50 protein-coding genes (2 of these 50 only partly in view) are annotated in these 56,079 nt (G+C 66.8%); 32 read left to right on the forward strand and 18 right to left on the reverse strand.

The features are described 5' to 3' along the window. On the forward strand, positions 1-3,902 hold the 3' portion of the coding sequence (locus AC1DW9_RS03400) for an alpha-2-macroglobulin family protein (protein WP_476775643.1). The gene continues 1,345 nt to the left of window position 1, outside the view; 3,902 of the gene's 5,247 nt are visible here — the last part of the coding sequence; its start codon lies beyond the left edge, outside the window; its stop codon occupies positions 3,900-3,902. Positions 3,903-4,033: 131 nt separating this feature from the next. Then, positions 4,034-6,064, forward strand: a complete 2,031-nt coding sequence (gene pbpC, locus AC1DW9_RS03405) for a penicillin-binding protein 1C (protein ID WP_476855027.1) — start codon at positions 4,034-4,036, stop codon at positions 6,062-6,064. 70 nt (positions 6,065-6,134) lie between these two features. Here pbpC and AC1DW9_RS03410 read toward each other — a convergent pair whose 3' ends face one another. From AC1DW9_RS03410 to AC1DW9_RS03430, 5 genes are all read right to left on the reverse strand, one after another. Beyond that, positions 6,135-9,218, reverse strand: a complete 3,084-nt coding sequence (locus AC1DW9_RS03410) for an efflux RND transporter permease subunit (RefSeq protein ID WP_476775575.1) — start codon at positions 9,216-9,218, stop codon at positions 6,135-6,137. Further along, entirely contained in the window at positions 9,215-10,309 is a 1,095-nt protein-coding gene (locus AC1DW9_RS03415) for an efflux RND transporter periplasmic adaptor subunit (protein ID WP_441488001.1), read from the reverse strand. The genes AC1DW9_RS03410 and AC1DW9_RS03415 overlap by 4 nt, the downstream gene beginning before the upstream one ends. A gap of 209 nt (positions 10,310-10,518) precedes the next feature. Then, on the reverse strand, positions 10,519-13,836 hold the full coding sequence (locus AC1DW9_RS03420; RefSeq protein WP_476855028.1) for an error-prone DNA polymerase: 3,318 nt from the start codon (positions 13,834-13,836) through the stop codon (positions 10,519-10,521). Beyond that, positions 13,833-15,305 carry a Y-family DNA polymerase gene (locus tag AC1DW9_RS03425; RefSeq protein WP_476855032.1) on the reverse strand — a complete coding sequence of 491 codons (1,473 nt, stop codon included), beginning with the start codon at positions 15,303-15,305 and terminating at the stop codon, positions 13,833-13,835. The genes AC1DW9_RS03420 and AC1DW9_RS03425 overlap by 4 nt, the downstream gene beginning before the upstream one ends. Positions 15,306-15,321: 16 nt before the next feature. Then, a complete protein-coding gene (locus AC1DW9_RS03430) occupies positions 15,322-16,149 on the reverse strand; it encodes an ImuA family protein (protein ID WP_441487999.1) in 828 nt (275 codons plus the stop codon). 225 nt (positions 16,150-16,374) lie between these two features. Here AC1DW9_RS03430 and phnC point away from each other — a divergent pair, with 225 nt between their 5' ends. The 4 genes from phnC to phnE (AC1DW9_RS03450) all read left to right on the forward strand — a co-directional run bounded on the left by phnC (position 16,375) and on the right by phnE (AC1DW9_RS03450) (position 20,007). Further along, a complete protein-coding gene (phnC, locus tag AC1DW9_RS03435) occupies positions 16,375-17,193 on the forward strand; it encodes a phosphonate ABC transporter ATP-binding protein (RefSeq protein ID WP_441487998.1) in 819 nt (272 codons plus the stop codon). Positions 17,194-17,264: 71 nt separating this feature from the next. Beyond that, complete coding sequence (phnD, locus tag AC1DW9_RS03440; protein ID WP_441487997.1) at positions 17,265-18,182, forward strand: phosphonate ABC transporter substrate-binding protein; 918 nt, start codon at positions 17,265-17,267, stop codon at positions 18,180-18,182. Positions 18,183-18,274: 92 nt separating this feature from the next. Continuing rightward, positions 18,275-19,156: a phosphonate ABC transporter, permease protein PhnE gene (phnE, locus tag AC1DW9_RS03445; protein ID WP_441487996.1), complete on the forward strand. Its 882-nt coding sequence runs from the start codon at positions 18,275-18,277 to the stop codon at positions 19,154-19,156. After that, on the forward strand, positions 19,153-20,007 hold the full coding sequence (gene phnE, locus AC1DW9_RS03450) for a phosphonate ABC transporter, permease protein PhnE (protein WP_476855029.1): 855 nt from the start codon (positions 19,153-19,155) through the stop codon (positions 20,005-20,007). The genes phnE (AC1DW9_RS03445) and phnE (AC1DW9_RS03450) overlap by 4 nt, the downstream gene beginning before the upstream one ends. A gap of 72 nt (positions 20,008-20,079) precedes the next feature. On the opposite strand, the gene phnF is transcribed toward phnE (AC1DW9_RS03450), so the two are convergent. Continuing rightward, positions 20,080-20,829: a phosphonate metabolism transcriptional regulator PhnF gene (phnF, locus tag AC1DW9_RS03455; protein ID WP_441487994.1), complete on the reverse strand. Its 750-nt coding sequence runs from the start codon at positions 20,827-20,829 to the stop codon at positions 20,080-20,082. 88 nt (positions 20,830-20,917) lie between these two features. Here phnF and phnG point away from each other — a divergent pair, with 88 nt between their 5' ends. The 8 genes from phnG to AC1DW9_RS03495 are packed head-to-tail and all read left to right on the forward strand — an operon-like array spanning position 20,918 to position 27,422. Further along, positions 20,918-21,358 carry a phosphonate C-P lyase system protein PhnG gene (gene phnG / locus AC1DW9_RS03460; RefSeq protein ID WP_441487993.1) on the forward strand — a complete coding sequence of 147 codons (441 nt, stop codon included), beginning with the start codon at positions 20,918-20,920 and terminating at the stop codon, positions 21,356-21,358. After that, the gene (gene phnH, locus AC1DW9_RS03465; protein WP_441487992.1) at positions 21,358-21,960 is read left to right on the forward strand and encodes a phosphonate C-P lyase system protein PhnH; all 603 of its coding nucleotides are present in this window, start codon (positions 21,358-21,360) and stop codon (positions 21,958-21,960) included. The genes phnG and phnH overlap by 1 nt, the downstream gene beginning before the upstream one ends. Further along, on the forward strand, positions 21,960-23,102 hold the full coding sequence (locus AC1DW9_RS03470) for a carbon-phosphorus lyase complex subunit (RefSeq protein ID WP_441487991.1): 1,143 nt from the start codon (positions 21,960-21,962) through the stop codon (positions 23,100-23,102). The genes phnH and AC1DW9_RS03470 overlap by 1 nt, the downstream gene beginning before the upstream one ends. Continuing rightward, a complete protein-coding gene (locus tag AC1DW9_RS03475) occupies positions 23,099-24,046 on the forward strand; it encodes an alpha-D-ribose 1-methylphosphonate 5-phosphate C-P-lyase PhnJ (RefSeq protein WP_476775573.1) in 948 nt (315 codons plus the stop codon). The genes AC1DW9_RS03470 and AC1DW9_RS03475 overlap by 4 nt, the downstream gene beginning before the upstream one ends. Positions 24,047-24,075: 29 nt before the next feature. Continuing rightward, complete coding sequence (gene phnK / locus AC1DW9_RS03480; protein WP_441488338.1) at positions 24,076-24,849, forward strand: phosphonate C-P lyase system protein PhnK; 774 nt, start codon at positions 24,076-24,078, stop codon at positions 24,847-24,849. Positions 24,850-24,892: 43 nt separating this feature from the next. After that, a complete protein-coding gene (gene phnL / locus AC1DW9_RS03485; protein WP_441504397.1) occupies positions 24,893-25,591 on the forward strand; it encodes a phosphonate C-P lyase system protein PhnL in 699 nt (232 codons plus the stop codon). After that, a complete protein-coding gene (locus AC1DW9_RS03490; protein WP_476767695.1) occupies positions 25,591-26,730 on the forward strand; it encodes an alpha-D-ribose 1-methylphosphonate 5-triphosphate diphosphatase in 1,140 nt (379 codons plus the stop codon). The genes phnL and AC1DW9_RS03490 overlap by 1 nt, the downstream gene beginning before the upstream one ends. Further along, positions 26,727-27,422 (forward strand): DUF1045 domain-containing protein, encoded by a 696-nt coding sequence (locus tag AC1DW9_RS03495; protein WP_441487987.1) that lies wholly within the window; start codon positions 26,727-26,729, stop codon positions 27,420-27,422. Before AC1DW9_RS03490 ends, AC1DW9_RS03495 begins: the two co-directional genes overlap by 4 nt. Here the strand turns inward: AC1DW9_RS03495 and phnN are convergent, their stop codons facing one another. Then, on the reverse strand, positions 27,423-27,992 hold the full coding sequence (gene phnN, locus AC1DW9_RS03500; protein WP_441487986.1) for a phosphonate metabolism protein/1,5-bisphosphokinase (PRPP-forming) PhnN: 570 nt from the start codon (positions 27,990-27,992) through the stop codon (positions 27,423-27,425). 40 nt (positions 27,993-28,032) lie between these two features. Between phnN and AC1DW9_RS03505 the strand changes: the two genes are divergently transcribed. Next, positions 28,033-28,659, forward strand: a complete 627-nt coding sequence (locus tag AC1DW9_RS03505; protein ID WP_441487985.1) for an LbetaH domain-containing protein — start codon at positions 28,033-28,035, stop codon at positions 28,657-28,659. A gap of 152 nt (positions 28,660-28,811) precedes the next feature. Beyond that, positions 28,812-30,314: a methyl-accepting chemotaxis protein gene (locus AC1DW9_RS03510; RefSeq protein ID WP_476775572.1), complete on the forward strand. Its 1,503-nt coding sequence runs from the start codon at positions 28,812-28,814 to the stop codon at positions 30,312-30,314. 10 nt (positions 30,315-30,324) lie between these two features. Here AC1DW9_RS03510 and AC1DW9_RS03515 read toward each other — a convergent pair whose 3' ends face one another. Next, entirely contained in the window at positions 30,325-30,894 is a 570-nt protein-coding gene (locus AC1DW9_RS03515) for a helix-turn-helix domain-containing protein (protein ID WP_441487983.1), read from the reverse strand. A gap of 189 nt (positions 30,895-31,083) precedes the next feature. Here AC1DW9_RS03515 and AC1DW9_RS03520 point away from each other — a divergent pair, with 189 nt between their 5' ends. Continuing rightward, on the forward strand, positions 31,084-32,325 hold the full coding sequence (locus AC1DW9_RS03520) for an MFS transporter (protein ID WP_476775571.1): 1,242 nt from the start codon (positions 31,084-31,086) through the stop codon (positions 32,323-32,325). Positions 32,326-32,331: 6 nt separating this feature from the next. Here AC1DW9_RS03520 and AC1DW9_RS03525 read toward each other — a convergent pair whose 3' ends face one another. After that, positions 32,332-32,598 (reverse strand): hypothetical protein, encoded by a 267-nt coding sequence (locus tag AC1DW9_RS03525; RefSeq protein WP_441638486.1) that lies wholly within the window; start codon positions 32,596-32,598, stop codon positions 32,332-32,334. 337 nt (positions 32,599-32,935) lie between these two features. Here AC1DW9_RS03525 and AC1DW9_RS03530 point away from each other — a divergent pair, with 337 nt between their 5' ends. The 7 genes from AC1DW9_RS03530 to bla all read left to right on the forward strand — a co-directional run bounded on the left by AC1DW9_RS03530 (position 32,936) and on the right by bla (position 39,776). Next, positions 32,936-33,463, forward strand: coding sequence for a hypothetical protein (locus tag AC1DW9_RS03530; protein ID WP_476775570.1), 528 nt, complete (start codon positions 32,936-32,938; stop codon positions 33,461-33,463). A gap of 279 nt (positions 33,464-33,742) precedes the next feature. Beyond that, a complete protein-coding gene (locus AC1DW9_RS03535; protein ID WP_069879203.1) occupies positions 33,743-34,057 on the forward strand; it encodes a hypothetical protein in 315 nt (104 codons plus the stop codon). A 79-nt stretch (positions 34,058-34,136) separates the two neighbouring features. Further along, a complete protein-coding gene (locus tag AC1DW9_RS03540) occupies positions 34,137-34,808 on the forward strand; it encodes an SOS response-associated peptidase (RefSeq protein ID WP_476775569.1) in 672 nt (223 codons plus the stop codon). Between the two features lie 141 nt (positions 34,809-34,949). Continuing rightward, entirely contained in the window at positions 34,950-35,198 is a 249-nt protein-coding gene (locus tag AC1DW9_RS03545) for a hypothetical protein (RefSeq protein WP_441487978.1), read from the forward strand. Between the two features lie 528 nt (positions 35,199-35,726). Next, entirely contained in the window at positions 35,727-36,902 is a 1,176-nt protein-coding gene (locus tag AC1DW9_RS03550) for a phosphoserine transaminase (protein ID WP_441504388.1), read from the forward strand. A 218-nt stretch (positions 36,903-37,120) separates the two neighbouring features. Further along, complete coding sequence (gene serA / locus AC1DW9_RS03555) at positions 37,121-38,710, forward strand: phosphoglycerate dehydrogenase (protein WP_441504387.1); 1,590 nt, start codon at positions 37,121-37,123, stop codon at positions 38,708-38,710. Between the two features lie 70 nt (positions 38,711-38,780). Continuing rightward, a complete protein-coding gene (gene bla / locus AC1DW9_RS03560; protein WP_476775568.1) occupies positions 38,781-39,776 on the forward strand; it encodes a class A beta-lactamase in 996 nt (331 codons plus the stop codon). Positions 39,777-39,884: 108 nt separating this feature from the next. On the opposite strand, the gene AC1DW9_RS03565 is transcribed toward bla, so the two are convergent. Then, the gene (locus AC1DW9_RS03565) at positions 39,885-40,799 is read right to left on the reverse strand and encodes a DMT family transporter (RefSeq protein ID WP_441504385.1); all 915 of its coding nucleotides are present in this window, start codon (positions 40,797-40,799) and stop codon (positions 39,885-39,887) included. A gap of 122 nt (positions 40,800-40,921) precedes the next feature. Here AC1DW9_RS03565 and AC1DW9_RS03570 point away from each other — a divergent pair, with 122 nt between their 5' ends. Together AC1DW9_RS03570 and AC1DW9_RS03575 are read left to right on the forward strand one after the other, a co-directional pair. After that, the gene (locus tag AC1DW9_RS03570; protein ID WP_476775567.1) at positions 40,922-41,800 is read left to right on the forward strand and encodes a type 1 glutamine amidotransferase; all 879 of its coding nucleotides are present in this window, start codon (positions 40,922-40,924) and stop codon (positions 41,798-41,800) included. Positions 41,801-41,900: 100 nt separating this feature from the next. Further along, the gene (locus tag AC1DW9_RS03575) at positions 41,901-43,613 is read left to right on the forward strand and encodes a mucoidy inhibitor MuiA family protein (RefSeq protein WP_441504384.1); all 1,713 of its coding nucleotides are present in this window, start codon (positions 41,901-41,903) and stop codon (positions 43,611-43,613) included. A gap of 109 nt (positions 43,614-43,722) precedes the next feature. On the opposite strand, the gene AC1DW9_RS03580 is transcribed toward AC1DW9_RS03575, so the two are convergent. Together AC1DW9_RS03580 and AC1DW9_RS03585 are read right to left on the reverse strand one after the other, a co-directional pair. Continuing rightward, positions 43,723-44,175, reverse strand: coding sequence for a carboxymuconolactone decarboxylase family protein (locus tag AC1DW9_RS03580; RefSeq protein WP_441487971.1), 453 nt, complete (start codon positions 44,173-44,175; stop codon positions 43,723-43,725). 11 nt (positions 44,176-44,186) lie between these two features. Beyond that, entirely contained in the window at positions 44,187-44,615 is a 429-nt protein-coding gene (locus AC1DW9_RS03585; protein ID WP_476775565.1) for a cupin domain-containing protein, read from the reverse strand. A gap of 95 nt (positions 44,616-44,710) precedes the next feature. On the opposite strand from AC1DW9_RS03585, the gene pdxR reads away from it, so the two are divergent. The 4 genes from pdxR to catB all read left to right on the forward strand — a co-directional run bounded on the left by pdxR (position 44,711) and on the right by catB (position 49,648). Beyond that, a complete protein-coding gene (gene pdxR / locus AC1DW9_RS03590; RefSeq protein ID WP_441504383.1) occupies positions 44,711-46,129 on the forward strand; it encodes a MocR-like pyridoxine biosynthesis transcription factor PdxR in 1,419 nt (472 codons plus the stop codon). Between the two features lie 209 nt (positions 46,130-46,338). After that, positions 46,339-47,631 (forward strand): adenylosuccinate synthase, encoded by a 1,293-nt coding sequence (locus AC1DW9_RS03595; RefSeq protein WP_113517094.1) that lies wholly within the window; start codon positions 46,339-46,341, stop codon positions 47,629-47,631. 31 nt (positions 47,632-47,662) lie between these two features. Further along, a complete protein-coding gene (locus AC1DW9_RS03600) occupies positions 47,663-48,883 on the forward strand; it encodes a histidine kinase (RefSeq protein WP_441504382.1) in 1,221 nt (406 codons plus the stop codon). Positions 48,884-49,015: 132 nt separating this feature from the next. After that, positions 49,016-49,648 (forward strand): type B chloramphenicol O-acetyltransferase, encoded by a 633-nt coding sequence (gene catB / locus AC1DW9_RS03605; RefSeq protein WP_441504381.1) that lies wholly within the window; start codon positions 49,016-49,018, stop codon positions 49,646-49,648. 104 nt (positions 49,649-49,752) lie between these two features. On the opposite strand, the gene phbB is transcribed toward catB, so the two are convergent. From phbB to AC1DW9_RS03620, 3 genes are read right to left on the reverse strand one after another with little or no spacing between them, the layout of a single operon-like run. Continuing rightward, positions 49,753-50,475 (reverse strand): acetoacetyl-CoA reductase, encoded by a 723-nt coding sequence (gene phbB / locus AC1DW9_RS03610; protein WP_441487967.1) that lies wholly within the window; start codon positions 50,473-50,475, stop codon positions 49,753-49,755. 33 nt (positions 50,476-50,508) lie between these two features. Next, positions 50,509-50,724 carry a DUF1737 domain-containing protein gene (locus AC1DW9_RS03615; protein WP_441487966.1) on the reverse strand — a complete coding sequence of 72 codons (216 nt, stop codon included), beginning with the start codon at positions 50,722-50,724 and terminating at the stop codon, positions 50,509-50,511. A 9-nt stretch (positions 50,725-50,733) separates the two neighbouring features. After that, positions 50,734-51,912, reverse strand: a complete 1,179-nt coding sequence (locus AC1DW9_RS03620) for an acetyl-CoA C-acetyltransferase (RefSeq protein WP_441504380.1) — start codon at positions 51,910-51,912, stop codon at positions 50,734-50,736. 299 nt (positions 51,913-52,211) lie between these two features. On the opposite strand from AC1DW9_RS03620, the gene phaR reads away from it, so the two are divergent. Then, a complete protein-coding gene (gene phaR / locus AC1DW9_RS03625) occupies positions 52,212-52,808 on the forward strand; it encodes a polyhydroxyalkanoate synthesis repressor PhaR (protein ID WP_441504379.1) in 597 nt (198 codons plus the stop codon). 95 nt (positions 52,809-52,903) lie between these two features. Here phaR and AC1DW9_RS03630 read toward each other — a convergent pair whose 3' ends face one another. Then, on the reverse strand, positions 52,904-54,595 hold the full coding sequence (locus AC1DW9_RS03630) for an EAL domain-containing protein (protein WP_476775564.1): 1,692 nt from the start codon (positions 54,593-54,595) through the stop codon (positions 52,904-52,906). A 177-nt stretch (positions 54,596-54,772) separates the two neighbouring features. Here AC1DW9_RS03630 and AC1DW9_RS03635 point away from each other — a divergent pair, with 177 nt between their 5' ends. After that, positions 54,773-54,973, forward strand: coding sequence for a hypothetical protein (locus AC1DW9_RS03635; protein WP_162768306.1), 201 nt, complete (start codon positions 54,773-54,775; stop codon positions 54,971-54,973). Between the two features lie 196 nt (positions 54,974-55,169). On the opposite strand, the gene rpmF is transcribed toward AC1DW9_RS03635, so the two are convergent. Both rpmF and mtgA read right to left on the reverse strand, forming a co-directional pair. Continuing rightward, positions 55,170-55,355, reverse strand: a complete 186-nt coding sequence (rpmF, locus tag AC1DW9_RS03640) for a 50S ribosomal protein L32 (RefSeq protein WP_043233137.1) — start codon at positions 55,353-55,355, stop codon at positions 55,170-55,172. Positions 55,356-55,474: 119 nt separating this feature from the next. Continuing rightward, positions 55,475-56,079: the 3' portion of a monofunctional biosynthetic peptidoglycan transglycosylase gene (gene mtgA / locus AC1DW9_RS03645; protein WP_441487961.1), read on the reverse strand. 115 nt of this gene lie beyond the right edge of the window; the window shows 605 of its 720 coding nt (coding positions 116-720); its start codon lies off the right edge, out of view; the stop codon is at positions 55,475-55,477.

A 56,079-nucleotide genomic window follows, 5' to 3' on the forward strand; every position in this document is an offset into this window, starting at 1 on the left:
CCCGCAACAACGAGGTGCTCGCCACCGCCCGCACGGATGCGAAGGGCTATGCCCGCTTCGATGCCGGCCTTGCCAAGGGCCAGGGCGGCAATGCGCCGGGCCTCGTCACCGCCCTGCTCGACGAGGATTATGGCTTCCTTGACCTGAAGCAGACTGCCTTCGATCTCTCCGATCGTGGCGTGAAGGGCCGCGTCGCCCCGGCCGGCCTCGACGCCTATCTCTATACCGAGCGCGGCGTTTATCGCTCCGGCGAGACCGTCTATCTCACCAGCCTGCTGCGGGATTCCGCCGGCGCTGCCGTCACCGGCCTGCCGCTGACTCTGGTGGTGAAGCGACCGGACGGTGTCGAGTACCGCCGCCGTCAGGTCGAGGATCAGGGTGCCGGCGGGCGGGCTCATTCCATCCCGCTGATCTCCGGCGCGCAGACAGGCACCTGGCGCGTCCAGGCCTATGCCGACCCGAAGGGCGCAGCCATCGGCGAGGTTTCCTTCCTCGTCGAGGATTACGTGCCCGAGCGCCTCGAGCTGACGCTCGCGCCGAAATCACCCGTGCTCCAGGCCGGCGAACCGGCCGAGATCGATGTCAATGCACACTATCTCTACGGCGCGCCGGGCTCCGAGCTCGACGTCAACGGCTCGACCACGATCCGCGCCGCCGCGAAATCCGCCATCCCGGGCTTCGCCGAGTTTCAGGTCGGCCTCACCGACGAGGCCTTCGAGTCGATCCAGAGCGACCTCGAGGAGAGCGCCACCACCGACGCCGCAGGCAAGGCCACGATCTCGGCCGGCGTGCAGCAGCCCGAGACCAACCGCCCGCTCGAGGTCGAGATCACCTTGCGCGTCGGTGAGCCGGGCGGCCGCGCCATCGCCCGCTCCGTCACCTTGCCGATCGTGCCGAAGGGCGCCGCCATCGGCGTGAAGCCCCTGTTCAAAGATGGCGAGCTCGGCAATGGCCAAACGGCGAGTTTCGACGTCATCATGGCCAATGGCGACGGCCGCCGCCTTGCCAAGCCGGGCGTGAAATGGACGCTGTCCAAGGTCAATCGCAACTATCAGTGGTTCTTCCAGGATGGTCGCTGGAACTATGAGGGAGTGAAGACGACGCGCCGCGTCGCCGATGGCGAGGTCGCCGTCAGCGAGACGGCCGCGGCCCGCATCGCTGCCCCGGTTCAATGGGGCAATTACCGGCTCGACGTCGCCTCCGATGGCTCCGACGCGACCGAGACCAGCGTCTCCTTCACCGTCGGCTATGAGAGCGACAAGACCGCCGACACGCCCGATGTGCTGGAGGTCGCGCTCGACAAGCCGTCCTATGCGATTGGCGAGACCATGCAGGTCAGGCTCTCGCCGCGCTTCGCGGGCAAGGCAACGCTCGCCGTCGTCGGCGACAAGCTGAACGAGATCCAGACGATCGACATCGCTCCCGGCGGCAGCACGGCCTCGATCCCGGTCAAGGCGGAATGGGGTGCGAGCGCCTATCTCGTCGCGTTGGCCCACCGCCCGATGGACACCGCCGCCCAGCGCCTGCCCGGGCGCGCCATCGGCCTGTCCTGGTTCTCGATCGGCAAGGAACAGCGCACGCTCCAGGTCGACCTCGGAGCGCCCAATCTGGTGCGCCCGCTCTCGACGCTGTCCCTGCCGGTCAAGGTCAGCGGGGCACGCGCCGGCGAGGAGGCTTTCGTCACGGTTGCGGCGGTCGATGTCGGCATCCTCAATCTCACCCGCTTCGAAAGCCCGGACGCCAGCAAGTACTTCTTCGGCCAGCGCCAGATCGGCCATGAACTCCGTGATCTTTACGGCTATCTGATCGACGGCATGCAGGGCGTGCGCGGCACCATCCGCTCCGGCGGTGACGCAGCCCCTGCATTGCAGGGCGAGGCGCCTACGCAGGAGCCGCTCGCGCGCTATTCCGGGGTGGTCAAGCTCGGCCAGGACGGCACTGCGAAGATCGATTTCGAACTGCCCGCCTTCAACGGTTCGGTCCGCGTCATGGCTGTCGCCTGGTCGCAAGGCCGCACCGGCCAAACCAGCACCGACGTCATCGTGCGCGACCAGATCGTCGCCCAGGCGACGCTGCCGCGCTTCCTCGCGATCGGCGACCAGTCGCGCTTCCATCTCCAGATCGACAATGTCGAGGGACCCGCGGGCCCCTATCTCGTCGATCTCGACGTGAAGGGGCCCGTCCTCGTTGCCGCCGATGCAACACGGCGCACGCTGACGCTCGCGGCCGGCGCCAAGAGCCAGATGACGATCCCGGTCACGGCGGCGGGTCTCGGCCGCGCCGAGTTCGATGTCCGGATCAGCGGCCCGAACGGCGTCGGTACCGTGCAGAACCTCGCGGTGCGCGTGCAGCCCTCGGCCAACACGATCGCCCGCCGCATCGTCCGGCCGATCCCGGGCAATGGCGGCTCTATCACCGTGTCGTCGGACCTCCTGGCCGATCTCGTACCGCGCTCCGGCCAGGTCTCTGTCTCCGTCTCGCCGCTGGCCGCGCTCGACGTGCCGGCGATCCTGAAGGCGCTTGACCGCTACCCTTATGGCTGCACCGAGCAGACCGTCAGCCGCGCCTTGCCGCTGCTGCATGTCAACCGGCTGGCCAGTCTCGAGCAGCTCGCGCTCGATGCCAACGCCGACGAGCGCGTCAACGGCGCAATCGAGCGCGTGCTCACCCGCCAGGGCGGCAACGGCTCCTTCGGGCTCTGGGGTGTCGGCGGCGAAGACCTCTGGCTCGATGCCTTCGTTACGGACTTCCTGACCCGCGCCCGCGAGCGCCAGTTCAACGTTCCGCAGATCGCCTTCAATCTCGCGCTCGACCGGCTGCGCAATCAGGTCGTCAACACCAGCGAGATCAACAAGGAAGAAGCCGCCGGCATCGCCTATGCGCTCTATGTGCTCGCGCGCAACGGCCGGCCCGTGATGGGCGACCTGCGCTATCTCGCCGACAACAAGCTGGCCGAGTTCGCCTCGCCGCTGGCACGCGCGCAGATTGGAGCGGCACTCTCGCTGCTCGGCGATCGCGGTCGCGGTCGCGCCGCCTTCACCAGCGCGCTTGCTGGCCTCCAGGAGGCGCGTGACGACGGCCTGTCACGGCCCGACTACGGCTCGCGCCTGCGCGACGGCACGGCGGTCCTGACCCTGATCGCCGAAACCAATGGCGAGCGTGCCGACATCGCCCGCGCTTCCGCAATCGTCGAGAGCGCCCGCGGCTCCGCCCGCTACACCTCGACCCAGGAGAACATGTGGATGGTGCTGGCGGCTCAGGCCATGGCCAAGGAGGCCGAGGGCATGGCGCTGACCGTCGACGGCACCGAGCGCAAGGGCGCCTTCTACCGCACGCTTTCGGATGAGGCGCTGGAAGCAAAGCCGCTCGTCATCGCCAATCCCGGCGCCGCCTCCGCGCAGGCCGTGATCACCGTTGCCGGCATTCCGACCGCCGCCGAACCCGCCCTGAACCAGGGCTTTGCCCTGGAGCGGACCTATTACACCATGAAGGGCGAGAAGGCTGATCCGGCGCGTCTGCGCCAGAACGAGCGCTACGTCGTCGTGCTGGGGGTGACCGAGCCCTCGGTTCGCTACGGGCGACTGCTGCTGGTCGATCCACTGCCGGCCGGGCTCGAGATCGAGAATGCCAATCTCACGGAGGGGGCATCGACGCAGGGGTTGAGCTGGCTGAAGCAGGACGTCACGCCGGTCCACACGGAAGCGCGCGACGATCGCTATGTCGTAGCCTTCGAACGGCCTGGCTCGTCCAACCAGCCGCTCTCCTTCACGGTCGCCTATATCGCGCGCGCCGTCTCGCCCGGCCGCTATGTCGCGCCCGCAGCCGCCATTGAGGACATGTACCGTCCCGACCGCTTCGGCCGCACTGCCTTCGGCACGGTCGACATCGCCTCGGCCAGGTAAGGGCACGAAGGCTCGTGATCACGCAGGACGAGCAAAGCGGCATCCCTCCTCCCTCCCCTTCGCAGGGTGGAAGGGGTCGACGTCGCTGGCTGAAACCCGTTGCGCTGGCATCGGCGCTCGGGCTTGCGCTCATGGGTTTGGCTGCCGGCTCCGTTGCCTTCTACGCCTCGACCCTCCCCCCACTCGATGTCTCGGCTGCGCATGACCGCTCGACCGTGGCGCTCGATCGCGAGGGCAAGCTGCTGCGCCCCTTCCTCACCGCTGACGGTCGCTGGAAGCTCCCGGTCGGCGTCGAGGATGTCGACCCGCGCTATCTCGCGATGCTGAAGGCCTTCGAGGACAGGCGCTTCGACAGCCATTCCGGGATCGACCCGGTCGCGATGCTACGTGCCGCCGGGCAGATGCTGATCAATGGCCGCATCGTCTCCGGCGGCTCGACGCTGACCATGCAGGTCGCGCGGCTGCTCGAACCGCGCGAGGAGCGCTCGCTTGCCGCCAAGCTGCGCCAGGCCGTGCGTGCGATTGAGCTGGAACGCCGCTTCAGCAAGGATCAGATTCTCGATCTCTACCTGGCGCTCGCGCCCTTCGGCGGCAATCTCGAAGGCCTGCGAGCAGCAAGCTTCGCCTATTTCGGCCGCGAGCCGAAACGTCTTTCCACGGCCGAAGCCGCCCTGCTCGTCGCGCTGCCACAAGCACCGGAGCAACGTCGTCCCGACCGCTTCGCCGAGACCGCCCGCAAGGCGCGCGACAGGGTGCTCGCCCGCATCGAGGCAGCAGGCCTCGTGACGCAGTCCGAAGTCGCGGCCGCGCGTGATGAGCCGGTTCCGACCGCACGAAGGGCCTTTCCCAATCTGGCGCCGCATGTCGCCGAGCAGGTCGTGGCCGAGGCACCGACCGTTCGCCGCCACCACCTGACCATCGATGCAAGGCTGCAGGCCAATCTCGAACAGCTTGCCCGCGAACGCAGCCTCGGCCTCGCCCCGCAGGTCTCGATTGCCGTTCTCGCCGTCGACAACGAGACCGGTGAGATCCGTGCCTCGGTCGGCGGCGTCGATTATTTTGCAGCCGAGCGCGCCGGCTCGCTCGATCTCACCCGTGCCCTGCGCTCGCCGGGTTCGGCCCTCAAGCCCTTCATCTATGCGCTCGCCTTCGATAACGGCCTCGCCCATCCCGAGACCATGCTGGAGGATCGGCCGGCGCGTTACGGGCTCTATGTGCCGGAGAATTTCGATCACGGCTTCCAGGGCATGGTCAGCGCGCGCAAGGCCTTGCAGCTTTCGCTGAACGTCCCGACCGTGGAATTGCTTTCGTCACTCGGCCCGCAACGTTTCCTGTCGCGGCTGCGCGATTCCGGCGTCGCGATCGCCATGCCGAAAGAGGGCGGTGCGCCAGGGCTCGCGGTGGGCCTTGGTGGTCTCGGCATCACCCTGTCCGACCTGACGCGGCTCTATGTCGGCCTCGCCCGCGGCGGCGAGATGCTGCCGCTCAAGGTCAAGGCCGGCGATCAGCCGGCCGGAGAGGCGCCTCGCCTCGTCGATCCCGTCGCAGCCTGGTATGTCGCCGACACGCTCCTAGGCGCTCCGCCGCCGCTCAATGCCGCACCAGGGCGTATCKCCTACAAGACCGGCACATCCTATGGCTATCGCGATGCCTGGGCCGTCGGCTTCGACCGCAAGCACACGATCGGCGTCTGGGTCGGCCGCGCCGATAACGGAGCCGTGCCGGGGCTCGTCGGGCGCGTCGTCGCGGCACCGATCCTGTTCGATGCCTTCGCACGTCTCGGCCATGATCCGCCGCCATTCCTGCAGCCGCCGAACGCCATCATATCCTCGACATCGAACCTGCCGCCACCGCTGCGCCATCTCCGGCAGGACGTGCCCAAGACGCTGACCGCACTGGCCCGCCCTGGCCTCACGCTGGCCTTCCCGCCGGAAGGCGCGCGCATCGATCTCGCGGCGTCGGCCGTCGACGGGCACGCGCTGCTCAACCTCAAGGTCGCCGGGGGCGCCCCGCCCTATACCTGGCTGGTCGACGGGGCGCCGGTGACCGCACCGACCCGCCGCCGTGAAACCGCCTGGCAGCCCGGCGGCAAGGGCTTTGTCCGGATTTCGGTGATCGACGGCGCAGGCGCGAGCGAGAGCGTCTCGGTCAGGCTGCAGTAGCGCAAGGCATCAGCGCGGACTCAGCGATCCAGGCGCCGGCGATGCGGCCTGGATCGCCTTTCCGCACAGTTCATTCCGCGGGCTGGACCTGTGTCTGGCCATGCGCCGCGTCCTCGCCGTGCACGGGCCGATGCGCCCGCGCCAGATAGCTATAGGCGACCGGCACCACATAGAGCGTCAGCAGGGTGCCGAAGGTCATGCCGCCGACGATGACCCAGCCGATCTGAGAGCGGCTTTCGGCACCGGCGCCATGGGCGAGCGCCAGCGGCACCGCACCAAGCACCATCGCGCCCGTCGTCATCAGGATCGGCCGCAGGCGCAGTTCCGCGGCCTCGACCAGCGCATCGACGAGGTCCTTGCCCTCCTCGCGCAACTGGTTGGTGAACTCGAGGATCAGGATGCCGTGCTTGGTGATGAGGCCGACGAGCGTGATCAGGCCGATCTGGCTGTAGACGTTGAGCGTGCCACCGCTGAAATACAAAGCCGCCAGCGCGCCCGTGATCGAGAGCGGCACCGAGACCATGATCACCACCGGGTCGATGAAGCTCTCGAACTGCGCCGCCAGCACCAGATAGATGAAGCCGAGCGCCAGGAGGAACACGATCGCGATCGAGGAGCCAGCCTGCTTGAACTCGCGGCTCTGGCCGGAATAGTCGATCTGCACCGATTTCGGCAGCACCTTGGCGGCCGCCTGCTCCAGGACGGCCAGTCCATCGCCGAGCGAATAGCCCGGCGCCGGCACCGCCGTGATCGTCGCGGAGCGCAGCTGGTTGAAGCGGATCAGCTCCTTGGGCGCGACGTTCTCCTCGATGCTGACAAGGCTGGAGAGCTGTACCACCGTGCCGTTGCGACCACGCAGATAGATCGACTGCAGCGCCTGAGGCGTGTTGCGATCCTCCCCGGCGACCTGCAGCATCACGTCATACTGCTCGCCGTTCATGTTGAAGCGCGTCACCTGCCGCCCACCGAGCAAGGTCTCCATCGTCCGGCCGATGATGTCGACGCCGACGCCAAGATCGCTGGCGCGCTGCCGATCGATCGAAACCTTGATCTGCGGCTTGTCCAGGATGAGGTTGGATTCGAGGTTGGTCAGCACCGGCGAGGAGGACGCCTCCGCGATGACCGCATCGACATAGTTCTTGATCTCGGCATAGGAATCCGAGGAGCGCAGCACGAACTCGATCGGCTTGCTGTTGGCTCCGCCGCCGCCAAGCGAGGGCGGATTGACCGCGAAGAGGCGGATGCCCGGAATCTGCGACAGCCCGCGATTGATCTCGGCAACGAGATCCTGCTGTTTGCGGTGGCGCTCTTCCCACGGCTTCAGCCGCGCGAATGCGATGGCGCGCGTCACGTCGGGGAAGCCGGTGATGACGAGATAGCTCTCGACTTCGGGAAGATTCTTGAAATACTCCTCGACCTGCCGCGCATAGCTCGCCGTGAAGCTCAGCGTTGCGCCCTCAGGCGAGACGCCGATGGCGTTGATCGTGCCACGGTCTTCCACCGGAGCCAGCTCCGAGCGCAGGTTTGTGAAGAAGTAATAGCTGCCGCCAGCAACACTGAGCGCCAGCAGCACGATGACCGGGCGCATCGAAAGCGCCCCACGCAGCGAACGGCGATAACCGCGGGAAAGCGCATCGAAACCGCGCTCCAGCACGTTGTAGAGCCAGCCATGCGACTCGTGCGGCTTCAGGAGTTTGGCGCACATCATCGGCGTCAGCGTCAGCGCGACGAAACCGGAAACGAGCACCGCCCCTGCCAGGGTCAGGGCAAACTCGATGAAGAGCTTTCCGGTGCGCCCGGTCGAGAACGCCATCGGTGCATAGACCGCTACCAGCGTCAGCGTCATCGCGACGACCGCAAAGGCGATCTCGTTGATGCCGCGGATCGCCGCCTTGCTTGGTTCCATGCCGTTCTCGACATGGCGGTGCACGTTCTCCAGCACGACGATCGCGTCGTCGACGACGAGGCCGATGGCGAGCACCATCGAGAGCAGCGTCAGCGTGTTGACGGTGAAGCCGAGCGCATACATCAGCGCGAAGGAGCCGATCAGCGAAACCGGGATCGTGACCAGCGGGATCAGCGTCGCGCGCAGCGAGCGCAGGAAGACGAAGATGATCAGCACGACGAGGACGACCGCCTCGCCGATCGTGGTGTACACCGCCTGGATCGAGCGATCGATGAAGATCGAGGTGTCGTAGGAGGTCGCGATCGCCATGCCGTCGGGCAGATCATCGGTGATCTCCGGCAGCGCCGCACGAACACCGGAGGAGACATCGAGCGGATTGGCCGTCGCCTGCTTGACGATGCCGATCGTCACCGAAGGGCGGCCGGCGAACCAGGCGGCGTTACGCTCCTCGCGCGCGCCGAGCTCGACCTTCGCGACATCGCTCAGCTTCACCGGAAATGCGCTGACATCCTTGATCACGATCTGCTGGAATTGCTCGGGCGTGGTCAGGCCGGTCTGCGACAGCACCGTGAACTCACGGTCGTTGCTCTCGATGCGGCCGGACGGGATCTCGACATTCTGCGCCCGCAGCGCCGCCTCGATCTCCTGTACGGTGATATTGTAGGCGGCCATGCGGGCCCGATCGAGCCAGATGCGCATCGCATATTGCCGTTGGCCGAGAATGCGCACTTCGGCGACGCCGGTGATGTTCTGCACCCGGTCGGCAATGAAGCGGTCGGCGAAGTCGGTCAGCTCCAGCGGGCTGTGCCGCGTGCTGGTCAGCGACAGATACATCACCGGCTGGGCGTCGGCCTCGACCTTGGCGATGATCGGCTCGTCGATCTCGTCCGGCATGCGCCCACGCACGCGGCTGACGCGGTCGCGCACGTCGGAGGCCGCGACATCCGGATCCACGTCCGGACGGAAGCGCACAGAGATGCTGCTGCGCTCCTGACGGCTGTTCGAGGTGATGATCTCGATGCCCTCGATGCCCGCGATCGAGTTCTCCAGGATCTGCGTGACCTGGGATTCGATGATCTCGGCGCTGGCGCCGCGATAGGTCGTGTTCACCGAGACGATCGGCTCGTCGATGTTCGGGTATTCGCGCACCGTCAGCCGGCCATAGGAGACGATGCCGATGAGGATGACGAGCAGGCTGAGGACGGTCGAGAGAACCGGCCGGCGGACGAAGAGCGCAAACAGGCTCATCGTGCGTCGCTCGTCTGCACCGGAGCCGGAGCATTCTTGACGGCAACGGCCGAGCCGTCACGCAGGCGCATCTGGCCGGCCGTGACGATCTGCATGGTCGGGGTCAGCCCCTTCACGATCTCGACCTTGCCCGGAAGGCGCTTGCCGAGTTCGACCGGCATGCGCTTCGCCTTGCCGTTCTCGACCACGAAGATCATCTTGCCGGTGCCATCGGGGACTACGGCAGTCTCCGGCACGACGAGCGCGTTCTCGCGCTGGTCGACGATGATGTTGATCCGCGCGAACAGGCCGGGCTTCAGGACGCCGTCGCCGTTCGGGATGGTGGCGCGCAGCCGGATCGCACGGCCGTTCACATCGACGATCGGATCGATCGCGAAGATCGTGCCGGTGAAGCCGGTGTCGGGCAGCGCATCGACCTTGAGCTGGATGGTCTGCCCGACCTTGACCCGTGTCAGGTAAATCTCGGGAACCCGGAAATCGACCTTCATCGGGTCGGTTGCGGTGAGCGTGATCAGCTCCTTGCCGACCGAGACATAGTCTCCGACGCTGACCGAACGCAGGCCGACAACCCCGGTGAAGGGCGCACTTATGGCGGTCAGAGCGCGGCGCGAGGTCGCGAGCTGCAGGCGGGCCTCGCTGGAGGCCAGTTGCGCCGTCGCCTGTTCGAGCGCGACCTGCGTGCCCGAGCCACGGTCGACCAGCGCCCGGTTGCGCTCATAGGTATCGCGCGCCAGCCGCAGATCCGCCTCGGCCAGTTTCACTTCGGCGTCGAGAATCGCCCGGTCGAGCTTGACCAGTTCCTGGCCCTTGGTGACGCGCTCACCTTCCTTGAATCCCAGTGCCACGACCCGGCCGGCGATCTCGGGAGCGATGACCACTGTTTCATTCGCGGTCAGCGTGCCCAGCGCCTGGACCTCTTCATTGACCGTTACGGCCTCCACCCGGCTGACCTCGACGGGCACGCCGGCAGCCTGCGGGTTCGCCACCGCGCGCGCTTGCGCAGGCTGCGCGCCAGCCTTGAAGCTGCGGTAGCCGTAATAGCCGCCGCCAGCGACGCCGGCGATCAGGAGGACAAGGACAAGCCGCTTCATAGGTCAGGGTGCTCCGGTATCGTCGCAAGCCCTATGGGACTGGACGATGCAGTTCAAATTACAAATCCGTAAGTGTGGTTTCATGACGGCCGCGACGGTTTAGTGAACCAACCGGCTTTTTCGCATGCAAGACCGGAACCAAGACACGAAACAAGTCCGGAATGGGCTGCTGGCGGCAGATTTCGGGGGTCTGTGGCCGAATTAAGCCTTTAGTGGAAGTCGCGAGAGCGCGGCAGCACCCTGACATTGCGCGGGTGAGTGTGCTGGCGTGGTGGCAGGCGGCTGTCGGATTGCAGGTGCTGCACCTCGTCGGCCCGCGCCAGGGTGCGGTGCAGCAGCCCGTCGGCCAGCCGCGCCAGTTCCTCCGAGCGATCCTCGATCCTGTCGACGACGAGATGGACGATGCCTTCCGGACTGCGTTGCAGCCGGCCGGCGAGCAGGACAAGTCGCGCACCCATCGCCTGCCGGCGGTAACGCTCGAAGGTCTTTGGCCAGAGCACCGCATTGGCGATGCCGGTCTCGTCCTCCAGCGTCATGAACATCACCCCCTTGGCACTGCCCGGCCGCTGGCGCACCGTGATGATGCCCGCCAGCCGGCAGCGCGTGCCATCAGATGCTGCCAGAACCTGCTCGCAGCTCAGGGCCCGCTCACGTGCGAAAAGCGGACGCAGGAACTGCATCGGATGTCCCTTCAGCGACAGGCGCAGATGCTGGTAATCCGCGATGACCTGTTCGGAGTCCCGCATACGCGGCAGCAGGGTCTCGGGCTCCTGGGCGAGTTCGGCGCTCTCGCTCGCCGCAAAAAGCGGCAGTGGCCTGTCATCCGGGAGCCTGCGCACCTCCCAGAGCGCCTCGCGCCGGCTGAGCCCGAGTGAACCGAAGGCATCGGCATCGGCCAGCGCAACGAGGGCACGCATGGGCAACCTGGCGCCCCGCGCCAGGGCCTCGACGCTGTCATAACCCTGCTCGCGCGCCGTCACGAGCGCCTCGCCAAAAGCCTTCGAGATCCCGTCGATCTGGCGCAGACCGAGCCGCATCGCGAGTGCGCCGTCCTCGCGTCGCTCCAGCGTGTTGTCATGATCGCTCAGGTTGATGTCGGCTGGCCGGATCTCGACCTTGTTGTCCTGCGCAGCGCGAATGATCTGCGCTGGCGCATAGAAACCCATGGGCTGCGAGTTCAGTAGCGCTGCGGTGAAAGCGGCGGGATGGTGATGCTTGAGCCAGGCCGAGGCATAGACCAGCAGGGCGAAGGAGGCCGCGTGGCTCTCCGGAAAACCGTATTCGCCAAAGCCCTTGATCTGATTGAAACACGCGGACGCGAAGGCGCGGTCATAGCCGCGCGCGACCATGCGCTCGACCATCATCGCCTCGAAATTCTGGATCGTGCCGACATGGCGGAAGGTCGCCATGGCACGCCGCAGACCATTGGCCTCATCCTCGGTGAACTTCGCCGCCTCGATGGCGATGCGCATGGCCTGCTCCTGGAACAGCGGCACGCCGAGCGTCTTTTTCAGAACCTGTTCCAGCTCATCGGGGGGCCCATGTTCCGGCGCGGGCCGGGGGTAGACGACCTCATCCGGATTTTTCCGCCGCCGCAGATAGGGGTGGACCATATTGCCCTGGATCGGGCCCGGCCGGACGATCGCGACCTCGATGACGAGATCGTAGAATTCCTTCGGCCTCAGTCGCGGCAGCATGTTCATCTGCGCCCGGCTCTCSACCTGGAASACSCCGAYCGMRTCGGCCYKGCAGAGCATGTCGTAGACCTCGCCATCTTTGGGTGGGATCGTCGCCAGCTCCCAGCGTTTGCCCCCGTGCAGGGCGATCAGGTCGAGCGCCTTGCGGATGCAGGTCAGCATGCCGAGCGCGAGCACATCGACCTTCATCATCCTGAGCGCGTCGATATCGTCCTTGTCCCACTCGATGAAGCTGCGGTCCTTCATGCCGCCCCAGCCGATCGGCACGCATTCATCGAGCCGCCCGCGCGTCAGCACGAAGCCGCCGACATGCTGCGAGAGATGGCGGGGAAAGCCGATCAGTTCGGTCGCCAGCGCGGCCGCGCGCGCGATCATCGGATTGGCGGGGTCGAGCCCCGCCTGCCGGACATGGTTTTCCGGCAGGCCGTCGCCCCAGCTGCCCCAGACCGTGTTGGCGAGCGCGGCCGTGACATCCTCGCTCAGGCCGAGCGCCTTGCCGACCTCGCGAATGGCGCTACGCGGCCGATAGCAGATCACCGTCGCGCAGATGCCGGCGCGCAGCCGGCCATAGCGCTCATAGATATACTGCATCACCTCCTCGCGCCGCTCATGCTCGAAATCGACATCGATATCGGGCGGCTCCTTGCGCTGTTCGGAGAGAAAGCGGGCCAGGAGCGAATTGCCCTCCATCGGGTCGACCGCGGTGACCCAGAGGCAGTAGCAGACCGCCGAATTCGCGGCCGAGCCCCGGCCCTGGCACAGGATCGGCGGCTCCTGTGCACGGGCGAAGCGCACGATATCGTGGACCGTCAGGAAGTAGCGCGCGTAATCGAGCTTCGCGATCAGTGCGAATTCCTTGTGCAGCAGGTCGCGTACCTTGCTCGGGACGCCCTCGGGATAGCGCCTGTGCGCCCCTTCCCAGGCGAGACGCTCCAGATGCTCCTGCGGAGTGCTCCCGGGAGGCACCGGCTCGTCCGGATACTCATATTGCAACTGGTCGAGCGAGAACCGGCAGCGTTCGAGGAAGCGCACCGTCTCCGCCACCATCTCCGGCGCATGCCGGAACAGGTGGGCCATCTCGCGCGGCGATTTGAGATGGCGCTCGGCATGGGCCTCCAGCATGCGCCCGGCCCGCTCGATCGAGACATGCTCGCGGATGCAGCTGACGACATCCTGCAAGGGCCGCCGCTCGGGCACATGATAGAGCACGTCGTTGACGGCAAGGCAGGGCACACCCGCCCTGGCCGCGAGCAGCGCCAGTGCATCGGCCCGGCGCCGGTCGTCGCCGCGATGCGGCATGTCGATACCCAGCCAGAGCCGACCCCGCGCAAATTCGGAAACGCTCGCGAGAGCCGTAGCGATCTCGCTCTCCGGCCGCCGTTCCGGCATCAGGATCAGCAGCATGCCCTCCGCGAATTCGCGCAGGTCGGAGAGCGTGAGGATGCATTCGCCCTTCTTCTCGACCTTCATCTTGCCGTGGGTCAGCAGGCGGCAGAGCCTGCCATAGGCGTCGCGATCCTGGGGATAGGCGAGCAGGTCGGGCGTGCCATCGGACAGGACGAGGCGGACCCCGACCGCGAATGTCAGCTTCGTTGTGGCGATACCCGCCTCGCGCATCGCCGCATGGGCCCGCACCACGCCGGCCAGAGAATTGCGGTCGGCGAGCCCGATTCCGGCAAGGTCGAGCTCGGCCGCCCGGCCAACCAGTTCCTCCGGACTCGAGGCTCCGCGCAGGAAGGAGAAGTTGGAGGTGACCGCGAGTTCGGCATAGCGCACGGCTGGTCCTCCCGGGGCAGCCTCGAGCAGGCGATTGCCATTGAGCCCGCTCACGCGAAAAGCCCGTGCATGAACCAGGGGGGATGCGCGGCCTCGCGGCCATAGAGTCCGTCGCGATAAAGCCAGAAGCGCCTCCCGCCCGGCTCTTCGACGCGAAAATAGTCGCGGGTCGGCGCGATCCTGCCCGTCGTCGCCCACCATTCGGCGGCGATCCGCTCCGGCCCCTCCGCCTTGGCGACCTCATGCAGCACGCGCCGCCAGCGGAAACGCGTCGGCGGTCCGTCCGGAATTTCGGCCAGGACCTCGATCGGCTCAGGCCGCGACAGCAGCCGGAGGGGCCGTTCCGGGACAGCGCTCGGCGCCGGCCAGTCCGGGGAAAGGCCGAGCCTTGCCAGCTCGCCATGACGCAGGGCGGGCACCGCCAGCGCCGCGCGCTCGGGATCATGGCTGTCCTGCGCCAGGAAACGCCGCACGCGATCCGGGCCGATCCGGGCCGCGATCGCATCGGCGACCTCCGTCAATGCCCGCTCGGCAGCGGCTTCGTCGGGCTCCTCCTTCCCCGCGGCGGCGAGCGTTCCCTGATCGACGGCGAAAGGCTCGGTCGCACCGGCCGAGAGCCGGATCAGGTCGAAGCCGAAGCCGGGATCGAGCGGGTCCGCCAAGGCATCCAGCTTCAGGGCGAAGAGCCGGTCGAGCGCAGCCGGATCGCGCAACGGCATCCCGGTCTCGATGCCGAGACGGCGCACGGCCCCGTCACTGCGGAAAAAGCTCGCCTCGAACAGTCTTGCGCCTTCGCCGCGCGCTTCTAGCATGCCGGCGAGACTTTCCTCCAGGCCGGCCAGGGCGGCCCGGATACCGGCCTCATGCGCCAGCGGCTCGGCAAAACGCCGCTCCGCCATACAGTTCGGCAGCGGTCGTCGCGGGGACAGCGCCTGCGGCAGGCGGCCGAGCGCCTGGTCGAGCCTGTCGAGCAGGTCGCGGCCGAAACGGGCGGCCAGCGGCGCGCGCGGCCGCGTCTCCAGATCGGCGATATGGGTGAGGCCCATGCGCGCGAGCCCGTGCTGCCGTGCCGCCTCCAGTCCAAGCGCCGCGGTCGGCAAGGGCCACAGGGCCTCGCTCTCCCCGTCCGGCGGCACGATGCCGCCGCGCCCATAGCGCGCGACACCCCAGGCGGCGCGCGCCGTCCCGGCAATGGCGGCGCGCAGCGTAAAGCCCTGTCGTTTCAGCCGAAGCAGGCAGTCGCGGCCAAGCGCGGCCTCGCCGCCAAAGAGATGGGTGCAGCCCGAGATATCGAGCAGCAATCCATCCTCACCATCGAGCGCGACCAGCGGTGTATAGCGGTCGCACCAGTCGGCAACGGCGCAGAGCAGGGCCGCATCGGCCGCCCTGTCCTCCTCGACCACGACCAGCCGCGGGATCATCGCCCGCGCATCGGCCAGCGCCATGGTCGCATGAAGGCCGAGACGTTCGGCTTCGGCATCGAGGCTCGTCAGCCGGAAGGCGCCCTTCGCCTTGCCCACCACAACAAGAGGACCAGGATCATCCGCTGGCCCGCCGGGCTGCGGGCCAGGCCTCTGCGATATTGCCCGAACGGATGCGCCCTGGCTGCGCCTGATCCGGTCGATGGGCAGGCGCGGGAACCAGAGCGACAGGAAGCGGCTCGCGGAAGCTATACGCATGACTGTCCCACTCCATCACCCACTGCCCTGTCGCCCCATGCCGGTTGCGCAGCACCGTGACCGCAAAATTCGGCCGGCCCGGCCCATGCGCTCTCATCCGTCCCTCCGAAGGCGCCGCCGAAACCGACCAGCGGATCGTCGCCGCGCTTGGAGCAGGACTGCTTCCCAGCCGCAGGAGAAAAGCCGTCGCGCCGGCATCCCGCGCCGCCAGGACGAGACGCCGGCTGGCCGTGAGATCGAGGCAGGCCGGCGCACCTTCGAGCTCGATCACCACCGCGCCGATACCCGAGCGCGGGTCATTGCCGCGCGGAAAGGCGTCGCCCGCCGCCTTCAGCACGGCAAGCGGATCGCGCCCCCGCACCGCAAGCACCCGGTCGGGATCGAGCCCGAACGCCGCAAGCCCCGGCGCATAGAGTTCGCCCCCTTCCGCGCCGGCGGAATCCTGCCGCAGCCAGACGACCGGCCGCCGCTCCAGCCGCGCGATCAGCCCGGCGACGAAGCCCGTCGCCGCTGGAGCCTGATGCGCCGCAGCCACGATCTCGTGCAGGGCATGGCGGCGCAGCGGCCCCAGCGCCGCATCGGCCGCCGCGTGGCCAAGGCTGAAGCTCGCCTCCTCGCCCAGCGAGACGGAGACGCTTTCCAAACCGGCAATGCTTCGCCGCAGCGCGGCGACGGCATGATCGCTCACGTCTTGGCACTCCAAATGTTCCTATTTTGTTCTTTATGACTCCGCCGCCTCAGACGAGTCAACAGCCTCCGTGACGCCCCGCCCCACAGCCCCCGATCCTGCTGTCACGGCCCTGTCATCTGTCGCCGATACCGGTTTGCGCACTGCAAGAGAGCATGAGCTCCGGACTGCGCCTCGCCCATGTCCGGATGTCGCCATGCTCGCTCCTCGATGGGAAGACCGTTCATGCTGCGTATCGAAGGCCTGACCAAGCGCTTCAGCGGCAAAGCCGCCGTGGACAATGTCTCGCTGTCGATCCCGAAGGGCGAAATGGTCGGCGTCATCGGCCGCTCCGGCGCAGGCAAGTCGACCCTGCTGCGCATGATCAACCGCTTGGCGGAGCCGAGTTCCGGCCGCCTGATCAGCGACGAGCGCGATGTCACCGCATTGAAGGGCGCCGAACTGCGCGCCTGGCGTCGCGACACCGCGATGATCTTCCAGCAGTTCAATCTCGTCGGCCGCCTCGACGTGCTGACCAATGTCCTGCTTGGCCGGCTCAATCACCGCTCGGCCTTCCTGACGTTGGTGAAGAGCTTCTCGCCGGACGACAAGATCCGCGCCATCGCCGCACTCGAGCGTCTCGACATGGGCCATCTGCTCGCCCAACGCGCCGAGACCCTTTCGGGCGGCCAGCAGCAGCGCGTCGCGATCGCCCGTGCCTTGGTCCAGGAGCCGAAGGTCATCCTTGCCGACGAGCCGATCGCTTCGCTCGATCCGCGCAACACCCAGGTCGTGATGGATGCGCTCTTCCGCATTAATCGCGAGGACGGCATCACCGTGATCTGCAATCTGCATGATCTCGATATCGCGGCGAAATATTGCGACCGACTGATCGGCATGGCCGCCGGCAAGGTCGTGTTCGACGACGTGCCGCAGGCGCTGACCCGCGAGATCGCGGCCGAACTCTACGGCATCGAGGCCAAGGATGCCGGCGCCGAGGCGCTCGACGCGCTCGATGCCATCGCCATCGCCGAAGCCAAGCGCGCCAAGCAGACCGCAGCCTGAGCCGGGTTCAAGCCCGGCCAGGACCACTCACGCCTGAAAAGACCACCAACAGCCTTCAACAGGAGCAAACCATGCTGACCCGTCGTCATACCCTCACGCTCGCCGCCGCCGGCCTGGCCGCGACGCTCGCCGCTCCCGCCTTCGCGCAGGACTGGAAAGCCAAGTATCCGGAGCTGATCTTCGCCATCATCCCGTCCGAGAACGCGTCTGGCGTCGTCGAGCGCTACACCCCCTTCGTCAACTACCTCGCGAAGGAACTCGGCACCAAGGTGACGCTGCGCATCGCCAACGACTATGCCGCGATCATCGAAGGCCAGCGCGCCGGCAACATCCATATCGGCATGTACGGCCCCGCCTCCTTCGCCCGCGCCCGCATGACCGGCGCCAAGGTCGATGCCTTCGCGATCGAGACCAATCTCGACGGCACCAAGGGCTACCACTCCGTCTTCTACGTGAAGAAGGACTCGCCCTATCAGAAGGTCGAGGACCTGAAGGGCAAGAATCTCGGCCTCGTCGATCCCAATTCCACCTCTGGCAACAATGTGCCGCGCTTCGTGCTCGACGGCATGAAGATCGAGCCCGAGACCTTCTTCGGCAAGGTCGTCTATACCGGCAGCCACGAGAACGCGGTCATCGCGCTCGGCCAGGGCACCGTCGACATCGCCGCCAACTGGTGGAACGACGAGCAGGAATCCAACCTGCAGCGCATGGCCCGCAAGAACATGGTCAAGGCCGACGATTTCCGGATCATCTACAAGTCCGAGCAGATCGTGAACTCGCCGATGGCCTATCTTTCCGACCTGCCGGAGCCGCTCAAGGCCTCGATCCGCGACGCCGTCCTCAACCTCGCCACCAAGGACAAGGTCGCCTTCGACAAGATCTATGAAGGCAAGCAGGGCCCGCTCGTCGCGGTCGACAACAAGGCCTACGACCCGATCATCGAACTGAACAAGTTCGTCGACGCGCTCCGCAAGAAGAAGTCTTCGTAAGCGCTTACCCGCCGACCGTCATGGCCGGGCATGTCCCGGCCGTGACGGAGTGGCGTCCCGCCGCGACTGGCGAACCCCGCGACGGAACCAACATGACCCTGACGATCGATCGCAACGACCCCGCCATTCGCGGCCATGCCGATCTCTATCGGCGCGAGATGGGCGCAAAGCGCCGCCAGGCCCTGCTCGGCGCCGCCATCTTCATCGCCTGCGTCACCCTCTCCGCGATCGGCTCGGAGGTCGATCTCGCGAAATTCGCCGCAAACGCCTGGCGTTTCCCGAAATACATCCTCGAGACCCTGCCGACCCTGCACCTCGCCACGCTCGGTGCCGATCTCAAGGAATGGTACTGGGGCCTGAACGGCTGGCTGAAACTGCTCTGGCAAACCCTGTTGATTGCCTATGTCGGCACCGTGCTGGGCGCCGTCGGCGGCTTCCTGCTCTGCTTTTCCGCCGCCGCCAATCTCGGCCGTGCCGGCTGGCTGCGCTGGGCCACCCGCCGATTCCTCGAATTCTGCCGCACCGTGCCGGAGATCGTCTTCGCGCTGATCTTCGTCATCGCCTTCGGCCTCGGCCCGCTGCCGGGCGTGCTCGCCATCGCGATCCACACCATGGGTGCGATGGGCAAGCTCTTCTCCGAGGTGGTCGAGAACATCGACATGAAGCCGGTCGACGGCCTCACCGCGACAGGCGCGGGCTGGTGGCAGACGATCCGCTTTGCCGTCGTCCCGCAGGTGCTTTCCAATTTCGCCAGCTACGCGCTGCTGCGCTTCGAGATCAATGTCCGCGGCGCCTCGATCATGGGCTTCGTCGGGGCCGGCGGCATCGGCCAGGATCTGATCGAAGCCATCCGCAAGTTCTACTTCACCGATGTCAGCGCCATCCTGCTGCTGATCATCGTCACCGTCATGCTGATCGACTACGGCACCGAGCGCCTGCGCCACGCCCTGCTCAACCTGGAGCACCGCTCATGAGCCTCGTCCTCACCGCCACCGAGCGCGCCGATCTCGTCCGTCGCCACCAAGGCGCCATCGACGGCTCGCTGAAGACACGCCTGACCACCATCGCGGTCGTTGCCGCCCTGCTCGGCCTCTTCCTCTATGGCCTGACCACACTGGAAGTCTCGTTCTGGAAGATCATCACCGGCATCGGCAATCTCGGCACATTCGTCGTGCTGATGCTGCCGCCGGATCCCGGCTCTGCGGCCCGCGCCGTGATCTTCGTGAAAGCGCTGTTCGAGACCATCGCCATCGCCTTTCTCGGCACCATCCTCGCCGCGATCCTCGCCTTCCCGCTCGGCTTCCTCGCAGCCAAGAACGTCGTCGCCAACCGCGTCATCCATTTCCTGGCGCGCCGCTCGCTCGACACCGTGCGCGGCGTCGATGCCCTGATCTGGGCCCTGATCTGGGTCAATGTCGTAGGCCTCGGCCCCTTCGCCGGCATGCTCGCAATCATGACCAGCGATCTCGGCGCCTTCGGCAAGCTCTATTCGGAAGCGATCGAATCCGCCGACCGCAAGCCCGTCGAGGGCGTGACCTCCTCCGGCGGCGGCAAGCTCCACGAGATCCGCTTCGGCCTGATCCCGCAGGTGTTGCCGGTCATCGCCAGCCAGGTGCTCTACTATATCGAGTCGAACACCCGCTCCTCGACCATCATCGGCATTGTCGGCGCCGGCGGCATCGGCCTCTATCTCGCCGAGACCATCCGCACCCTGGAATGGCAACAGGTCTCGTTCCTGATCCTGCTCGTGCTTGCCGCCGTGACCGCGATCGACTTCCTGTCCAGCAAGCTGCGCTTCGCTATCATCGGCAAAAGGGYCATCTGACGGACAGGCTCGTCATATGGCCCGGGCCTGCCCCGACCATTCGCACCTCGCCGGGAGCACGAGCGGCTGCCCTCACTCCGTGAACGGCTCGACCACCATTTCCATCCGCTCGCCGGCAAAGATGCCGTCGACCAGATGGATCGGGGTCAGGTCAGGCAGCGCGTCGACAGCCGCGGAGAGCATGACCGCGGCGCCGGGCTCGATCCTGAGCAGCAACGCCTCGCGCTCGCTGGCGAGCCGCGCCGAAAGCCGTGTCGAGAGTCGCACATAATCCGGGATGCCGCAGGCGGCGAAGGCTGCCGAGATCGACGAGCCGGCTCGGCTCAGCATCTTGTCGAAATCCGGGAAGCGCTCGGCCGAAAGGAGATGCACGCCGGTGCTCACCGGCACGCCACCGGCAAGGCTCAGCGTCTCGATCCGCCAGAGCGGCGCCCCGTCCTCCAATCGCAGCGCCGCGCAGGTTTCCGCCGCGCCCTTGACGATCTCGGCGCCCAGGATCGAGCCTGCCACGGTGATGCCGGCCGCACCAAAATTGGTCCGCATGCTGACGCGCCGGCCGATGCGATAGGGGAAGCGCGGCGCCGTGACCTGCGTCCCGCGACCGCGAGAGACGCTGACCAGCCCACGATCGGCGAGATGCCGAAAGGCCTGGCGAACCGTATGCCGGTGCACGCCATAGCGCTCAGCCAGCGCGAGCGAAGAGGGCAATGTGGCGCCCGTCTCATATTCGCCGCGCCCGATCGCCGCTTCGATCTCGTCCGCGATACGCCGCCATGCCGTGGCGGCTTCGCCGGCCTGGCTGGCTGCATGGGCATCCGTCATCAAAGCTTCATCCAAAATGTATAGACCTTTCCCCGTGACGACCTTATCGTAGTCTAGACATTAGGCCCTGACCAGAGAGCGACCTGAGATGAGCGGGACCACTCCACGACAGCAATGGCTGGCAATCCTCGCCCGAGCCTCACGCGCCGAGATCGAGAGTCTCGCCGGCGGGCTCGGCGCCCTGCCCGACCATGACGTGCTGAAGGCGCCCGAAACCGGGACCGTCATGGTCGAGGGCCGCGCCGGCGGCGCGGGACGCCGCTTCAACCTCGGCGAAGCCACCGTGACGCGCTGCGTCGTGCGCCTCGGCGACGGCACCATGGGCTTTTCCTACGCTCTCGGTCGCGATGGCCGCAAGGCGCGGCTCGCAGCCGTGATCGACGGGCTGTTGCAGGGCGAAGGCGAGGCTGGGCCGCTCCGCAGCGGCGTCGCCGAACTCGCAGATCGCCAGCAGGCGGCGCGCACCCTCGCCTCCCGCAAGGCTGCAGCCACCAAGGTCGATTTCTTCACTCTGGTCCGGGGCGCGTGATGCAGAACGACACACTCATTGGCGCCGGCCTTTCCGACCCGGTCTTCCAGTCCCAGGCCGCCTTCCGCGCCCTGCTCGCCGCCTTGTCGGAGCCAGGTCTCGTCCAGGACGTCGCAACCGGCTTTGCTGCGCCGGCAGGACTGGAACCGGCAACCGCCATCGCCCTGCTGACCCTTGCCGATTACGAGACGCCGATCTGGCTGCCGGCCGATCTGCGGGCCGGCCCCGCCGGCGCCTGGCTGCGCTTCCATTGCGGCGCGACATTGGTCGAAAGCCCTGATGAAGCCGCCTTCGCCGTGCTGAACGGCACCGATATCGCTCCGGCGCTGTCCGCCTTCAGCCCCGGCACCGACCAGTTTCCGGATCGCTCGACCAGCGTGATCGTACAATGCGCCAGCCTCGCAGGTGGCGACGCCGTGACGCTGGCCGGCCCGGGCATTGCTGACAGCCACGAGATTGCACCGAAGGGACTGCGCCCCGGCTTCTGGACCGAGGTCACGGCCAATGCCGCGCGCTACCCCCTCGGCATCGACCTTATCCTCAGCCATGGCGAGGCGATCATCGGCCTGCCGCGCTCGACGCAGATCCTGGAGGCCCGCTGATGTATGTCGCCGTCAAGGGGGGCGAGGCCGCCATCCTCGCCACACATGATCTCATCGCGGAAGCCCGCCGCGGCAACGAGGCCGTGCCCGAATTGGCCGTCGCGCAGATCCGCGAGCAGATGGGGCTCGCCTGCGCCCGCGTCATGAACGAAGGCTCGCTCTACGATCCCGATCTCGCGGCGCTGGCGCTGAAGCAGGCGCAGGGCGACGCGATCGAGGCCGCCTTCCTGATGCGGGCCTATCGCACGACCTTGCCGCGCTTCGGCTCGTCGGAGCCGGTCGACACGGCGCAGATGGCGATCCGCCGCCGCGTATCCGCCACCTACAAGGATCTGCCGGGTGGCCAGGTGCTTGGCCCGACCTATGACTACACCCACCGCCTGTTCGATTTCGCGCTGATGGATGGCGCCTCGCCTGTCGCAGTACCAGCGGCGGCGGCCGACCCGCTCGACGCCACCATGCCGCGCGTGCCCGACATTCTCGGTGCCGAAGGCCTGATGGAAGCCGAAGAGCCGCCCGAGGGCGATCCGCGTCCCTTCGACCTCACCCGCGAGCCGGTCTCCTTCCCCGCCGACCGTGATGTCCGGCTCCAGGCCATGGCGCGCGGCGATGAGGGCTTCATGCTCGGCCTCGGCTATTCCGTGCAGCGCGGATACGGCAATTCGCATCCCTTCGTCGGCGAGGTCCGGGTCGGCGAGGTCAGCGTCGAATTCGTGCCCGAGGAACTCGGCTTCGCCGTCGATCTCGGCGAGATCACGCTGACCGAATGCCAGATGGTCAACCAGTTCAACGGCACCAAGGACGTGCCGCCGCAGTTCACGCGCGGCTATGGCCTCGCCTTCGGCCATGCCGAGCGCAAGGCGATGTCGATGTCGCTGGTCGACCGTGCACTCAAGGCACGCGAGTTCGGCGAGGCGGCAGAGTATCCCGCGCAGCAGGACGAATTCGTGCTCTACCACTCCGACAATGTCGAAGCGGCCGGCTTCGTCGAGCATCTCAAGCTGCCGCATTATGTCGACTTCCAGGGTGAGCTCGAACTGATCCGCCGCATCCGCCGCGAGCGCGAGCAGCGCCTGGCGGACGAGACCCAAGAGACCCAGGTCCGAGAGACGCAAGACACCCTGCCGGAGGCCGCGGAATGACCCTGCATCAGATCGTCTCCGGCGAAGATACGAAGCCGGCTTATAATTATGCCTATCTCGACGAGCAGACCAAGCGGATGATCCGCCGCGCCCTGCTCAAGGCGGTCGCGGTGCCGGGCTATCAGGTGCCGTTCGGCTCACGCGAAATGCCGTTGGCGCGCGGCTGGGGCACGGGCGGCATCCAGATCACCGCCGCGATCATTGGCCCGGACGATGTGCTGAAGGTCATCGACCAGGGCGCGGACGACACCACCAACGCCGTCTCGATCCGCCGCTTCTTCGAGCGCACGGCCGATGCGAACACGACCGAGGCGACGGACGAGGCCACCATCATCCAGACCCGCCACCGCATCCCGGAAGCGCCGCTCAAGGCCGGGCAGATCATGGTCTACCAGGTGCCGCAGCCCGAACCCCTGCGGAAGCTCGAGCCGCGCGAGGCCGAGACCCGGAAGATGCACGCCTGGGCCGAATACGGGCTGATGCAGGTCAAGCTCTACGAGAATATCGCCCGCTTCGGCGAAGTGACGACGACCTATGACTATCCGGTCGACGTCAATGGCCGCTACGTGATGGCGCCCTCGCCGATCCCGAAATTCGACAATCCCAAGATGCATATGTCGCCCTCGCTCCAGCTCTTCGGAGCCGGCCGCGAGAAGCGCATCTATGCGGTGCCGCCCTATACCAGCGTGCGCAGCCTCGACTTCGAGGACCATCCCTTCCGCATCCAGAGCTGGAACGAGCCCTGCGGGCTCTGCGGCGCGACCGATTCCTATCTCGACGAAGTCATCACGGACGACCGCGGCGGGCGCATGTTCGTCTGCTCCGACAGCCACCATTGCGAGACGCGGCGCGCTGGCGGCCATCGCGGCGCGATGCTGGCCGACGCATCGGCGCTCCATCTCGTCGACGACAAGCAGGCCAAGGACGAGGTGTCGAAGTCATGACCCAGCATGTCTCCCCGCAGGATCTCGGCATCGATCCCGATCCGCTGCTCTCGGTCTCCGGCGTCAGCCGCTTCTACGGCGAGCGCATCGGCTGCGCCGATGTCTCCTTCGATCTCTGGCCGGGCGAGGTGCTCGGCATCGTCGGCGAATCCGGCTCGGGCAAATCCACCCTGCTGCGCTGCCTTGCCGGCATCGACGCACCGGACGAGGGCGAAGTGCTCTTTCGCGGCTCCGGCGAGCCGCTCGACATCTATTCGGTCGCCGAGCAGGATCGCCGCCGCCTGATGCGCACGGCCTGGGGCATCGTGCACCAGAACCCACGCGACGGCCTGCGCATGGACGTCTCGGCCGGCGGCAATGTCGGCGAGCGCCTGATGGACCGCGGCGACCGGCATTACGGCAAGATCCGCGAGCGCGCGCTCGACTGGCTCACCCGTGTCGAGATCGCCGAGAACCGCATCGACGATCGTCCGCGCCAGTTCTCGGGCGGCATGCAGCAGCGCCTGCAGATCGCCCGCGTATTGGTCTCGGAGCCGAAACTCGTCTTCATGGACGAGCCGACCGGCGGCCTCGACGTCTCCGTGCAGGCGCGGCTGCTCGATCTGCTGCGCGTGCTGGTCCGTGATCTCGGTCTGGCCGCCATCATCGTCACGCATGACCTCGCCGTCGCGCGCCTGCTCACCGACCGGCTGATGGTGATGAAGGACGGCCGCGTCGTCGAGCAGGGACTGACCGATCAGGTCCTGGACGACCCCCATCACGCCTACACGCAGTTGCTCACCTCGGCGGTGCTGAGCGTATGAGCGTCACAATCGCGTCACCGGAACCGCGCAAGGCATCCCGACCATGACCACGATGATTCACGTCGAGAACGTCGCCAAGACCTTTACCCTGCACAATCAGGGCGGGGTCCGGCTGCCTGTCTTCGACAATATCAATTTCAGCGTCGACGCCGGCGAGGCGCTCGTCCTGGCCGGAGCCTCCGGCGCCGGCAAGTCGAGCCTGCTGCGCATTCTCTACGGCAACTACCGGCCGAGCTCCGGCCATATCCACATCACCCATGCCGGCCGGGCCATCGACATCGTCGCGGCCGTGCCGCGTACCGTGCTCGATATCCGCCGCCGCACGCTCGGTTTCGTCTCGCAGTTCCTGCGCGTGATCCCGCGCGTTTCGGCGCTCGACATCGTCCGCGATCCGCTGCTGGCACGCGGCGTCTCCCCTGATGAGGCCAGCGCGCGCGCCAAGGCGATTCTCGCTCGGCTGAACCTGCCGGAACGCCTCTGGCACCTCGCGCCCGCCACCTTCTCCGGCGGCGAGCAGCAGCGCGTCAACATCGCCCGCTCCTTCGTCGATCCGGCGCCGATCCTGCTGATCGACGAACCGACCGCCTCGCTCGATGCCGCCAATCGCGACGTCGTGGTTGACCTGATCGGTGAGGCGCGCGCAAACGGGTCCGCCATCGTCGGGATCTTCCATGACGAGGCGGTGCGCGAGCGCGTCGCCACCCGCTATCTCGACATCACCGCATTCCGGAAGGCCGCCTGATGCAGACCGTTCTCACCAATGCCAAGCTGATCCTGGAGAACGAGGTCGTCACCGGCACGATCGCCTTCGACGCAACCGGGATCACCGCTGTCGACCAGGGCCGCTCACAATTGCCGGGCGCGATCGACATCGGCGGCGACTATGTCGCGCCCGGCCTCGTCGAGATGCATACCGACAACATGGAAAAGCACTTCATGCCCCGGCCCAAGGTGTTCTGGCCGAACGGGCTTGCAGCCGCGCTGGTCCATGACGCCCAGATGGCGGCCTCCGGGGTCACCACCGTCTATGACGCGGTCTGCGCCGGCACGCCCTTCTCGGCCAAGGATTACCGCAAGGACATCTTCGCCGACGTGATGAAGGCGCTGCGCGAAGGCAAGGCCGAAGGCGTCTTCCGCATCGACCACCGCATCCACATGCGCTGCGAACTGACCAGCCCGGACCTGATGCGCGACATCGAGCCCTATCGCGAGGACGATCTCGTCCAGCTCGTCTCGCTGATGGACCACACGCCCGGCCAGCGCCAGTGGCGCGACATTCAGCACCTGCGCACCTATGCGCTCGGCAACGGCAAGACCGAGGCCGAGTTCGAGGAGGACGTCGCCGTCCGCCAGTCCGAAGGCACGGCCAATGTGCCGAGCAACTGGAGCGCCGTGGTCGAGATGTTCCGGACGCGCGGCATCCCGATCGCAACCCATGACGACACCACGGTCGACCATGTCGAGGCCGGTGTCGCATCGGGCGCCGTGATCTCGGAATTCCCGACCACGATCGAGGCGGCGGCTGCCGCGAAACAGCGTGGACTTGCCACCATCGCCGGCGCACCGAACGTCGTGCGCGGCGGCTCGCATTCCGGCGGCGTCTCGGTCTCCGAACTGGCCGAGAAGGGCCTGCTCGACGGCCTCTCCTCGGATTATGTGCCGGCAAGCCTGCTGCAGGCGGTGCTGAAGCTGCATGCCAGCCATGGCATCGCGCTGCCCGACGCCATGGGCATGGTGACCTGGAAGGTCGCCGACATCCTCGGCCTGAAGGATCGCGGCCATCTCAAGACCGGCCTGCGCGCCGACCTGGTGCGCTTCAAGGCACTCGGTGCGACGCCGGTGATCGCCGCCGTCTGGTCGAAGGGCGAGCGCGCATTTTGAGCACGCCGCGCTACGCTCTCTATTACGCCCCCGCCGCCGACAGCGCCCTCTGGCGCTTCGGCAGCGCCGTGCTGGGCTATGACGCCGTCACCGGCGCGGATGTCCCCGCCCTCGTGCCGCCCGGCTGCGATCACAGCCAGTGGCCGACGCTGACTGAGGAGCCGCGCCGCTACGGTTTCCACGCCACGCTGAAGGCGCCCTTCGAACTGGCTGCCGGTCGCAGCGAAGGCCAGTTGCGCGCCTTCGCCCATAATTATGCGGCAGGCCTCGAGAGCGTCCGTCTCGACGGCCTGTGTCTCACTGCGCTCGGTTCCTTCATCGCGCTGACTCCTTCGGCCGAAAGCCCGGCGCTGCAGCACTTCGCCTTCGCCCTCGTCCAGGCCTTCGAGCCGTTCCGCGCTCCGCTGGCCGAGGCCGACATGGCGCGGCGGCTGAAGCACCCGCTGACCCCGGCCCAGCGCGCCTATCTCGAAGCCTATGGCTATCCCTATGTCGGCGACGCCTTCCGTTTCCACATGACGCTGACCGGCTCGCTGCCGATGGATCAGGGGGCTGCGGTGCAACTCGCCCTCAGCGACGCCTATGCACGGGCCGTTCCGCCGAAGCCCGCCGTGATCGACCGCATCGCGCTGTTCAAGCAGGACACGCGGGCAGGCCGCTTCCGCCTGCTCGACAGTTTCCCGCTGGCCTGATCAGCGATGCGGGCTGAGCGCGGTCAACACGGCGACGAACTCGCCAGCCGCCTCGGCCACGGTCCGGTCGTTCTGGATCGAAACCAGTTGCGCGCGCTCGGTCGTCAGCGGCACCTCACGGGCAAGCCGGGCACGGATATCGGCCTCGCTTTCGCGTCCACGCGCTGCCAGCCGCCTGGCAAGAACCTCGTTCGGGGCGGTGATGTTGACCACCGTCACCTGGCCGGCAAGACGCTCGGCCGCGGGAACGGCCCGGCGCGAGCCATTGGCGATGACCACCTGCCCGCTCGCGATGCCAGCCAGCGCCGCGGCCGGAATGCCGTAGCAAAGGCCATGGGCGCGCCAGCTGAGCGCGAGTGCGCCGCGCGCCTCCGTCGCGTCGAATTCAGCCTCGCTGCAGCTGTCATGGTCCTCCGCGCCGGCCATGGCCTGGCGGGTGATCAGACGGCGGACGAAGGCGAAGCGGCCATCACCTGCCAGCGCGGCACGGGCGGCCTCCATCAACGTGTCCTTGCCCGCTCCGGACGGGCCAACCACCAGCACCAGGACTCCCGATCCTGCGGCCGTCATGGCTGCAGAGGGTTCCAGCAGATCTTGAGAGGATGATGACATGGCGGGCAAGAAACTCGGACTTGAACCTGTGATCGACCCGACCGCTCATGTGCGGCAGGCGACGCTCGGGCGCTACACCGAAATCGGCGCGCGCACCTCCTTCGTCGAGTCGACGATGGGGGACTACTCCTATGTCGTGAACGACTCGAATGTCATTTACACGACAATCGGCAAATTCTGTTCGATTGCGGCCATGACCCGCATCAACCCCGGCAACCACCCGATGCAGCGGGCGAGCCAGTCGCATTTCAGCTACCGCGCCAGCGCTTATTTTGACGATGCCGAGGACGACGCGCCCTTCTTCGCCTGGCGCCGCTCGACGCCGGTGACGATCGGCCACGATGTCTGGATCGGCCATGGCGCGATCGTGCTGGCCGGCCGCTCGATCGGCACGGGCGCAGTCGTCGCCGGCGGCGCCGTCGTCACCAAGGACGTGCCAGCCTACACCATCGTCGCCGGCAACCCGGCCAGGCCGATCCGCAGGCGCTTTCCCGAAGACATCGCCGAGAGGCTGATCGCGCTATCCTGGTGGGACTGGGATCATGCCGCCTTGCGGACCGCACTCGACGATTTCCGGACGCTGCCCGTCGAAGCCTTTCTCGAGCGCTATGAAGGCCTGCGGTGAACCGCTGGCGACTGACAATCCTGCGGCATAGGACCACAGACGCTCCGTCCTGCAGGCAAGAGCCGCAATCTTCTTCGGATATTAACCAGCCATCGCCGAGTTTCGGCCGGCGTGCCGAGGGGGCTCGGCGCATCAGGCTTGAGTAAACGGCTATGGCACCATCCGACGATCTCGCCCGGCGGCGCGACTTCATGAAGCTCGGTCCGGACGCGTTGCGGCGCATCCACGATGTCGAGGACACGCTGCTGGAGGCCCTGCCGGATGCGCTCGGCGCCTTCTATGCACAGGTCCGCGCCTTCCCCGAAACCCGCGTTTTCTTCGGCAGCGACGCCCATATCGAGCACGCGAAGAGCAAGCAGCTCGGCTACTGGGATCGTATCGCCCGGGGCCAGCTCGACGAGGATTATGTCGCCGCCGTCACCACGGTTGGCAAGGTCCACGCCAGGATCGGGCTGGAGCCGCGCTGGTATATCGGCGGCTATGCCCTGCTGCTGGAGCAGCTGATCGGCAAGGTGCTCGAGGCGCGTTGGCCGAAGGGCCGCTTCGGCGGCAAGATCGAAGGCGCCGAGGACCGTGCCGCCGAGATCACCGCCATCGTCAAGGCGACTCTGCTCGACATGGACTATGCCATCTCGGTCTATCTCGAGGCTTCCGAGGCGGCCCGTCTCAAGGTCGAGGCAGAGGCCCGCGCCGTCGAACAGGCCAAGGCGGACGAGCGCGACAGGGTCGTCAGCCTGGTCAGCGAAGGCATGGCCGCGCTCGCCAAGGGCGACCTGACCTTCCGCATGGATGCGGAGATGCCGCCCGAATACGCACTGCTGCGCAGCCATTTCAATCACGCCATGGAACAGCTCGGCGAGATGGTCACGACCATCCAGGCGACGTCGGGCTCGATCGCCACCTCCTCGCAGGAGATCGCATCCGGCGCAGACGACCTGTCGCGACGCACCGAGGAACAGGCCGCGGCGCTCGAGCAGACGGCAGCGACGACCGAAGAACTCGCCGCGTCCGTCAAGACCTCGGCCCAATCTTCGCGCGAGTCGGTTGCGCTGGCCGATGACGCCGCCGCCGTCGCCCGCACCGGCGGCACCATCGTCAGCGACGCGATCGATGCCATGACCCGTATCGAGCAGGCCTCGAAGAAGATCTCGGAGATCACCACGGTGATCGACGGCATCGCCTTCCAGACCAATCTTCTCGCGCTCAACGCCGCGGTCGAAGCGGCGCGCGCTGGTGATGCCGGGCGCGGCTTTGCCGTCGTGGCAGCCGAGGTCCGGGCGCTAGCCCAGCGCTCGGCTGAGGCCGCCAAGGACATCACCGGGCTGATCGGGTCTTCCGATGCCGAGGTCGCCGAAGGCGTCCGGCTCGTCCGCCTCGCCGGCGGCACGCTGGAGAAGATCGTCGATGCCTCGATGCGCGTCTCCCGCACCGTCAACGAGATCGCGGTGGCGTCCGGCGAACAGGCCAATGGCATCGACGAGATGAGCCAGACCGTCAGCCATATGGACGAGATCACCCAGAGCAACGCGGCTCTCGCCGAACAGAGCGCAGCCTCGGCCCGGACCCTGCTCAGCCAGATCGAGCGGCTGAACCAGCTCGTCGCAGCTTTCCGCACGCAGGAGCAGCGCGCGGCGGCACGGCACCGGGCAGCCTAGGAACCCTGCCCTATCTCCGGACGAGGGCGACGAGATAGACGCTCTCGCCCGCGCCCGGGTTGAAGAAGGACGAATCCGCCGGCGGCCCGAGTTGCAGGCAGTCACCCTGCTGCAGGGTGTGGGTGACGCCGCCTTCGCGGAATTCGAGCTCGCCCTGCAGAACCCAGATCTGCTGGCGCTGGAACAGGAAGGCGGCGGCCGGATACGGCACCCGCACACCGGGCGGCAGCGTGATCTGCAGCAGCTCGAGAATATCTCCGGAGGGCGGCGAGATCGTCCGGCGAACGTAGCCGGTTTCCGGGTCCTGCCAGACCGGCTGATGGCCATGGCGGCTGATGCGGTCTTCCGAGCGCTCGGCCAGGGCCAACAGCACCGAGAGCGACAGGCCAAAAGCTCCCGACAGCCGCCCGAGCACGGTTGCCGTCGGGCTCGCATCGCCGCGCTCGATCTTGCTGATCATCGCCTTCGAGACGCCTGAACGCTCGGCGAGATCGGCCAGCGACCAGCCGCGCGTGTCCCGTTCGATCCGGATGCGGGCGGCGATGGCCTGATTGGGGTCGTCTGGGCTCTGGGAACGCATGGACTCTCGATGGTCAGCTTCTGAGGCGGATCCTAAGCTCTTCCGCGTCTCGCCCGTCCGCTCAAGAGGCTCGACCCGAAAAATGATGCCTCATGCCTGAATCGTCTTCTATAGAAGCCATAGGTATACTATAGGAGACGACAGAGCGCCTTCGGACGGTTCCGCACGGGCGCAGAAGGCCGGTGAGCGATGCATCCTGGACTCCGAACGCCCGGCGGGACCACCACCCCCTATGCCGCGAAGGCGAGCTCGCTTGCGCTCCTCCTCCTCGCCGAAACCCTGGCAATGGCGGCCTGGTTCGCCTCGGCCGCGGCGATCGTGGCGATCCGGTGGGAGCAGCCGCTCGACCCGCTGAGCGAAGTGCTGCTCACCAGTTCCGTCCAGGCCGGCTTCGTCCTCGGCACGCTCGCGAGCAGCCTGCTCGGCCTGGCCGACCGCTTCGATCCGCGCCGCCTCTTTGCTCTCTCCGGCGCGGCAGCGGCTGCGCTGACCGCTGCGCTCGCGTTGCTGCCGCCGGCCGGGCCGGTGACGATCGCCCTGCGGGTCCTGACCGGCCTGTGCATGGCAGGCATCTATCCGGTCGGCATGCGCATCGCCGCGACCTGGGCGAACAGGGACCTCGGCCTGCTGATCGGCCTCCTGGTCGGCGCCCTCGTCATCGGCTCGGCGAGCCCGCATCTGCTCGGTGCCTTCGAGGGCATAGGCTGGCGCGGCATCTATCTCGGCGCCGCCGCCTCGACGCTATGCGGCGCCGTCCTCATCCTGTTTGCCGGGCTCGGGCCCCATCTCGTCCGACGCGCCGGTCTCGCTCTCGGCCAGTTCGCCCAGGCCTGGCGCAACCCTGCGCTGCGTCTCGCCAATGCCGGCTATTGCGGCCACATGTGGGAGCTCTACGCCATGTGGGCCTGGCTCGGCGTGTTCCTGCAGCAGACCATCGCCGGCCGCGGTCCGCAGGCCGGGCACGGCGCAGCCGCAGTGCTGACCTTCTTCGCCGTCGCCTCCGGCGCGCTCGGCGCCTGGCTCGGCGGCTGGCTGGCCGACAGGCTCGGCCGCACCGCTGTCACCATCGGCGCCATGGCGCTGAGCGGCGCCTGCGCGCTTGCGATCGGCTGGCTCGCCGCAGCCCCTGTCATGCTGGCTGTCGTCGCGATCCTCTGGGGCATCTCGGCCGTGGCCGACTCCGCCCAGTTCTCGGCCAGCGTCGCCGAGCTCGCTGAGCCCTCGCTGGTCGGGACCATGATCACGGCGCAGACCTGCGCCGGCTTCCTGGTGACGCTTGTCTCGATTCACCTCGTGCCGCATTTCGTCTCGGCCTTCGGGTGGACGGCGGCCTTCTCGGTGCTGGCGCTCGGCCCCGCCGCCGGCTGCTGGGCCATGTGGCGGCTACGCCGGCTTCCCGAGGCAAGCAGGCTCGCGGGCGGGAACCGCTGAGGCCGCTTAGCCCTCCGCTGCCCGCGCCACCGCCTGGCCCAGCCGCGCGATCGCCTCGGCCGCGCCCGCCTTCAGCGTGACGTCCTGCGCCTCGGCATCCCTGGAGAGCTGCTCGCTCAGCGCCGCGAGGCTGACCTCGTTGCCGCTCGCTGCGAGCTTCAGCACCGCGTTCGCGAGAACATTCGGCCAATAGGCGGCACCGCCCTTGGCCAGCCCCTTCGCCTTGCGGCCCTCGAACTCCTTGGTGAGTTGCTCCGGCGTCTTCCTGGCCATGTCCGTCTCCGGTTCCTCTGCTGGTTTGGCCCCATGGACGAGACGGAAGCGGCGCGGTCAAGCCCGGTGGCACAACGATGGACCCCGGCGCCTCTCTTCTGGCCGGAGAAGATGCGAAGCGCCGGCCCCTTCCCACCATGCTTGACCTCGTCTCGGGCGCAGCCGCATCCGACGCATGGGCCGCCAACCTCAAAACCGTGATCGTCAGGGCCAAAATCCCTCATGGACCGTTCATTTTACGAGGAATATCCTCTTTTCCGGAGATCTGACCGGGATGGGATGCGCTCGCCCGGCCCAGGTTCCGCCGACGGGCATGCCCCGTCAGGAGGCGATGACCATGACCAAGACCAGCACTGCGCTTGCCCTCGGCCTGTTTGCGCTCGCGGGCGGCTTCGTCCTGCCGGCCGCGACACCGGCCCAGGCCCTGACCATGAAGGAATGCAGCACGAAATATAACGCCGCCAAGACCGGCAATACGCTGGGTGGCCAATCCTGGAACGACTTCCGCAAGAGCCAGTGCAGCGATGCCGCCACGCCGGCCGCCGCAACGCCGGCTGCTGCCCCGACCGCCGCACCAGCCGCCGCCCAGCCGAAGCCGCAGATGGCAGCGCCCGCCGCCGCGCCGGCTCAGGCGAAGCCGCACGCCGCCATGCCAGCCGCCATGCCAGCCGCCATGGGCAATGCTGTCTTTCCGGCCAAAATCGACCCGAAATACGCTTCCGAGACCGCCGGCAAGCAGCGTTTCAAGACCTGCAACGACCAGTACAACATCAACAAGGCCAATGGCGGCAATGGCGACCTGAAATGGATCCAGAAGGGCGGCGGCTATTACAGCAAGTGCAACACCAAGCTGAAGGGCGTCTGAGACAGGCGCAAGGCGCCCCGCTTCCCCTCTCCCTGATCTCGGGCCTGCCCGAGATCAGCTCTCGGAAGTATCGAAATCGGGAACATCCGACTTCGATACTGGAGAGGTGTCCTCGCACCGTCCCGGGAAGGAATTGCCCGGCAGTTTCTTCCCGCCTGCCGGGATTGCGCGTGCAGCAGCACCGAAGACAATCAATATAGCATTGAGAAACAAAGACTTCTCCGGAAGCGTCTCTGGCCCGCCCCTTGCGTGACGCGTGCAACCAGCCCGGAGGTTGCCATGTCGATTTCAATCTCGTCGTCCCAGCCGGCCACGTCGCTTGCCGATGCCTTCAAGACCGTTGCCAAGGTCGCCGACAAGTCCGCCGCGCAGAAGACGGCGGAAACGGATTTCCTCAAGCACGCCCAGATGACGCCGGCCGAGCGCATGCACACCGCCATGCTCGCCAAGTTCGGTCTGACCAAGGAACAGTTCGACCAGCTCGATCCCAAGGCCAAGGGCGAGATCGCCGACAAGATCCGCGACGAGATCAAGAAGCAGCTGGAAGCAAGCGGCACCATGCGGACCGGCGTGATCACCGACAAGAAGATCTGAACGGGTGCGAGCGCGTCGCGCTTTACAGCGCCACCGCCACGGCATCATCCTGCCCCTCCCCGGTCGGGAGGATGACGCCATGTGTGGACGCTTCAGCCAGGCCTTTACCTGGGAGGAGATCGTCGCCTTCAGCCAGCCGCTGACGGTGCCGACCGAGCGGGCCAATCTCCAGCCGCATTACAATCTCGCGCCGACCGACACGGTGCGGATCATCGTCAGGACGCCGCTCGGCCGCGAACTCATCCCGGCGCGCTGGGGGCTGATTCCGCCCTGGCACAAGGGCAGGCCGAACGAGGTCGGCGCCACTTTCAATGCTCGCGTCGAATCGGTCGCGACGAAGCCGACCTTCCGCTCGGCCTTCAGGAGCCGGCGCTGCATCATCCCAGCCAGCGGCTTCTTCGAATGGACCGGCCCGAAGGGCGACAAGACCCCGCATTTCATCAGCGCCGCCGACGGCGCCCTGCTCGCCTTTGCCGGGCTCTGGGAACGCTGGAAGGACCCGGAGACCGGGCAGGAAATCATCAGCTGCACGATCATCGTGCGCGATCCCGTCGCCGGCATCGCGACACTGCATGACCGCATGCCCTGCATGCTCCACCCCAGGGATTTCGACGTCTGGCTCGATGGCTCCGCCGGCGAAAAGCTGCTGACCGATCCGCCGCCGGCGCTGCGCGACTGGATCGTCGACCGCCGCGTCAACAAGAGCGGCGTCGGCGATGACGATCCCGGGACGATCACGCCGTTGGGTTAGCCGGCTCACGCGAAACCCCGGCTCTTCTGCAATGCCCTGCCTGCAGACCAGGGCGTCGGTCAGCGTCGTTGCGCCGCACGGCCGGGCGGTGCAGGAGCGGCGCAAAAGGGCCGCATGGCCCGGCCGTTCAGGACAACCATCATGCCTCTCGCCTCCCGCGCGCTTGCCGCGGCTTTCGCCTGCCTCCTCCTCTCCTCCCCGGCGTCAGCCGCGATCACCGACCCGGAGATGACCTGCGCCGCCTATCTCAGGAATGGCGGCCACAAGCCGGCTGGCCATGCCGCCAGGGACAGGACACCGGCCGATGTCGCAGCCAGGATCAGGGCGTTTTGTGCCGCCAATCCGAAGATGAAGGCGATGGATGCAGAGATGACGATGACGGGGGATTGAGCCGGGCGAGGCTCGATCGTGGCTACACGTCCAGCAGGCTTTACTCTGTCATCGCGGCTGGGCGAGCCGGCCCGGCAGTCGCCTGCCAGCCCGGCTCTGACCGGGGGGCGGACGAAACCAAGCTCACCTCGGCTGGTCCCATCAGAGCGCCGACGTTCAAGAGATTCAACACCGGCTTTCGGCGCATTGCTCAACCCAAGGGATGAACCACGCCAGCACCATAACGATGAGTCAGCTGGTTGATGCCGCACAGTGGCTATCAAATACGTGACGTGACATTTCGAGGGTGCCATTCGGGGCGGGCTTCCTGCTCCCGGCAATCCCACCGCTAGTGACTTCCTGGCCGTGGCGCGGCAACCGCTATTCTGAAATCCAATCTGTCACCATTTGATCCTTCGTTCATTGCCATTTGATTGTTCGCGCTACAATAAGCCCGCCGCTTGACTCCCCCCGCCCTGATCCCCTACCCCCATCGACGGGACACGCCGCCCCAACGCGGCGCGCCCATCTGTAAGGATGGAGACATCGATGGCGAATACTGTTCCGGCCACGCGTCCGCGCGTGCCGCATTTCTCGTCCGGCCCCTGCGCCAAGCGCCCCGGCTGGTCCCTTAAAGCCCTGTCAGATGCGGCGCTCGGCCGCTCGCACCGTGCCAAGATCGGCAAGGACAAGCTCAAGCTTGCGATCGACCTGACCCGTGAGATCCTGCAGGTGCCGGCGGATTACCGCATCGGCATCGTGCCCGCCTCCGATACCGGCGCGGTCGAGATGGCGATGTGGTCGCTGCTCGGAGCCCGCGGCGTCGACATGCTCGCCTGGGAGAGCTTTGGCGAGGGATGGGTGACCGATGTCGCCAAGCAGCTCAAGCTCAGCGATGTCCGCATCTTCAATGCGCCCTATGGCGAGCTGCCGAACCTGAAAAAGGTCGACACGAAGGACCGCGACGTCGTCTTCACCTGGAACGGCACGACGTCCGGCGTCCGCGTCATCGACGCGAGCTGGATCGCCGATGACCGCGAGGGCCTGACGATCTGCGACGCAACCTCGGCCGCCTTTGCCCAGCGCCTCGACTGGGAGAAGCTCGATGTCACGACCTTCTCCTGGCAGAAGGTTCTGGGCGGCGAAGCGGCCCATGGCATGATCGTGCTCTCACCACGCGCCGTCGAACGCCTCCTGACCTACAAGCCGGCCTGGCCGCTGCCGAAGGTTTTCCGCATGACCTCCGGCGGCAAGCTCTCCGAGGGCATTTTTGTCGGCGAGACGATCAACACGCCCTCGATGCTCGCGGTCGAGGACTATCTCGATGCGCTGCACTGGGCGAAGAAGGTCGGCGGGCTGGACGGACTGGTGAAGCGCGCCGACGGCAATGCCCGCGTGCTCGCCAAGTTCGTGCGCGAGAATGACTGGATCGATTTCCTCGCGGTGAAGCCGAAGACGCGCTCGAACACCTCGGTCTGCCTGAAGTTCACCGACCCGGCGGTGACGGCACTGCCGGCCGACGCGCAGGCGGCCTTTGCCAAGCAGGTGGTGTCGATCATCGAGAAGGCCGGCGCTGGCTTCGATCTCGGGCATTATCGCGACGCCCCTCCCGGCCTGCGGATCTGGTGCGGCGCAACCGTGCAGAGCCGCGATCTGAAGGCGCTGCTGCCCTGGATCACCTATGCCTTCAACGAGGCCAAGGCCGGGTTGAAGAAGGCGGCGTAACGCTGTCGCGCCGAGCTGCACGTCATGGTCGGGCTTGTCCCGACCATCGCCGCTTGCGACGCCGATGACGGGCCGGACGATGACAGCAGGTCGGGCCAGTCCTTTTGCCCAGACGCGGGCCTGACCCGCGCGAAGACGTGGATGGTCGCCGCAAGCGGCGGCCATGACGACCTTCTCCATTTTAGCCCGCTCTCCGCGCGGGCAACCGAGGGATTCCCATGACCGCTCCCAAAGTCCTGATTTCGGACGCTCTTTCTCCCGCCGCCGTGCAGATCTTCAAGGATCGCGGCATCGACGTGACCTTCGATCCGAGCCTCGGCAAGGACAAGGACAAGCTCGCCGCGATCATCGGCGAGTATGACGGCCTCGCCATCCGCTCGGCGACCAAGGCCACCGCCAAGCTCCTGGAGCAGGCGAAGAATCTCAAGGTCATTGGCCGCGCCGGCATCGGCGTCGACAATGTCGAGATCCCGGCGGCGACCGCGCGCGGCATCATCGTGATGAACACGCCCTTCGGCAATTCGATCACCACTGCCGAGCATGCCATCGCCATGATGTTCGCGCTCGCCCGGCAGATCCCCTCCGCCGACCTCTCGACCCAGGCCGGCAAGTGGGAGAAGAACCGCTTCATGGGCGTCGAGATCACCGCCAAGACGCTCGGCCTGATCGGCTGCGGCAATATCGGCTCGATCGTCGCCGAGCGCGGCATCGGCCTGAAGATGCGCGTCATCGCCTTCGACCCCTATCTCTCGCCGGAACGCGCCGTGCAGCTCGGCGTCGAGAAGGTCGAGCTCGACGAGTTGCTGAAGCGTGCGGATTTCATCACCCTGCACGTGCCGATGACCGAGAAGACGAAGAACATCCTCTCGGCCGAGAATCTCGCCAAGACCAAGAAGGGCGTGCGCATCATCAACTGCGCGCGCGGCGGCCTGGTCGACGAGGCAGCACTCGCCGAGCTGATCAAGTCCGGCCATGTCGCGGGCGCCGCCTTCGACGTGTTCTCGGCTGAGCCGGCCGAGACGAACCCGCTCTTCGGGCTGGAGAACGTCGTCTGCACGCCGCATCTCGGCGCCTCGACCAATGAGGCGCAGGAGAATGTCGCGCTCCAGGTCGCCGAGCAGATGTCGGACTACCTGCTCAAGGGCGCGATCACCAATGCGGTCAACTTCCCGTCGATCTCGGCCGAGGAAGCGCCGCGGATCAAGCCCTTCGTCGCGCTGGCCGAAAAGCTCGGCTCGTTCCTCGGACAGCTGACCGAAGCCGCCGTGAAGGGCATCCGCATCGAGTATGAGGGCGCGGTCGCCCAGCTCAATCTGAAGGCGATCTCGGCCGCCGCGATCACCGGCGTGCTGCGGCCCTTCCTGCCCGAGATCAACATGGTCAACGCCGCGATGATCGCCAAGGAGAAGGGCATCGTCGTCGAGGAGATGACACGCGAGGTCGCCGGCAATCTCGAGAGCGTCATCCGCATCGTCGTCGATGCCGAGGACATGCCGCGCCATGCCTCCGGCACGGTGTTCCAGGACGGCAAGCCGCGCATCGTCGAGATCCGCGACATCCAGGTCGATGCCGAGTTCGCGCCGCACATGCTCTATGTCCGCAATGCCGACAAGCCGGGCTTCATCGGTCAGTTCGGCTCGCTGCTCGGCGCGGCCGGCGTCAATGTCGCGACCTTCAGCCTTGGCCGCGACAAGCCGGGCGGGGATGCGATCTGCTATGTCGCCGTCGACGAGGCGATCTCGGACGAGCTGCTCGCCAAGATCCACGAGATCCCGATGGTGAAGCGGGCGCGCCGGCTGAAGTTCTGAAGCCGCCGGCATCGCGCCCAAACGGCGCCGCAATCCAGATCCCCTGTGGCCCCGCCACAGGGGATTTTTCATGCCGCGATTCGCCGCTCTCGCCCTCGCCTGCCTCGTTGCCACGCCAGCTCTCGCCGACTGGGACAGGGCAAAGCTCGACAGCGGCATCAAGACCATCGAACAGGATGCCAGGGGCCGCCTCGGTGTCGCGCTGATCGATCTGAAGGACCGCAAGAGCTGGTCGCATCGCGGGCAGGAGCGCTTCCCGATGCAGAGCGTCTTCAAGCTGCCGCTCGCGATCGCGGTGCTGCAGGCGGTCGAGGCCGGCAAGCTCGGGCTCGACCAGGAGATCCGCGTGAAGCGCACCGAGCTCGCGCCCTACTGGAGCCCGATGAAGAAGGGCTTCAAGGGTGAGGAACAGGGCTACACGGTCACGGATCTTCTGACCCGCTCGACCGGGGCAAGCGACAACAGCGCCGCCGACGTGCTGATGAAGCGGACCGGCGGGCCGAAGGTCGTCACGACGATGCTGAACGAGGGCGGCATCGCCGGAATTTCGGTCGATCGCTATGAGCGCGAATTCCAGCCCGAGATCGCCGGCCTGCCGGCCTTCGCCTGGGATGAGGTCATCGACGACGAAGCCTTCGAGGCCGCGATCGCGGCCATGCCGAGGGAGAAGCGGCGCCCGGCGCTGGAGAGCTATATCAAGGGCGAAGCTCGGGATTCCGCCACGCCCGAGGCCTCGATCGCCTTTCTCGAAGGCCTCGCCAGGGGCAACTGGCTGCGCGAGCCGGCGCATGACCGGCTTCTGACCGAGATCCTCTTGAAATCACCGACCGGCGCCCAGCGGGTCAGGGCCGGCCTCCCCGCTGGCGCGAGTTTCGCGCATAAGACCGGCACCGGCGACACGCTCGACGGCATCAACAGCGCCACCAACGATATCGGGATCGTCGCCCTGCCCGACGGGCGGCGTTTCGCGATCGCGGTCTATCTTGCCGGCGCGCAGGCCGATGCCACAGCGCGCGAAGCGGCGCATGCAGCCGTGGCGAAGCTCGCGGTCGAGAGCCTGAACTAAAGCATCGGCCCGAAAAGTGGAGTGCGGTTTTCGGGAAAGCGATGCAAATACAGGAGGTTAGATCATCGGACTGGATATATATGATATCCGATCCGTTGATCTAAGGGATCACGCCCTGGAGGCGCGATGTTCGGCGATCCAGATGCCGCCGAGCACCAGCGTCAGCGCCAGCCCGTGATAGAGCGCGAGTCGCTCGCCCAGGATCAGCACGGCGAGCATCGGTGCGAAGACCGGCACCAGGTTGACGAAGACGCCGGCCCGGCCAGGTCCGATCAGCTCGACCGCGCGCAGGAAGAAGAGCTGGGAGAGCAGCGACGGCCCGAGCACGACAAAGGCCAGGATCGCCCAGCCTTCGTGGGTCGGCCAGATGACGCTGCCGTTCCAGATTTCGAGCCCGAGCAGCGGCAGTGAGACGATGCCGGCGACGATCGCCATCGCCGTGAAGAAGACCAGCCCCGGCACGGCCGGACGCGAGCGGATCCCGACCGTGTAGCCGGCATAGAAGACGCAGCCGATGATCATCCAAACATCGCCCGGCACGAAACTGAAATTCGCCAGCGTCGCGAAGTCTCCGCGGCTCGCCGTCACCACGACGCCAAGCATGGTGACTGCGACGCCGATCGCCTGCATCCAGCCGATCGGCGTGCGATAGGCGATGAAGGCCCCGATCAGCACATAGACCGGGATCGAGCCCTGCAGAATCCCGATATTGATCGCGGTCGTCGAATAAGCCGCCAGGTACATCAGCGCGTTGAAGGCGGTGAAGCCAAGGGCACCGAGCATGATGATCCGCCAGCGATGCGCCAGCAGGACCGGGGCATAGTGCTTCAGCTCGCGCCGCAGCATCAACGGCAGGATCGCGCAGACGAATACCCAGCGCAGCGAGGTCAGCGCCATTGGCGAGATCTGCCCCACGGCAAGCCGGCTCGCCACGGCATTGCCGCCCCACATCAAGGTGGTGAGGATCAGGAGCAGGTAGGCGTTGCCCCAGACACGCTGCGGCAGGGAGGTGGCTGGGGACAAGGTTGCGGCCTGTGCGGGGGCGGAATGCGCTTCAATAGCCTTGTGTCCCCGTCGCATCCTATGAGATGAGGCGCAAGGCTGCCCGTCGCCCGACGCATCCCTCCCAAGAGGCGTTTGCCACCATGCTGCATGTTTCGAGACCGCTGCGCCTGCTCGTCGTCGATGGCAACACACGGGAGCAGCGCGAGAGCCATGCTGCCGGCTATGGCAGCCAACCGGGCGAAGCCTATGCCGATGTCGTGCGCTCGATCGCGCCCGAGAGCATCACCGATATCTGCCTGCCCGCCGATGCCGGCGCGAACCTGCCGGACGGTGCGGGGCTCTCGTCCTATGACGGCATCTTCCTCACCGGTTCAGCCCTGCACATCTACAACCTCGAACCGTCGGTCACGCGCCAGATCGAGCTGATGCGGGCGATCTATGCCAGCGGCACGCCCAGTTTCGGCTCCTGCTGGGGCATCCAGATGGGCGCGGTCGCCGCCGGCGGCACCGTCGTCGCCAACCCCAGGGGCCGCGAGATCGGCGTCGCCCGCAAGATCACCCTGACCGAGGCCGGGCGCTCGCATCCGCTGCTCGTCGGTCGCCCGCTCAGCTTCGATGCGCCCGCAATCCATCTCGACACCATCGCCCTGCCCCCGGCGGATACGACGGTCCTCGCCTCGAATGCCTACAGCGCCGTGCATGCAGCCGAGATCCGCCATGACGGCGGCACCTTCTGGGGCGTGCAATATCATCCCGAATTCCCGCTCGGTCAGGTCGCCTCGATCCTCGGGCGCATGGTGCCAGCCCTGATCGCGGAAGGTTTCCGCAAGGACGAAGCGGCGGCGCAGAGCTGGCTTGCCGATCTCTACGCGCTCGATGCCGAGCCGACGCGGCATGATCTCGCCTGGGCTCACGGCCTCGATGAAGAGGTTCTGGACAGCGAGCGGCGCGTGACCGAATTGCGGAATTTCATCGCACATCGCGTCAAGCCTCACATGAGCATGCGCGCCAGGGCCTGAAAGCCAGGGCACATCCGCATTCCGGCCCAATTCCGCCTTGGCCGCGCCGAATTCCGACGCGCCAATCCGCCGCACTGATTTGCCTCGGGGGGAATGCCTGATGATGAGCCGACTTGCCGCCGCCCTGATCTTCGCGCCGAGCCTTGCTAGCGCAGCCGAGATCGAACTGCCGACGCGGATCGACCGGGTCACGGTCTATCCCGACGGCGCGGTGGTGACGCGGCTCGGCAAGGCCGAATTGCTGCAGGGGGCCTCGCAGGTCGTGCTGCGTGGCCTGCCGGCGGCGGTCGATCCCGCCTCGATCCGTGTCGAAGGCAAGGGTGACGGCGCCTTCGCGATTGGCGCGGTCGATGTCCGCCCCGTTCCCGGCGATGCCAGGCAGGGCCTCGATGCGGTGATCGAGACCAAGCTCAAGGCCCTGCGCGAGCAGAAGGAGACGCTAGAAGGTCAGGTCAGCGCGATCGAAGCCAAACGCGGGACCATCGAGCGTTTCGGCCAGACGGGCCCCGACAAGCTCGGCCCCGACGGCAAGGCACTGCCGATCAGCGACTGGCCGGCCGTGTTCGACGCGATCGGCACCGCGCTGGTCAAGGTCAATGACGAGCTGCGCATCGCCCGCAGCCGCGTCTCGGATACGCAGGCTGAAATCGAGGCTCTGGAGCGCACAAGGCCACAGGCCGGCCGCGGCAATGCACCCAAGCGCGACGTCGCGATCGCGGTCGAGGCCAAGGCCCCGCTCGCAGCCGAGTTCACCGTCAGCTACCGCGTCACCAGCGCGAACTGGCTGCCGAGCTATGAGGCCAGGCTGGCGACCGGCAGCGCCGCCGCCAAGCCCGAGATCACCTTCATTCGCCGCGCGGAGCTGCGCCAGCGCACCGGCGAGGACTGGACCGACGTCGCGCTGACCCTCTCGACCACGCGCTCGGCGGGCGGCACGCGCGCACCCGAGCTCGCCCCGGTGCAGGTCGCCTTCCTCGATGCGGCGGTTCTCTATGAGAGCCGCACACGCGTCAGTGCCGCGCCGGCCCCGATGGCGGCGGCCAAGGCGAGGGCCGAAGCCGAATTCGAGGCCGCGAAGTCGCGCAAGATGGCGGATTCAGCGCGCCCGGCAGAAGTCCAGACGGCCCAGGTCGAGACCAGTACCTATCAGGCGAGCTTCATCGTGCCTGGCCGCGTCACAGTCCCCCAGGGCGCGACGTCCAAGGCCGTGGTGCTGAGCCAGGGCCAGGTCAGCCCGACGCTCCTGGCCCGCGCCACGCCGGAGCTTGAGGAGAAAGCCTATCTCGAAGCCGTCTTCCTCCACGAGGACGAGGCACCGCTGCTTCCAGGCGAGGTCCTGCTGCACCGTGACGGCGCCTATATCGGCCGCGGCCGGCTCGGGCTGGTCGCGCCCGGCGACAAGGTCGAGCTCGGCTTCGGCGCAGATGACAAGCTCAAGGTCAGCCGCGCCCCGGTGCGCCGCCGGGAGAACGAGCCGACCTGGCTTGGCCAGACGCGCACGGATCTGCGCGAATTCAGGACTGTGGTGAAGAGCCTCCACGCTCAACCGGTCAAGGTCACCGTCATGGAACGCGTGCCCTTCTCGGAGAACAGTTCGATCACGGTCGAGACCCTGCCGCAGACTACGCCGCCCACCGAGAAACAGGTCGGCGACAAGCGCGGCGTCTCGGCCTGGACCTTCGATCTCGCCCCCGGCGCGGAGAAGGAGATCAAGCTCGCCTACCGCCTGAAATGGCCGGGGGACCGCGAGGTCACGTTCGAGTCCAGGCCAATCCAGCCGGCGGACATGCCGCGCCCGCTGGCGCAGAACTGACTGGATGATCGGCGCGGATCTCGTATCCGGCCCGATGATCTAACTTTTCCCTGTTCGCATCGGCTTTCCCGAAAACCGCCATCCACTTTTCGGGCCGATGCTCGAGGGTTCAGCGCCGCACCGCCGCAGGGACGGCGCGGAAACTGATCGCCATCCGATTATAGGCGTTCATCAGGCCGATCGCGATCGTCAGATCGGCCAGTTCCTTCTCGCTGAACTGGGCAGAGGCGGCCGCAAACTCCGCATCGGGCACGGTGGTGTCGGCGACACGCGTCACGGTTTCGGCCCAGGCCAGGGCGGCCCGCTCCTGCTCGGAGAACAGGCTCGGCGCCTCGCGCCAGGCCGGCACCAGCACCAGCTTCTCGACGGCAAGGCCGCCCTTGAGCAAATCGCGCGAATGCATGTCGATGCAATAGGCGCAGCCATTGATCTGCGAGATCCTGAGATAGACCAGGTCGACCAGGGATTTGGCGAGGCCGGACTGGCCGACATGAGCATAGACTCCGCCAAGAGCCTTCATGCCGGCAGGCGAAACGCTGGTGTAATCGAGACGCTGGGTCATGGGGTCGCTCCTCACTGGTGATCGGGAGTGGTCAGCACCTCTTCGGTGCTGTCGACGATGAAGACGGCGAGCAGGCGCGCCGGCTCGGTCTTGCTGGCATTCTCGCTGATTGTGTGGTGCGCGCCCGGCACCTCGAACCAGGTCTCGCCGGTCCGGTAGACCCGGGCCGGCTGGTCATCGACCTGGCTGCGGATCGCACCCGAGAGCACATGGGCGTAGATGAAGGCCGAACCGGCATGATGGTGCGGGGTCGAGGCCGCGCCGGGCTTGTAGGTCACCTCGACGCTGACCAGGCTCTTGCCGGGAATGTTGGGAATCGCCTGCCGGAATATCGGCTTGACCGTCTCTCCGCCCGGCCTGGGCGAATGAGCCGAGGCGATGGCGGGAAGGGCGAGCGCGGCAAGCAGGGCCGCGCCGGCTGCAGAGGCTCGAAAGCTCATCTCCGTTCTCCGTTCATTTCGATGGCAGGAGAATGCGCGCCGGATGATGCATGAGAAAGCACCAAGATCGACAGAAACGGCTATACCATGATGTGATGACCGCTCCGCTCCGCATCCAGATCGACCGCAGCGCCAAGGCGCCGCTCGCCTTGCAGATTCACGCCGCCATTCGCGATGCGATCCGGGAGGGCCAGCTCGCCGGCGGGGCGCGCCTGCCGTCCTGGCGCGATCTTGCCGCGCAGCTTGGCATCGCCCGCGGAACGGTCAGGGCCGCCTATGAGAGGCTGAGCGACGAGCAGTGGATCCTGTCGCAGGGCGCCGCCGGAACGCACGTCGCGGACAGGATGCCGGTGCTGGCGGCAGCCGAGCAACCCAAAGACAGGCCGCCCTTTCCTGAGCTGTTCCCCGATTTTGAGAACGCACCGCTCGCCTTCCAGATGGGCGTTCCGGCGCAGGATGCCTTCCCCATCACCCTCTGGTCGCGGGTGATGGTGCGCGCTGCCCGGAAGGCCGCGGTCGCGCCGGTCGGTTATCCCGATCCACGCGGGCATCCGGACCTGCGTCGCGAGATCGCCGCCTATCTCGCCATCGCGCGCGGCATTCGCTGCACGCCGACCCAGGTCCTGGTAACCAACGGCTTTGCGGGTTCGCTCGGTCTCATCATCCGTACCTTACGCCTCGAGGGTCGCTCAGCCTGGTTCGAAGAACCCGGCTTTCCCCTGACGCGCAGCGCCCTCCAGCTTGCAGGAATGACGACCATTCCGGTGCCGGTCGATGGCGAGGGCTTGTCGGTCACCGAGGGCATACGGCGCGCTCCGAAGGCGGCGCTGGCCGTCGTCACCCCGGGGCAGCAGGCTCCGCTCGGGGTGACGCTGTCGCTGGCACGCCGGCTGGCTCTGCTCGACTGGGCCCGGCAAGCGGGGGCCTGGATCGTCGAGGACGATTATCTCAGCGAGTTGCAGCTCAAGGGACGCGCAGCGCCAGCGCTCGCCTCGCTCGATCAGGATGGCTGCGTCCTGCATGCGGGCAGCTTCAGCAAGACGATCAGCCCGGCGTTGCGGCTCGGCTTCCTGGTGGTTCCGGCCGCCGTCGCGGAGGCCTTCGGCACGATTGCCGCCTGTCTCGCGCCGGCTCCGTCCGCCGCGCTTCAGCATGCCGTGGCCAGCTTCCTGGCCGAGGGCCATTATCTGCGCCACCTGCGCCGCATGAAGCGGCTCTACAGCGCACGGCGCGAGTTGCTGCTCCAGCAGTTGCAGGAGACCGCAGAAGGGGCTTTCGCCATCCATGCCACCGGCGGCCTGTCCGTACGGATGGAGTTGCCGCCCGGCACTGACGATTTCGACATCGCCTTGCGCGCCCTGCCCTTCGGGATCGCGCCGGTGCCGCTCTCGCCCTGGTATGCGGAGCCGCCCGAGCGCCGCGGCCTGTTGCTGGGCATCACCAATTTGGCGGAACGGCGGATTGCGGCCGATTGCGCCAGGCTGATCGAACTCGTGCGGCTCGATGGCAGGTGATCCGCGCGCGAGTGTCAGATGGTCGCAGGATCAGGCCCGATGCGCGCAACTCCGTGCGGACACCCGCCTCTCCGGCACGCGGTCAATCTTGACCTTGCCGCAATGTTGGCCCATGAGGGCTTGCAAGGACTTGCCCCGAAACCCCGGCCTTGCGTCGGGGTTTTTCATGTGCGCGGCGCTTGCGGCAACGAGGCAGGGATACCAGTCCGATGGCGAATGTGGTGGTGGTCGGCGCCCAATGGGGTGACGAAGGCAAGGGCAAGATCGTCGACTGGCTGTCGAGCCAGGCCGATGTCGTGGTGCGCTTCCAGGGCGGTCACAATGCCGGCCATACGCTCGTCATCGACGGCGTCGTCTACAAGCTCTCGCTACTGCCGTCCGGCATCGTGCGCCCCGGCAAGCTTTCGGTCATCGGCAATGGCGTCGTGGTCGATCCCTGGCATCTCGTCGAGGAGATCGAGCGGCTGCGCGCCCAGGGCGTCGCGATCTCGCCCGAGAACCTGCGCGTCGCCGACAACGCGACCCTGATCCTGCCGCTGCACCGCGAGCTCGACCATTTCCGCGAGACCAGCAATGCCGGGCTGAAGATCGGCACGACCAAGCGTGGCATCGGCCCCGCCTATGAGGACAAGGTCGGCCGGCGTGCGATTCGCGTCATCGACCTCAAGGACCCCGCGATCCTGAAGGCCAAGATCGAGCGCCTGCTCGCCCATCACAACGCGCTGCGTCGCGGGCTCGGCATCGGCGAGGTCGATGCCTCCGAGCTGCTCGAGCAGCTGACCAAGGTCGCGCCGCAGGTCCTGCCCTATGCCGACACGGTCTGGGCGCTGCTCGATTCCGAGCGCCGCGCCGGCAAGCGCATCCTGTTCGAAGGCGCACAGGGCGCGCTGCTCGATGTCGACCACGGCACCTACCCGTTCGTGACCTCCTCCAACATCGTCGCCGGCCAGGCCGCGACCGGCTCCGGCTTGGGCCCCTCCGCGGTCGGCTATGTGCTCGGCATCGCCAAGGCCTACACGACCCGCGTCGGCGAAGGCCCCTTCCCGACCGAGCTCTTTGACGAGACCGGCGAACTGATCGGCCAGAAGGGCAAGGAATTCGGCGTCGTCACCGGGCGCAAGCGCCGCTGCGGCTGGTTCGACGCCTGCCTGGTGCGCCAGACCGTGAAGACCTCCGGCATCGACGGCATCGCGCTGACCAAGCTCGACATCCTCGACGGCTTCAAGGAGATCAAGGTCTGCATCGGCTATCGCCTCGACGGCGCCGTGCTCGAGCATCTGCCTGCCGGCCAGAGCGATCAGGCCCGCGTCGAGCCGATCTATGAGACGATCGAAGGCTGGGAAGGCTCGACCGCCAATGCCCGTTCATGGGCGGACCTGCCAGCCCAGGCGATCAAATATGTCCGCCGCATCGAGGAGCTGATCGGCGCCACTGTCGCCGTGCTCTCGACCAGCCCCGAGCGCGACGACACCATCCTCGTCCACAATCCTTTCGAGGGTTGACGGGCGAGCCCAACACGGACAATTGAGGCCAATGGCCGATTTCTATCCCATCCTGGCGCGCGCGATCGCCGGGCTGCCCGACAAGTCCCCGGAAGCGCGCCGCGCGGTCTATGACCGCGCCCGGACAGCTCTGGTCGCCCAGCTGCGGAGTCTCGACCCACCGGTCGGCGAGGCCGAGATCATGCGCGAGCGCCTGGCGCTCGACGAGGCGATGTCGCGTGTCGAGGCCGATTACGACGAGGCTGAGACCCAGCGCCCCGCCACGACGACGATCCGCCCCGCGCCGGAACCAGAGCCTGAGCCTGCTCTGCCGGCCGATATGGCCCATGAGGAGGTCGGGGCGAGCCCCGTCATCGACCCGTTCGAAAGCCGCCCGGTCGACAGCCAGGAGCCGGTCGACACGCAGCCGGTCCGCCCGCGCGTCGCTCCTCCGCGCGAACGCCGCGTCGATCCCGGTCATATCCGCACCGCCATCGTCGGCGGAGGCGTCGCGCTTGCGGTCGTCGCGATCGCGGCGACTGCCTTCTATGTCAACAAGGTCAATCCCTCCGACACGGCAGCGCAGCGCCCTCGGACCGAGGCGCAGGTCCAGCAGTCGCAGCCGGACAGCGCCGGCAAGCTGAACGACCGGGTCGGCGATGCCGGAGCGACAGGCGCAGGACCGGCCGCACGGCCTGGTGGCGCGACAGCCTCGCAAGGCAGCGAGATCGCCGTCGCCCAGCGCGCCATTCTCTACACCGAGGTGCCGGAAACCCCGCAGCAGCCGAAAGCCGTCAATGGCCGGGTCGTCTGGCGGCTCGACAGCGAGAGCGCCGGGCAGGGTCGCCCGGTCGAGACCATCGTGCGTGCGAGTGTCGAGGTACCGGATGCCGGCCTGAGCCTCGACTTCACCATCCGCCGCAATACCGACAGCGCCTTCCCGGCCTCGCATATCATTGGCCTGCGCTTCACGCGGACAGGTGATGCCACGACCGACGCGATCCGCGAGGTCGGCGTGCCGCAGCTCAAGACCGACGAGAACGAACGGGGCGCACCGCTCTCCGCCATCGCCTCCGCGCTCGGCGACAATCTCTTCGTGGCCGCGCTCTCGAATGTGCCGGTGGAAATCGACCGCAATATCGAGCTGATGCAGACGCGCAGCTGGATCGACATCCCGCTGCGTTTCGCGTCCGGACGACGCGGCATCATCACCTTCGAGAAGGGTGTCTCGGGCAGCCAGACGCTTGACGATGCCTTCGGTCGCTGGCGCTAGGCACTGAAGAAGAGACGCGGGCACCGATCGGTAAAGCCCCGGAGCGGTTCCCGGATTTCCCTTCGATCGCTCCGGGTAATCTACCCGCTTCAATCTCTCTGGATTTGCGCTGAACGACGGGAGCACGCCGGGATGGCGAACGCCTTTGAAAGCCCGTTCAAGGGCAGGCTTCTGTCGGAACAGGTGACCAACCCCAACATCATCGTCGGTCGGTACAGCTACTATTCCGGCTACTATCACGGGCATTCCTTCGACGACTGTGCCCGCTATCTGCGGCCCGACCTCGCCGATGTCGACAAGCTCATCATCGGCAGCTTCTGCTCGATCGGGACCGGCGCCTGCTTCATGATGGCCGGTAACCAGGGGCATCGGAACGACTGGGTCTCCAGCTTCCCCTTCTTCTACATGTCGGAAGAACCTGCATTCGCCAGCGCGCGCGACGCCTTCCGGCCGGCCGGCGACACCGTGGTCGGCAGCGATGTCTGGATCGGTGCGGAGGCGATGATCATGCCGGGCATCCGGATCGGCCATGGCGCCGTGATCGGCAGCCGCGCCCTCGTCACCAGGGATGTCGAGCCCTACTCGATCGTCGGCGGCAACCCGGCCAGGCCGATCCGCACGCGCTTCACCGAAGCCGACATCGCCATGCTGCTGGAGATGGCCTGGTGGGATTGGCCGCTGGAGCAGATCAGGGACGGCATGGATCTGTTCTGCTCCAACGACATCGCCGGGCTGTACCGGCGCTGGCAGGAAGCCTCAGCGTAAAGGCGCATCCCGCCTGCCCTCATCGCCAGGCCGAAGCCGCGTTTGCCGCGGGCGCCTCGACTTGAGGGCTGTCGGCGCGGCTCGCGCCGACAGCCCGAACACGCTCACGCCATATACTGCCCGCCATTGACCGCGAACGTCGCGCCGGTGGTGAAGGCACCGTGATCGGAAGCGAGGAAAGCGACCATCTGGGCGATCTCCTCGGGCTTGCCGAGCCGGCCGACGGGAATACCGGCAACAACGCGCTTCAGCGCCTCCTCCGGCATGGCAGCGACCATGTCGGTGCCGATATAGCCGGGCGTGATCGCATTGACGGTGATGCCCTTGTTGGCGTTCTCCTGGGCAAGCGCCTTGACGAAGCCGATATCGCCCGCCTTGGCCGCGGAGTAGTTCACCTGGCCCATCTGGCCCTTCTGGCCGTTGATCGACGAGATCACGATGATGCGGCCAAAGCTGCGCCCGCGCATGCCCTCGATCACCGGCCGCGTCATATTGAAGAGCGAATCGAGATTGGTGCGGATGACGGCGGACCACTGGTCCTTGGTCATCTTGTGGAAGAAACCGTCGCGGGTGATGCCGGCATTGTTGACCAGAATGTCGACCGGCCCGTTCTCCGCCTCGACGCTGGCGATGCCGGCAGTGCAGGCATCGTAATCGCCGACATCCCACTTATAGACCGGGATGCCGGTTTCCGCCTTGAACTTGGCCGCCGCCTCGTCATTGCCGGCATAGTTGGCCGCCACCTTGTAGCCTGCCGCCTGCAGGGTCCGGCTGATCGCTCCGCCGATACCCCGCGTCCCCCCCGTGACCAACGCGACCTTCGTCATCTGGTTGTCCCCTCTTCGTTTTGGTCTTTTGAGCTATTGTTCCGCGAGCTTCAGGTCGGGCGAATAGGGCCCGTCCACGTCCTTGATGATGGCCTGGCCGCAGATAACGCGCTGTTCCTTGGCGTCATAGGTCAGGGTCGGGGGGCCATAGAGCTCCCAGCCTCTGCTCAAGGCCTCCGAGACCCGATGACAGAAGGCTGCGTCATCGGGCCCCGTGAGATAGCGATAGAGCGTCGTCTGCTTCGCCATGGTGAAGGCTCAGCGTTCCACCGCCATGGCGACACCCATCCCGCCGCCGATACAGAGCGTGGCGAGCCCCTTCTTGGCGTCGCGCTTGGCCATTTCATGCAGGAGCGTGACCAGGACGCGCGCGCCGGAGGCGCCGATCGGATGGCCGATCGCGATCGCGCCGCCATTGACGTTGACGATATCGGGGTTCCAGCCGAGGTCCTTGTTGACCGCGAGCGCCTGCGCCGCGAAGGCCTCATTGGCCTCGACGAGGTCGAGATCGCCGATCTTCCAGCCGGCTTTCTCCAGTGCCTTGCGCGTCGCCGGGATCGGGCCCGTGCCCATGATGGCCGGGTCGACGCCGGCAGTGGCCCAGGAGGCGATGCGGGCGAGCGGGGTAAGACCGCGCCTGGCTGCTTCCTTAGCGGTCATCAGGACGAGAGCGGCAGCGCCGTCATTGAGGCCAGACGCGTTGCCGGCAGTCACCGTTCCGTCCTTCGAGAAGGCTGGCTTCAGCTTGGCCATGGCCTCCAGCGTCGCCCCGTGACGGGGATATTCGTCCTGATCGACGACGATATCGCCCTTGCGGGTCGAGACGGTGAAGGGAGCGATCTCGTCCTTGAGCCGGCCGGCTTTCTGCGCAGCCTCGGCCTTGTTCTGCGAGCCAACGGCGAACCTGTCCTGTTCCTCGCGGCTGATCTGCCATTTGGTCGCGACGTTCTCGGCAGTGGTGCCCATATGGTAGCCGTGGAAGGCGTCCCAGAGCCCGTCCTTAATCATCGTGTCGATGAATTTGGTGTCGCCCATCTTGGTGCCGTTACGCAGATGCGCGGCATGCTGCGACATCGACATCGATTCCTGGCCGCCGGCAACGATGATGTCGGCGTCGCCATTGACGATCTGCTGCAGGCCGATGGCGACCGCGCGCAGGCCCGAGCCGCAGAGCTGGTTGAGGCCCCAGGAGGTCGCTTCCTGCGGGATGCCGGCCTTCATCGCGGCCTGTCGGGCCGGATTCTGGCCCTGACCGGCGGTCAGGATCTGGCCCATGATGACTTCATTGACCTCACCGCCCTCGACCTTGGCGCGGGCGAGCGCCTCCTTGATCGCGGCAGCGCCGAGATCGTGTGCCGCCGTGTTGGCGAAAGCGCCGTTGAAGGCGCCGACCGCCGTGCGCGCTGCGCCGACGATTACGATGTCAGTATCGGCCATGGAGAGTTCCTCGCTGTTGTCGTGATGGCTCGCCAGGGACCGGCCACCAGGTTCGGCTCTCACCTTCGAAGGCTGTCGCGGCCGCGTCAAGCCGGCCAAGAGAGGGAGAGCGCGGATCGGGCGCCGGTGACCGTGCTGCATCGCAGCACGGGCTCGCCCCTCCCGCCGTTCCGCTTGGTAAGATTGATTCAAAAACGTTCAAAAAACTTGCAGCATGCGGCTGACAGGTTATCGTTGCCGGGAGGATCGTTCCGCTGGACCTGAAATGTCAGGCCCGGATCAACGCGATGCAGGGTATGATGGCCAGCGAAAAAGAACCGACAGTCATCAAGAAATACGCCAATCGCAGGTTGTATCACACGGGCACGAGCTCCTACGTCACCCTCGAGGATCTGGCGGGCCTGGTCCGCGGCGGAGAGGATTTCGTGGTCTACGACGCCAAGTCCGGCGAGGACATCACGCGCTCCGTGCTGGCCCAGATCATCTTCGACGAAGAAAGCAAGGACGGGCAGAATCTGCTGCCGATCACCTTCCTGCGCCAGTTGATCCGCTTCTACGGCGACAGCATGCAGGCATTGGTGCCGCGCTATCTCGAGTTCTCCATGGAGAATCTCACGAAGGACCAGAACCAGTTCCGCGACATGATGGGCAAGGCCTTTACCGGCGGCGCCTTCGGCGGCACCGGGCTGGACGCGATCCAGGCCCAGACCCGCGCCAATATGGCGATGTTCACGGAAGCCTTCCGGCTGTTCAACCCCTTTGCTGCCGCAGCAGCCTCCGGCCAGCCGAAGGGCGATGCAGCGCCAGCCGCCGGCAAGGGCGACGAACTCGGCGACCTGAAGCGGGAACTCTCCGAGATGCGCGACCGGCTGGACAAGCTCGCCAAGACGAAGTGAGCGGGCAATGCCCCAGGCCCGGGCTTGCCCCGGGCCCGTCCTGATCAAGAGTGTCTCGGGCCGATCGCTTGCCCGAGACCGCTCCCTGCCTCGGCTCAGCCCACCGCCCGATGCAGCTCTGAGGGCACCGCAGGCTGCCAGAGTTCGGCCTTGCCGACGAGATGCCCCTGCAGATAGGTCACGCCCCAATCGGTGAGCATGGTCGCCTGCAACTCGTCATCGACCCATTCGGCGACAGTGTCGACCATGAGATGGCGGGCGAGGTCGATCAGCGTGCGGACATAGAAGCGGTCATCGGTCGAACGTCGCAGGTTCTGCGTGAAGGCGCCGTCCAGCTTCAGGATGTCGATCGGGAAGGCGCGCAGATGCCGCAGCGAGGTGTGGCCGGCGCCGAAATCGTCGATCGCGATGCGTGCGCCCTGATCCTTGATCTTGCCGAGCAGGCGGGCCAGGCGGCGCGGATCCTCGATCGTCGCAGTCTCCGTGATCTCGACGATCAGCCGCCCGGCGAGGCCGCGGGATGAGCGGGTGCAGGCCAGGAAGGCGTCGAGCCATTCCGGATCGCCGAGCGAGCGCGGCGAGACGTTGATCGAGAGCGTCATGTTCGGATCGGCCGCGAGCATTTCGACGGCGAGCTCAAGCACGCGGTGATCGAAGAGCCGGACGAGCCCGCGCCGCTCGAGCAGCGGAATCAGCTCTGCCGCCGAGAAGAACAGCCCTTCCGATCCATGGCCGACCCGCAGCAGCGCTTCGTGGAAGGCAACCTCGCGCGTTCTGGCCTCCACGACGGATTGCAGCGCCAGCCGGACGCGGCGTTCGTTCAGTGCCGCGAGGGCCTGGATATCGAATCCGCTGTGGTCCGGCGCCGGCTCACGCAACTCGCGCTGACGTGCGATGACGACGGTATCGACCGCGCCCGCCTTGGCGCCGGCAAGGGCGTTCTCAGCGGCCGAGACCAGCGTACCGGCATGGCGCGAGAGATCCGGCGCGACGGCCGCCCCGACGCGCAGACGCACCAGCGCAATGCCGCGCCCGGTCTCGATCGCGGACTGTGCGACGGCCTTGATGAAGCGCCGCGCCGCCGGCTCGATCTGGTTCTGCGGACAGCCTGCGAGCAGGATGGCGAAGCGATTGCTGGAATAGCGCAGCAGATGGTCGCGTCGGCGCATCACCGAGCTCAGCCTTTCCTGGACCACGCCGATGATCTCATCGGTGGCCTCATGGCCGAAATCATCGTTGAGACGCGCGAGTTCGTCGATCGCCGCGATCAGCACGACTACCGGTCGCTCCGCCGCGAGATGCTCCTGCAGCGATGTTTCGAGGCGCTCGACCAGCGCTCCGCGGTCACAGACGTCGCGACTCTGCGCGGTAAGCTCGTCGGGCCGCACAGAGCGCTCGATGCGCAGCACGCCGCGCGCCATGGCAGGCTGACCGTCGATGCCGACGAACCAGCGGCCGGCATCCTCGATCCACATCTTGCGGCCGCCGAGATCGGCTGCGTAGCGGGTGCGGTAGATCGCACCTTCGCCATGGTCCTGTCCGCCGGTCGAGAAGATCGCGTCGTAGCGACTGCGGCCGCTACCCGGCTCCACCAGCCCGGCGAAAGCGAGACCGCGGCTCATCGCAGCTACCGGAATCGGTCCCAGAACCTCGGCGGCGTTCGGACCCCAGTTCAGCGAATCGCTGGCGATGTCCCAGCTGTAGACCACCTCGCCGATCGAGGAGAGCAGGCTGCGCGGGTCGACGATCGTTTCGTCACGGGTACTCAGGATCGATGGCGCAGGCATCGGTGCAGGGCCTTAGAGGCGCAGGCCGCGGGACACCTTTGGCGTCGTGCCGTCCTGGCCGAACGAGATCGGGAGATGTTTCGAAACGATGCAGGTTTCTGGCTTAACGCCCGGTTAAGGCCGGCCCCTGGATTGCAACTTTCCCTCCAGCGCAACCCTAGCGTTCCGGAGTGGCACATGCGGGATCAGCAATACGGGGCGAGAAGCCACCAGGCGCTTCCCGATGCATCGACGATGCTGCTGCTGCAGATCGCGGCCAGTCACGCCGAAATCGGTCCGTTCGCGCGCCGGGCGCGCGAGACGCCGCAGGTCGCGGCGCGGCGCTACGAGGCCCAGGCACAGCGCGCCGGAAGGAAGCGGCAGCGCCTGGTCGCGTGAGGCCAGGCCCTCTGCCGAGGAGCCGCATGACAGCGGTGTCCCGATGGATCATCCGGAAGCCGCACCGGAGACATCCATCGAGACGCGATCACAGATCGCTCCTCGGCAGAGGGCCTGGCAGGCGCCGGCGGAAACTGGCCAAAGAAAAAGCCGGCCTCGCGGCCGGCTCCTAGACTCGCAAGCCTACAACCGGGGCTCAGGCCTCGGTCTTGGCCTTCAGCACCTGGCGACCGCGATACATGCCGCTCTTCAGATCGACATGGTGCGGACGGCGCAGTTCGCCGGAGTTCTTGTCTTCGATATAGGTGGGCTGCTTCAGCGCGTCGGCGGAGCGGCGCATGCCGCGCTTCGACGGCGAAGTCTTTCTCTTCGGAACGGCCATTGTACTCTCCATCGTGCCGCCGTCCGGAAGCGCAGGCCGCAGAGCCACGCCACCGCCACGACGACGGATCAATCTCGTGAGGCGATGGCCATACACGCTCGCAGAGGGGATGACTAGGCCTAATCGACATCTTTCATGCCGGAAGGCACGGCGCAATCCCCAAGCGATCCGAGCTGCGCCATACGGCGCTGGATTCGCCCGCTCGCCGATTGCAGGCCGCGGCTCGGCTTGGCGGGATTGCGCAGGATCGGATTCGGCAGCGCACCGGCGAGCCGTGCAGCCTCGCCAGTGTTCAGGCGGGCGGCAGGCTTGCGGAAATGGCGTTGGGCGGCGGCTTCCGCGCCGAAAACGCCATCGCCCCACTCGGCGACGTTGAGATAGACCTCGATGATCCGCTGTTTCGGCCAAGCGAAGTCGATCACGAGCGCGAGCGGAATCTCGAGCGCCTTGCGCAGATAGGAGCGCCCCGGCCAGAGAAAGACGTTCTTAGCCGTCTGCATGGTCAGCGTCGAAGCGCCGCGGCTCGGGCCATCCTCATCATCGAGCACGGCGTTGAGCTCGATCCAGTCGACGCCAGAATGGCTGCAGAAGCGCTGGTCCTCGGCGGCGATGACGGCGCGGATCAGCGAAGGCGAAATCTGCGTGAGCGGCACCCATTGCCGTTCCACCGGCTGAAAGCTCAGCCAGCGCGCGAGCATCAGCGTCGAGGGAGCGGGCATGAACC

The sequence above is a fragment of the Allobosea sp. P4_E12 genome (assembly GCF_056401655.1).

What these genes read in the sequence shown, in the direction of transcription:
- AC1DW9_RS03600 (WP_441504382.1), top strand. Translation starts at nt 47,663, where the DNA reads ATGGCCGATTTCTATCCCATCCTGGCGCGCGCGATCGCCGGGCTGCCC.
- AC1DW9_RS03570 (WP_476775567.1), top strand. Translation starts at nt 40,922, where the DNA reads ATGCTGCATGTTTCGAGACCGCTGCGCCTGCTCGTCGTCGATGGCAAC.
- bla (WP_476775568.1), top strand. Translation starts at nt 38,781, where the DNA reads ATGCCGCGATTCGCCGCTCTCGCCCTCGCCTGCCTCGTTGCCACGCCA.
- AC1DW9_RS03515 (WP_441487983.1), bottom strand. Translation starts at nt 30,894, where the DNA reads ATGCGTTCCCAGAGCCCAGACGACCCCAATCAGGCCATCGCCGCCCGC.
- rpmF (WP_043233137.1), bottom strand. Translation starts at nt 55,355, where the DNA reads ATGGCCGTTCCGAAGAGAAAGACTTCGCCGTCGAAGCGCGGCATGCGC.
- phbB (WP_441487967.1), bottom strand. Translation starts at nt 50,475, where the DNA reads ATGACGAAGGTCGCGTTGGTCACGGGGGGGACGCGGGGTATCGGCGGA.
- AC1DW9_RS03585 (WP_476775565.1), bottom strand. Translation starts at nt 44,615, where the DNA reads ATGAGCTTTCGAGCCTCTGCAGCCGGCGCGGCCCTGCTTGCCGCGCTC.
- phaR (WP_441504379.1), top strand. Translation starts at nt 52,212, where the DNA reads ATGGCCAGCGAAAAAGAACCGACAGTCATCAAGAAATACGCCAATCGC.
- AC1DW9_RS03635 (WP_162768306.1), top strand. Translation starts at nt 54,773, where the DNA reads ATGCGGGATCAGCAATACGGGGCGAGAAGCCACCAGGCGCTTCCCGAT.
- AC1DW9_RS03415 (WP_441488001.1), bottom strand. Translation starts at nt 10,309, where the DNA reads ATGAAGCGGCTTGTCCTTGTCCTCCTGATCGCCGGCGTCGCTGGCGGC.
- AC1DW9_RS03525 (WP_441638486.1), bottom strand. Translation starts at nt 32,598, where the DNA reads ATGGCCAGGAAGACGCCGGAGCAACTCACCAAGGAGTTCGAGGGCCGC.
- phnF (WP_441487994.1), bottom strand. Translation starts at nt 20,829, where the DNA reads ATGACGGATGCCCATGCAGCCAGCCAGGCCGGCGAAGCCGCCACGGCA.
- catB (WP_441504381.1), top strand. Translation starts at nt 49,016, where the DNA reads ATGGCGAACGCCTTTGAAAGCCCGTTCAAGGGCAGGCTTCTGTCGGAA.
- serA (WP_441504387.1), top strand. Translation starts at nt 37,121, where the DNA reads ATGACCGCTCCCAAAGTCCTGATTTCGGACGCTCTTTCTCCCGCCGCC.
- AC1DW9_RS03510 (WP_476775572.1), top strand. Translation starts at nt 28,812, where the DNA reads ATGGCACCATCCGACGATCTCGCCCGGCGGCGCGACTTCATGAAGCTC.
- AC1DW9_RS03490 (WP_476767695.1), top strand. Translation starts at nt 25,591, where the DNA reads ATGCAGACCGTTCTCACCAATGCCAAGCTGATCCTGGAGAACGAGGTC.
- AC1DW9_RS03470 (WP_441487991.1), top strand. Translation starts at nt 21,960, where the DNA reads ATGTATGTCGCCGTCAAGGGGGGCGAGGCCGCCATCCTCGCCACACAT.
- AC1DW9_RS03615 (WP_441487966.1), bottom strand. Translation starts at nt 50,724, where the DNA reads ATGGCGAAGCAGACGACGCTCTATCGCTATCTCACGGGGCCCGATGAC.
- AC1DW9_RS03535 (WP_069879203.1), top strand. Translation starts at nt 33,743, where the DNA reads ATGTCGATTTCAATCTCGTCGTCCCAGCCGGCCACGTCGCTTGCCGAT.
- AC1DW9_RS03595 (WP_113517094.1), top strand. Translation starts at nt 46,339, where the DNA reads ATGGCGAATGTGGTGGTGGTCGGCGCCCAATGGGGTGACGAAGGCAAG.
- AC1DW9_RS03505 (WP_441487985.1), top strand. Translation starts at nt 28,033, where the DNA reads ATGGCGGGCAAGAAACTCGGACTTGAACCTGTGATCGACCCGACCGCT.
- phnC (WP_441487998.1), top strand. Translation starts at nt 16,375, where the DNA reads ATGCTGCGTATCGAAGGCCTGACCAAGCGCTTCAGCGGCAAAGCCGCC.
- pdxR (WP_441504383.1), top strand. Translation starts at nt 44,711, where the DNA reads ATGACCGCTCCGCTCCGCATCCAGATCGACCGCAGCGCCAAGGCGCCG.
- AC1DW9_RS03540 (WP_476775569.1), top strand. Translation starts at nt 34,137, where the DNA reads ATGTGTGGACGCTTCAGCCAGGCCTTTACCTGGGAGGAGATCGTCGCC.
- AC1DW9_RS03530 (WP_476775570.1), top strand. Translation starts at nt 32,936, where the DNA reads ATGACCAAGACCAGCACTGCGCTTGCCCTCGGCCTGTTTGCGCTCGCG.
- AC1DW9_RS03475 (WP_476775573.1), top strand. Translation starts at nt 23,099, where the DNA reads ATGACCCTGCATCAGATCGTCTCCGGCGAAGATACGAAGCCGGCTTAT.
- phnG (WP_441487993.1), top strand. Translation starts at nt 20,918, where the DNA reads ATGAGCGGGACCACTCCACGACAGCAATGGCTGGCAATCCTCGCCCGA.
- AC1DW9_RS03410 (WP_476775575.1), bottom strand. Translation starts at nt 9,218, where the DNA reads ATGAGCCTGTTTGCGCTCTTCGTCCGCCGGCCGGTTCTCTCGACCGTC.
- phnN (WP_441487986.1), bottom strand. Translation starts at nt 27,992, where the DNA reads ATGACGGCCGCAGGATCGGGAGTCCTGGTGCTGGTGGTTGGCCCGTCC.
- AC1DW9_RS03520 (WP_476775571.1), top strand. Translation starts at nt 31,084, where the DNA reads ATGCATCCTGGACTCCGAACGCCCGGCGGGACCACCACCCCCTATGCC.
- AC1DW9_RS03630 (WP_476775564.1), bottom strand. Translation starts at nt 54,595, where the DNA reads ATGCCTGCGCCATCGATCCTGAGTACCCGTGACGAAACGATCGTCGAC.
- AC1DW9_RS03575 (WP_441504384.1), top strand. Translation starts at nt 41,901, where the DNA reads ATGATGAGCCGACTTGCCGCCGCCCTGATCTTCGCGCCGAGCCTTGCT.
- phnE (WP_441487996.1), top strand. Translation starts at nt 18,275, where the DNA reads ATGACCCTGACGATCGATCGCAACGACCCCGCCATTCGCGGCCATGCC.
- AC1DW9_RS03620 (WP_441504380.1), bottom strand. Translation starts at nt 51,912, where the DNA reads ATGGCCGATACTGACATCGTAATCGTCGGCGCAGCGCGCACGGCGGTC.
- phnH (WP_441487992.1), top strand. Translation starts at nt 21,358, where the DNA reads ATGCAGAACGACACACTCATTGGCGCCGGCCTTTCCGACCCGGTCTTC.
- phnD (WP_441487997.1), top strand. Translation starts at nt 17,265, where the DNA reads ATGCTGACCCGTCGTCATACCCTCACGCTCGCCGCCGCCGGCCTGGCC.
- AC1DW9_RS03550 (WP_441504388.1), top strand. Translation starts at nt 35,727, where the DNA reads ATGGCGAATACTGTTCCGGCCACGCGTCCGCGCGTGCCGCATTTCTCG.
- AC1DW9_RS03545 (WP_441487978.1), top strand. Translation starts at nt 34,950, where the DNA reads ATGCCTCTCGCCTCCCGCGCGCTTGCCGCGGCTTTCGCCTGCCTCCTC.
- phnL (WP_441504397.1), top strand. Translation starts at nt 24,893, where the DNA reads ATGACCACGATGATTCACGTCGAGAACGTCGCCAAGACCTTTACCCTG.
- AC1DW9_RS03580 (WP_441487971.1), bottom strand. Translation starts at nt 44,175, where the DNA reads ATGACCCAGCGTCTCGATTACACCAGCGTTTCGCCTGCCGGCATGAAG.